The organism is Bifidobacterium scardovii JCM 12489 = DSM 13734 (genome assembly GCF_001042635.1).
GTDB classification, from domain to species: domain Bacteria; phylum Actinomycetota; class Actinomycetes; order Actinomycetales; family Bifidobacteriaceae; genus Bifidobacterium; species Bifidobacterium scardovii.
In genome coordinates this window covers 461,371-515,088 of record NZ_AP012331.1, presented here as the reverse complement: position 1 = coordinate 515,088, position 53,718 = coordinate 461,371, and the positions used below count along the sequence as shown (strand labels likewise).

Sequence of the window (53,718 nt, the reverse complement as noted above, 5' to 3'; positions counted from 1 at the left end):
AGTAGTCGGGGCGAAGCTGCTGGAAGTAGGCGAGGAACGCGCTCATCGCGTAACTGGTTTGCTCCTCGCTGAGCGTGGTCTGGCTTTTGACCAGGAGGATCACGTTGACCAGGTCGATGGGCAGGTCCGCGCTGTTGAGGTTGGGAAGGTCGAGTTTGACGCCGAGCACGTCGAGGTGCACGTCCTCCAATGGTTCGTCTTCGATGACGGGGGTTTCGACTTTCGCGTAGATGGTGTCTGTCATGGCGGTCTCCTTGTTTCGCGGGTTGGCGGCGGTCCGTGGTTGAGAGGGTTCCCCGTGCCGTCGGGACCGCCATCCTGCGGCGCGGGGAAGAATCGGGGGCTCCTGGTGGGTGCCGGAAAAGGTCAGGCGGTGACGGTGACCGGCACGCTGACGCTCTTGCCGCCGGCCGTGGCGGTCACGGTGACGGGCTTGCCGGTTTCGGTGGCCGCGACCCCGGTGACGGTGACCGTGGACCCGGACGCCGTGGCGGTGGCCTTCGCGGTGTCGGCGCTGGCGGCGGCGAGCTTCCAGCCGGCCGCGTTGTCGGGTTTGACCGTGACGGCGAACGTGGCGGTCCTGCCCGCGGCGACGCTCAGGGTGGCTGGGTCGGCCGTCACGGATTCGACACTGGCGGCGAGCCCGGCCCTTTCGGCGGCGAGCAGCCCGTAGACGTGGAACATGTAGCCGTCGGCCGCCTTGAACATCTTGAACGTGACATTGAAGGTCACAACCTCCGTGCTTACGAGGGTCATGTCGTCGCGGTCGCTTACCTTGCAGCGGCCGATGGGCAGGACGATGGGGTTGCCGTACTGGTCGAGGCAGGCGAGCACGGCCATGTACTCGATGTTCGTGGCCGCGTCCCTAACGTGGAAACCACCCTTTTCGTCGGCCTCGACGCCGAAGTACGCTTCGGCGATGTCCCTCTTGCATTCGATGCCGGGGATCTGCAGCGTCCAGTAGCCGGGCTCCTGTTCGGAGACCACGATGTCGCCGTTGTGCGCCTTGATCTCGGTGTCGTCGCCGGGCTCGGGGTGGAGCACGGCGCCGTCCTCGCTGTTGTAGCCGACCGGCAGCTTGCCTTCCGGAGGCGTCCAGTTCTCTGAGTCCGGCATGTTCGGCAGATCCGGGTCCTTGAGCTTCCACAGGAAGAGCGCATAGTCCTTGATGAGTTTGACCAGCTGCGCGTTGTTGCCGCTGGTGATGTACGAGGTGTCTGTGGCCATTGCCGTATGCCTTTCAATGAATTCCATTGGGGCATGTGGCGGCGTGCCCGGTGGGTTGGTTAGTTGGTTTCGACGGTGAGCAGGAGCACGAGGTATGCCATGAGGCACCCGTTCTCGTCGCTCATGCGGATCGGCCCGGATTCGTGGCCGATGGTGACGACCGGCCGTGGCGGGTGCAGGCCGGTCAGATAGGATTCGATGTCCGCGGCGAGCCGTTGCGCGGCGTCGATGTCGCCGGTCCCGTCGGCACGGCGCGCCCACACGCTCACGCGCAGGCGCACGTACTGGGTGACCGGAGTGGCCATTTGGCCGGGTTCGCCGATGAGAACGCATTCTCTCGGCGGATTATCGCGCGATCGGATGCTGGAGAACCCGACGTCGGGGAGCCGTTCGCGCAGCAGGGGCAGGAGCACGGGTTCCACCCGTCTCGTGCGGGTGGGCGGCATGGCACTCATACGACCACCATGCCCAGCATCTGGTTCAATACGCCGTGCGCCTGTTCGACCTTGGCTGGAGCGGTGGCGACCACGTTGCCTCGTTCCCTGTCGTCGTTGCGGTACACCTTGATCGCGGGATCGACCTGGGCCATGCCCTCCATCTGCTTCTGCACGTCGTCCAGTATGGGTGCGGGCAGTTCGTGCAGGATCTGCCGGTCGAACTCCTTGCGGTTGAGCACGACCCTGACCTTCTTCGCCATGATCTATCCCTCCTTGAGCTTCACGTTGACGACGTCGCCCACATGCGTGCCGTCGTGTTTGCGCCATTCGCATACCACGCCGTCGACGGGCACCCTGCGGCCCCTGACGCCGATCAGGTCGGTGTCCAGGATTCCGGTGGGTTCCGCGGAGCGGATGTAGATGGTGTGGTCGAAGGTCACGCCCGACGATTCCTCCGAGACGGTTTCCGGCGTGCTCGCCGGGGCGACGAGCCCGTCGAAGCTCGTGATGAGCGTCAACGGGCCCTGCACGGTGTTGCCGTCGGCGTCAGTCTCGGCTTCGCCGCGCCATACGTCGATGCGTTCCATCAGCCGTTCACCTTTCCGGTGCTCATGTCGATGCTGTAGGCGCGCTGGCCGCCAAGCCCGAGCTGGCGCAGCATGTCGTCGCCGAACCGCAGGTAGCCGTCGGGCGAGGCCCATGCGTAGCTCGTGGTGAACGGGCCGGTGGTCTCTGTCGCTTGGGTGGCGCCATAGGGTATGCCGGCAACCTGCTGTTCCATGGCGGTGCGCACCATCTGGCAGCACACCGCCGTCAGCATGCGCCTGTGCGTCTGCCACCATGCGGGGTCGTGGGTCTCCGTGTAGTTGGCCAGCCGGTTGCGGATGATCTCGCTCGCATCCGCGAGCAGCTCGTCCGCCTGCGATTGTTCGTCGGGGGTTAGCGTGTGCCAGCGTTTCTCCAGGTCATCGTGCGTGGCCAGCGGCCGGATGTCGCCTCCCATGCCCGGATCCGTGGGTTCGTCGTCGGACATGGTCCCGCCTTCCGTCAGACCGCGATGGCGCCGGTGGCGCGCAATTGGGTCAGGATGCTGTTGACCGTGGTGACGATGTCCGCGGCGGGCGCGTCGGTGGCGAGGTTCGGGATCGCCGCACCCTGCTTGACGCCGCCCAACGCGGCCGCGGTCGCGGCGGGCAACGTGTAGGCCGCCGGGATGACCGGCTTGTTCGCCAGATCGGTGTAAGAGCCGCTGAAGCTGGACGTGCCTGCGCCGATGGCCTTGCGCGCCGCGGCCGCATCCACAGCCTTGAGCACGCCCTTGCCCGTATCGGTGGCACCGGCAAGCGTGTCGGCGGTCGGAACAGTGATCGGGTTGACGAAGTCGAAGCCGCTGCCGTCGGCCTTCACCTGCACGGTTTTGCCGTGTCCGGTGGAGGCGTCATAGCCGCCGAGACTGGCCGGCGTGACGCTGCCCGCGGTCGGAGCGGAAGCGCCGCCATTGAGGTCGATGGGGTTGCCCTCGTCGTCGACGAACACGGCCAATGCCACACCGTCGTGTTCGGCGACGTATGCGGCCGCGTCCTTGGCGGGGATCACATGGATTTTGTATGCCATGGGTCGTCTCCTCACTTGGTGAGCAGGGCGAAGCGGTTGATGTCGCGCACGCGGAAGCCGATTTCCATTTCGATTCGCACGGCGAACATGTTCTGCTCCCACAGGTTGACGGCCTTGCCGTCGATGGTGACGGTGGCCTGGTCGCTGATAGAGGTCTGCAGGCCCTCCGGCGTACCCCATGCGGCGGATGCGAACTCGCCGACCACGCCGACGATCTCCGGGACTGCGGGGGTCGGGTTGTCGCCGGTGCCCGCGGCCTGTGCGGGCACGTGCACGCCCTTGCTGATGTAGGTGCGGTTGCCGAGCACGGTGTTCACGTCGGATTCGGCCATGGAGCCGAGGAACAGGGGACGGCCGTTGTTGTCGGTGGCCTGACGCAGGATCGAACGTCCCTGCGGGGAGAGGGCCCAGCCGTCGACGGTGCCGTCGGCTGCGGTGACGGAATCGTCCGCGTCGTTCAGGCTCTTCCATACGGTCTTGCCGAGGGCGATCTTCGGCGCGGCCTTCAGGCTGTCGAAATCCGCGCCCGGCACGTCGCCGATGCCCATGACGGTCTGGTCGAACTTTCGGGCGATGGCGCCGGGGCCCTTGGCCACGATCTGCGTGTACAGGGACTCGTAGTCGCGGCGGAACTGGTTGGAGAACGGCAGGATCACGGCGATGGTGTACGGCACCATGTCCTTCTTGCCGAAACCGACGCCGCTCTTGGGCTTGACCGCGCCCTCCTGCACCCAGTCGGCCTCGGGGTCGCCGGTGATGATGGGCACGCGCACGCCCTTGCCCGGCAGGTTGATCTGCGGGACGAGCTGCATGAACGCGCTCTGGTAGGCGGCTTTCTGCCAGATTTCCGCCTGGGTCTCCGGGGTCAGGTCGAGACCCGCGGACTTGCGATTCATGGTTGGATCGGCCATGATGGTGCTCCTTTCGAGCTGTTATGGAATGTTTCGGAGATGGGTGGGGTCAGTAGCCGGCTTCGGCCATGGCGCGTTTGAAGTCCTTGGCTGGATCCACCGGAGCCTTGCCGGATGCTTCCTTGCTGCGCGCCTGGTCGAGACGGTCATAGGGACGGAACGTTTTCATGAGCTTCTGCGCGTAGGCGTCGATCTGCTCCTCGTCGTCGCCCACCGCGAGAACGGTAGGGTCGCCGATGCCGTATTTCGAGGCGATGGTGGAGCGTATGCCCGCCAGTTGTTTCTCATGTTCGGCCTGTGCGACCTTGGTGCGCAGGTCCTCGGTCTCGGCCCTGGACTTCTCCAGTTCGGACTGTAGGGTGTCGGCTTCCCCGGCCTTGCGTTTCATGTCGTCGTAGTCGGAGTGTTTGGCGCGTTCGCGTGCCAGGCGTTCCTTGACGATGCGGTTCACGTCCTCCTCGGAATACGAGCGGGCCGTTTCCTGGGGCTTGGCCTGTTCCGGCTGCTGCGCGGCGGCCTGCTGTGTTTCCGGGGTTGCGGTGGGTTGTTCGTCGGCCATGATGCTGGCTCCTGTCTTGTTTGTTGGTGCCGCGCTGACGCCGCGCGTGGACGGCCATTCTTGTTGCGATGCGCATGGCTGCGCCCACCCGCGCGGTACGCGGGCGTGAAATCCTGTGAATATGAGAAAAGCCACTCGAATGAGTGGCTTCATGGACTGTGGGCTAGTGCTCGGGGTGTTCCGACTGCCAGCGGCGGATATATTCGATGAAATCTCGATGTTCCTCGCGGAACACCTCGTCCTCTTCCTGCAACGTGGCGGCCAGCGGTATGAACGGAGTCGGGTCGAGATGGTTCTCCATGATGACCTCGATGCCGGTCTGGACCGGGATCCAATCGCCATCCTCGTCGAACAGCATCTGGGCGTAATCGGCGTCGTCCTTGTACCCGTGTTCCCTCAGAAAGGAGATCATGTCAACCGCAAGCTGATCGTAATGCTGTCGCGCAATACGAACCTGGGTCATTCCCATGACTGCTCCTTTCTGGTCGGATGAATGCTGGTGACTCGTACCGGGCCATTGCCCGCCTTGGAGAACGCCAACCTGATCTTGATACCGTCAATCGTACCCGTGATAGAGCCTTTCGCGCCTCCGTCGGCTAGGATATCCTCGATATGCTTACGGTTTTCGGGGATGCGCAATAATGCGATTCCGGCGTCGCGTATGTCGTCGGCGGCCCAGGTTTCGGGGAACTCCACCGTCTTGTCGGGATATTGCCAGCCGTAGCCGTGCAGGTGCGCGCCACCTTTGTACCCGTAGAGGATGTGGTTCCATTCTTTGGCCCGCATGACTGCGGGAAGGCCGGACGGCCATTCCGGCGCCTCCGCCGGTTCCGCTGGCGGCAGCAGGTCGAGGGGCGAATGCGTGAAGTCGTGGTCCCGCATGGCCTGGCGTCGTTGCGCCCGCCACAGGCCGTATCTCAGGCTGTTGTCCTTGGTGAACCTGTCGTCGTCCCTGAACACGCCGTCGGTGAGCAGGTTCGGGTAGATTCTGCGCATTTCGGCGCATATCGCCCCGCTGGAGGTGTCCGGGGCCTTGTTTTTCGCCGTCTCGTACATGGACATGTAGTATTCGGGGTTGTAGGCGTTGAACTTGTAGACGCCCCAGCTGGGGATGATGCGGCAGTCGTCGCCCTTGTGGAACGGCTTGAATTTGCCGGCCGTCTCCTCGCTGTTGTAGTCGAATCCGCGGGAGGCGCACATCACGCAGAACGCGCATGTGTACGAGCCGGTGGGTACTCTCGCGTATTTCGGTTCGGTGGGGTCGACGGCCGCGCTGCGTTCCGTGGTGAGACGTGCGGTGACGCGCACGATCTCGGAGGCGTATTTGTAGGCGGCCATGTAGTCGCCTGGCGTGAACGACGGCCATAGGTCGTCTATGGTCTTGCCTGCGCGGGATTGCCCGTTTTTGACCTGCGTGTAGGTCAGGCCGTTGTAGTCGGTGTTGTGGAAGCCTCCCTCGATCTGCCATACCGTGCGGTCTGCCTCTATCGCGGCGGGGGTGAACTGGGGGAAGTCCACGTCCATGTATCGCGACCATGTGTCGCGCACGTTCTGGTAGGATTCCGACGCCAGTTCGTTGGCGGCGTCGGAATACGCTTTCATCATCTGTCTGACCGTTTCCGGGGATTCATCGTCCCAGACCATGCCGGATACGAGGTTGCCGGCCCGCTTCTCCAGGCTGGAGAGCGTGTCGACGTAGTCCTCGTACAGGTCATTGAGGTCCAGTTCCAGCTGCCTGCGTCGTTCCGGTGGCAGGTTGAGGCTGTCGAAGTACATTCGCGCCTCCGTTCGCCTTCTCGTTTCTCAGCTGGCTGAGGATCTGCGAGGCGTTTGCCTTGCGCTGGTCGGCCTTCAGTCTGATGATCTCGCTGCGGCTCAGGCCGGCGCGGGCCAGGCCGACCTCGCTGTCGCCGAAGCCGGTGATGGAGCCGGCGAGCTTGCTGTATGCGTCGGCGCTCATGCTCGTGGCCGGCATGCTGGGGTTCATCCAGTCGACCTGCAGTTTCATCAGGTCGGATTCCGAGGCCGACGGGTCTTTCATGCGGACGGCCATTCTGATCGTTTCCAGGATGCTTTCGCCGAAGTCGCGGTCGGCGTGCCTGGCTTCGATGATCAGGTCCTCGCGTTGGGCTTCGGTGGCTTCCGCGCTGGTGGGGTTCGAGTCGGCGACCACGCCGAGGCTGGAGGCGGGGATGTTGGTCGCGGCGGCGAACATCGACGCCCATGATTTCAGCATCGTCAGATGCGGGTCCATGGTCGACGCGGACAATTGCACGACCGATGGCGAGTCGCCGTCGATGTCCTTGCTGATGGCGTTCCATCGGCCCATGTACAGGCTCAATGCCTGGTCGTCGCTCATGTTGGCGATGTCGGCGCTGGTGCCGAGCAGGAGGATCTTGGGGAACGAGTAGAACTCCGCGTTGCCTTCGGCGCGGCAGATGGTGCGGTTCGCGCCGTCGATGATGCGCATCGCGTCGCGGCTGATGCGTGATCGGCCGAACGGTTTGACCTGCGTGGGCTTGTAGGCGAGCCTGAACGCCATGCACCGGCCGTCCACGGTCTCTTCCGGCATGGCGTCCGGTGGCATCGACCATCGGCCGTCGTGCTTTTCGAGGAGGATGTTGCGTTCGGGCATGTAGAGCATCAGGCCGGTGGCGTTGCCGTTCTTGTCCTGGTCGCAGATGCTCATGCACGCCTTGATATGCCGGTTCTGGTAGTCCCATAATGCGGCCGACGCTTCGGCGGTGTGCGTGCGTATCGTGGGCTGGCCGTCGCCGGCGCGGCCCACGGTCAGGAAGCTGCACCCGTGGATGAACGCGGTCTGGATGGCCTGTTGCAATACGCTCGTGAAGCCGATGGACGCCATGAAGCCCTGCAGTTCGAACGGGTCCTCCATGCCGGGGGCGACGAATCCCTCGAACACGCATAGTTCGGTGAGCATGTCCACGGCCTTGCGCGCCCAGCCAAGCGGCGTGTAGTGGTCGGTGATGGATTTGGGCATCGTCAGCCCGAAGTCCTTCAACGGCTCCTTCGCCTCGTAGTAGGAGGTGAGTTCGGCGTTGCGTTCCGAATGCGACACCCATACGTCGCGCAGTTCGGCCAGCAGCTCGTTTTCGGCATCCGTCAGACCGTCTATGGCTCCGGGCGCGTTCAGGCGCAGCATGCTCGCGCCGCCACGTGATTGTTTGGGCCAGCGTTCCTCGACGGGCGTTTCGCGGACGGCGGGGATGATGGATTCGCTCATCAGCAGCCTCCTATGATCTGTCTGCGGTCCGGGTCTCGTTTGGTTACGGTGGTGCCGTAGAGGGCGAGCGTGACCGCGACCAATGGTGATATGTCGATGTCGGCGCCCATCTTGTTCCATCCAATGGCTCCGGATTGGCCGATGTTGCGGGTGACGGCGTTGGCCACGGCGACGGCGAGCGCGGGTGCTTTGTCGTCTGGGATGTGGGTGAGTTTGCCGTCGCGCAGCATGTCGAGGAACAGTCCGCAGGCGCGGCCCATGTCTTGCGGGCCGGTGGTGATGACCTTGATGTGGCGGGTTTTGAGTTCCTGTATGAGCGCGTTGGCCGGGGATTGGGCGTCGATGACCACGCTTGCGGTGCGTGGCCAGTGTTGCGTGATGTAGTCGATGGCCCACATGGTGCCTTTGGATTGGGTGGATTCGAAGCGGCGGAGTTCGATGTGGGCGGTGCCATCCCTGTGGTTGATGGCGCCGCCGATGGCCAGGGAGCTGCGGTCGGGTGCCATGTCGAGCGCGTAGCCGATCAGTCCGTTGAGGTTCGGCGAGTCCGTGGTGGCCTTCTCCCATTGCTTCGGGTCGATGGCCCTGTGGCTGGCGGTTTCGTCCCAGATGCCCAGGGCCTCGCGGCGGAACGAGTCGACGGTCATGAGGTTGCGCATCCTGAGGATCGCGGTCTCGGACGTGCGTTTCGGATAGCTGGGGTTGGCTTTCGCCCATTGTTCGCGGTCGTCGGGATCGGCGTCACGGTCGGCGGACAGTTCCACGTATACCATGCCGTCGGTGCCGGCGAGCGCCGCGCGTCGTTTTTCCTCGAATACTTCGGACTGGTCGCCGAGTTTGGGAGGGTTGCCCATGAACACGACGAGCGGGTCGGGGCTGGTGTTGACGACGGGGAGCATGTTGTCCAGGGCGCGCACGGTGAGGATCTGCGCTTCGTCGAAGATTTCCACGTCCACGCTGTGCAGGCCTCGGCCGAAGCCGTTCTCGCGTGCACCGAACATGATGCGACTTCCGGTGCGGAAGCTGATTTCCTGTTGTCCGTTGGCGCGGCGGATGCGCTCCACGTAGCGGGCGAGCAGCTTGTTCTTCGCGAGGTCGCACATGTCGTTGAACGTCTCGTCGCTGGTTCGTGTGTGGTGGGCGGTCCATATGACCTTCAGGCCGGGTTGGAGGATGCATTTGATGAAGATCGCGGTGCCCAGGGTGAACGTCTTGCCGATCTGACGGCAGGAGCTGACGACGGTGCCGCATTCCCCGCACGCGTATTTGCCGTCCGCGCCACGGGCGAACAGGAGCCAGAGCAGGCCCTGCTGCCACAGGTCGTAGTGGATGCCGGCCTTGAGGGCCACGCGGTTGACGCGGGGGAAATCGCTGGACGTGATCCCCGTCGGCTGTTTGAGCACGCGGGCGATCTCAGACAATCGACGCTCCGACATCGCTCACCTCGCTCGTCTCGTCCTCGATATCCAGCAATGGGTCTCCGCCGGCCAGGTCGTGCAGGCGTTCGCACACGATGATGTAACGTGCGCTGATGTTCGCTATCGCGTTCGCCGGCGTCGACGGATCGTCCAGGTATCGTTTCAGCCGGTCGCGCACATGGCGCAGATCGTCTTCCAAGCTGCCGTCCATCATGCGGTCGAACTCGCGCCCGTTCAGACGCGGGGCGGCGGATGGCGTGGGGGCCGCAGCTGGCGTGGGGGCGTCACGCTTTGCCGGAGCCTTGGCCTGTTGCTTGCGGCGTTTGCGGTACGCCTTCGCACGGCATGCTCCGCAGCAGTATTTGCTGGGACTGCCACGATGCGAGGGGTGGAAATCGCGCCCGCATTCCTCGCACTTCATCGCAGCCTCCTTCGGACCGTCACGCTTGGCATGCGTCACGCTTTGCAGACCCCGGGGAGATATCCCGACTGCCCCCGAGGGTCGGGCCTGACGGCCGGGACGGGTCCCCTCCCGTGGGGTCACCAGTCGCCGCTGATCACCAACGGCATCGACGTGGCCGCAAGATGGTTCGACGATGCTGGTTCCTCGCCTGTCGTTGTCGTCGTTGTCGTCGCCGTCGTACGGTTGGGGTCGAGCAGTCGCGCGACTTCGGCGCGCGCCCATGCGAGCGTGCGCGTGCCCTTGACCCGGTTGCACCAGTTGTGCGCCAGGCCCACGTTGCCCCAGTCCAGCGGGCTGCCGCCGCGCGCCACCGGTATGGTCTCGTCCACGGTCTTGCACCACGGGTCAGGCCACGGCAGGGATTTGTCCACCGGCCGGCCGCAGATGTAACAGGTGTCGTAATAGGCGTACACGCGCCTGCACAGCTGGTCGCGCCGATACGCATAACCCCTGCCCCTGCGCGGGTTTCCAGTGCGGGTGGAAGACACGAGGCACCTCCCGGTGATTCCAAAAGACCCCGGGTGGTTCAACGCGACATCCCTCGGCCTGTTTTACCGAATGCGTCCGCCCCCCGCGAGAAAACGGCTAGGCCGTCGCTTTCTCGTATTCCGCGAGTATGCGCTCGCAGTTTTCCACGGCCACGTTGAGGCAGGCCGCCGACAGGAGCGTGTTCTGCCGTATCTGCACTTCCTCGGTGCGTGCGTCGCCCCGGCCCGTCGGAATCGCTTCGGCCAGCCCTATCACATTGTCTCGCGACCCATGTGCCAGGCCGCTGCATATTCTCCAGGCCCTGACCGCGGTATATGTTGCGCGCTTTTGGATCCGCTCGTCCGCAGCTTTCAGAATCTGCGTGTATTGCGGAAATGTCTTGATGTTCTTGGTTTCGTATCCTTCGAGTTGTTGCTCTTGCTCTTCGAGACGTTCCCTTTTCCGTCGGCGGTTGTCGATGAGGGAGCTGTTCCGCTCCGGGCTTTCCTCTGCCAAGGACAGCATGTTCTCGTTGTCTCGATATGACAGTTTGATCGAGTAGAAGACCATCTTCCGCTTCTTGCCCGACGTGGACAGCCACACGCCGGTCGCGGATGATTCCACGGCGGTTCGTATCACTGCGTAATGGGAGTTGATGGTAGCCAGTTCATTGATCATCCTGCAGGCGTCCATCATGGATTCCAGGGAAACGCTGAAACAGCTCTCGACCTGCGGACGCACTTCGCATTCGGCATCGGCCTGAGCGAGGATGGAGTTTCCCTTCCAAGGCGCGTATCGGATCCTTGTCCATCGAGCGTACAGCTCTTCGCTTTTTTCGTTCATGCGCCGCATGGCGATTACGCCGGCGGCTGTGTTTCGAAGGCTCGCCTCTATCATGTCTTCGATGGTACATGGACGGTGCTGCCGTCAGGTAAATAGATGAAGAAATCCGGCACAGAACCGGAGAAGCAGCCCGTTCCTGAACCTATGGAAATGACTACTATAGACATGTATACGGTGACAGTTCCGGTTTGTCAAGTATTGGCGATGGTCATTTTCCGTCTTTTTGGGCATATGCCTGCCATGTATCCCAAACCAGGTACACGGGATCGCCGTGTTCATCCGTGGCGACGGGTTGGATGATGTCGCGTTTGGCCCATTGGCTGATGGTGTTGCGTTTGATGTTGATGCCCCATGGTTGCAGTAGTCGGCTGATTTCGGCGGCTGTGCCTTGTGCTCCTCCGATGGCGAGTCGGAGCATGCTGGCGCGCTGGATGTCTTTGATGCGGTGTTCGCCGTGGCATTTGTCGCATGCCTTGTAGCCGGATTTGAGTTCGAGTTCGTCGCATCGCAGCTCGTACCCGCAGTCCGGGCACCAGCCGATCATCTTGGTTTCCGGCGGCGGGTTGAGCGTGCGGTCGAGTCTGGTGGCGGCCTGCCGGGTCAGTTCCACGATGACGGGCATGTCGGGCCGGTTCAGGAGTCGTGGCTCGTAGCGCATGACGCCCTTGAGCAGCGAGACCGTGTCCATGTGCCGGTAGCGCAGGCCGATGGCCGTGGCCAGTGATTCGACGAGACGGTCGATGTCCTGTCTGAGCTGCCATGCGCCCAGATTCAACGGGATCGGCGCCACGCTCCTCGTCCCGTGGCCGCATTGGCGGGCCATCACGCTCGCCTTGCGTTCGGCGATCAGGCACAGCACCCCGTAGCCGTCCGCCAGCGAGCGCAGGTCGTGGTGGAATTGTTTGGCGGTGGTGGTTGATGCCATGATGCCCTTCCGGTGGTGGTGTGTTGGTTGTGTGTGGTTGGCATCAGGCCCGTGTCCATTGTCTCATGCCTGGTGTCGTCTTGTGGGTTATTGGAAGACCCAGACGGCGAGTTTGATGAGCAGGAGGATGACGGCTGTTCCCCATGCGGTGATGGTGATGCCGGTGGCGATGTTGGTGAGGATGTCGTTGAATCGGTTGGGCTTGTGGTTCATCAGTGTCCTATTCGATGGTGTATTCGCGCGGGTGTTCCTCGCGTTGGTTCTGGCGTTTGATGCGGTTGACGAGTTGTTGCGTCTTACGGTTGGCGCCGCTACTGGTCAGACTCCACGCATAGTGGGAGCGCATGTTTTCGAGCCATCCGTTGGAGGCGTGGTCGGTGATGGTGATGTCATAGCCGATGTCGGCTTTGGTGATGGTGACCTTGTAGGTGTGTTTCATGCCTGCCATTGGGGTTCCTCCGGGACGTCTCGGTCGAGTATGCAGGTGAGGAACTTGTTGAGTTCCCGTACGTCCTGCCAGGCGATCTCCTGTTCCCGGGAGTCGGCGAAGCGGATTTTGCATTGGCCCGCGGGCGTGACGCCCATCATGAGCGTGTCATGCTGTTCGGTTTCGATCTCGATGCACTGTCTGGCACTCATCGCGTCCACCCCTTGTCGGCTCCGTCGGCATGCGCCCAATCGCAGGAGATGCCGCCGTTGGCGTAGTGCGCGATGCAGGTGACGCGACGGCTGTCCGGCATGGTGATCGTGCAGGTTTCCCACTGGAAGTTGCCGGTGGAGCATTCGCTCCGGGTGACCGCTCCGGTGCGCCCGTCGGACGACGAGTTGACGGGCGTGCCCTCACAGCCGGCGAGCATGCCGGCGCAAAGCATGACGGCGATCGGCGCGAGGATGCGTTTGGTGGTGCGGCTCACTGCTCGCCCTCCGTTTCGGGCTGGTCGTCGGCGATGTAGCCCCTGGGCGTGAGGGTGATGGTGATCTGGCATCCATCGGCGAGCGCCCGTTGGATGAGGCTGGTGATGTCCGTGTTGTTCATTGTGTTTTCCTTTCGATGGTCGGTTGTTTGGCGTGTCGGGTGACGGTCAGGCTGCGGATGTGGGGTTGGAGTATCGCGGTGCCGTGTTTGGGGCTGACGGACAGGACGTTGAGTTGGGAGAGTTGGTCTTCGGCGTCGTCGAGCGTGAACCGGATGCTTTGCGATCTTTCGTCGCCGTTCTGGGCTTTGAGATGTCCGTCGATGACGGTGCCGTCCACGGTCCGGATGATGCATCGGCATCCGTCGAGCTCCTCGGGCGTGGCGGCACGCCAGTCGATGGTCTCCTGCACGATTCCCGCCATCATGCGGCCTCGTCGAGCTCGCCACGGTCAAACGCCTCGCACACCAGCCCCACCACCCGGGCCGGGCTCGTGCCCTGGGCGAGCAGGCCGGCAACCTGGGGCAGCCAGCGCAGGCGCTCGCGGTCGTCGGGTTGGCGTTGGCGTAGCGGGGTGCTGGTGGCGAGGAGTTTGCGGGCGCGGCGTTCGAGTTCCGTGTCCGGATTGCCGGCGTCGTTGGCTGCCGGCGGGGCGGCGGGTTTGCCGATGTTGAGTTCGCGGCCGCGTTTGAGCCATTTGCGGTATGCGCTGGCGGGGTCGTGGGGGATTTTCCCTTCGGCGAGGCAGGTGTCGCGGAATTTGCCGAGCTCCCATTCGGGGTCGAGTCCGTAGGATTCGGCGAGCGCCGTGAGGTCGGGTGTGGGCCGGTAGTCGGCGAGCGCCTGTCTGCGTTGTTCGGATGATCGTTCGTTTGTGGTTTTGGGTTTCGGGTTTTGCACGCGCGTACTCTCTCTTGGATGTTGAGTTGAATGTTCTATGAATGTTTGGGGTTCATGTGTGGACCCCCGTTCGTTCACGTGTGAACCCCCGCGGGGTGTCATGTGTGAACCCCCGTCATGTTCATGCGTGGACCCCCGCGGGGGTTCATCTGTGATACCCTGCGGGGTGTCATGTGTGAACCCCCGCTTTTCGCGGGCTTTTTCTCGTTCTTTGGCTTTGGCTTTGGCTCGCCGCCGTTGTTTTGTGACCTTCTCGGCGTCGTCGAGGGTGATGTGGTATACGTATGGGCTTCTGTCGGCGCCGTATCTGGTGCCGTAGTCGTAGTCGCGCTTGATGAGGCCTTTGTCCTTGAGTATGCCGAGGGCGCGTTTGATGGCGCTGGGGGAGCATTCGAGTTTGTCGGCGAGGGTGTCCACGCTTGGCCATGCGCGGTCGTTTTCGTCGGCGTAGTTCGCCAATAGCGTCAGGACTTGTTTCGCGTTGCGTTCGGCCTGGCTGCTGCCGACTTTGGTCTCGAACGCTTTTCCCGTGAGTAGTGCGCTCATAGCGGTTCGCCTCCGATGATGATTTGCCGCGTGCTTGCGGCGGGCCTGTATGGTTCGCTGTCGGCGTTGGCGTCCGTGTCGGGTTCGCCGGTGGGTGTCTTCCAGCCGAATGCGGGTGGCTCGTCGAGGATCCATAGGTGGCGCATGTTGGCGACGTTCTGGACGAGGTGTTGCGGCGGGTAGCATTCGACGGTCCACGCGTCGGGGCCGATGGTCTCGTTCTTGATCTGTTGCAGGGCGTCCCAGGTGATGCCGTCGCGGTATTCGAGCGTGTATTTGTCGATCTGGACGCGCGTGATGGCCAACCGGAGCAGGCCGCTGTCGTGGTCGCAAAACAGCATCGCGCTGTAGTCGCGGCTTCTCCAGCAGCGCAACGGCCGGCTCTCCGGCAGATCGTCGTCGGGATCGTCGAGCCAGTCCATTGATTGTTCGATCATGTGGCGGGATTTCACGCGGTTCTTCTGGTTTTCGACCCATCTGCCCATGTGATGTCACCTCCTGAGTAGTTTGAGGGCGGTCTGGTGGCCGGTGTCGGTCAGGCTCCAGTTGCCTTCGATGTCGGGTTGTATGAGTCCGCGTTCCTCCAGGCTTTGGAAGGTGCGCGAGTTGTTCAGGTCGGCGGGGTAGGCGTTGCGGTTGAGCATGCCGATCAGCGTTTCGGTCATGGTCGGTGTGAGTCGTTGGCGTTTCATGTCATGTCCTCCACTCGGGTCCATAGGCGGCGTTCGGCCGACATCGTGGCCTTGCGGGCTTCCCGTAGGCGTGCGAGGGTGATGGTCAGGTCTTCGAGCACGTCCTCGGGTGCTCCCTGGTCGCGTAGCCGGCCGGCCTGCGTGGCCAGTTGGTCCAGTGTCAGGCCGATCGCGTAGAGTTCGCCGCAGGCGGCGGCCCATTTGCGGCGTTGGCGTTCCGTCTGGCGTCTACTCGGCATCGTCATCGTCGTCGGCATGGCCGTCATCCTCCTTCGTGCCTTCGATGAGGCTTCCGTTGAGCGCTTTGGTTTCCTCGCTGCTGGCCTGGTAGCCGAGGGTTTCGAGCACTTGGTAGTAGTCGTTGATGATGTCGAGGTCCTGTCTGGAGTATTTGCAGGCCCATTCGGCGCCGGTGATGCTTGCCTCGCGTCGGGCGAGCAGCAGGAGCAGGAGTTGCACGGTGTGGCTGCCGGGCTTGTCGAGCCGGTGGCGCAGTTCGTTCGTGTTCTCTTCGCCGTTGAGATGGTAGACGCCTTCCTTGGTGTTTTTCTCGGTGACGGGCAACGGGGTTTTGACCATGTGGTTGTATGCGGTGATGGTCTTGTCCTCCCAGTTGCTGTCGCCGCCGGCGCGTGGGAACCCGTATGTGCTGCGGCCGAGCAGCATCATGTCCGTGAGGGTTTCTATGGCGCGGCTCATCGGCCCGTAATGCCAGCCGGTGTGGTTCATGCGGATCCATTGGAGGCGTAGTTCGGCGCTCGTGGCGGCGAATTTGCGGGCCTCGGCCGTATGGCGGCGTTCCAGGGCGGCCTGTTCCCTCCTCTCCCGGTCTTCGGCTTCTTTCGCGTCGACGGTGCCGGCGGGCAGTGGCTCGGCGTACCCGTATGCGCCTTTCTTGCAGATGAGGATGATCGTGTCAGGGTTGCCGCCCTGTTTGAGGTGCCGCTTCCATTGGGTTTCGAGCGGCTGGTCGCCCTGCCACGTATGCGGGTGTCGGTAGCCGTCGATATTGGCCCACAGGTCCTTGACCTTGCGGGTCTTCAATCCGGCCTGGCGGATCCACTGGTCGGCCGTGGCACGCCATTCGTTCATGCGGCGGGTTTCGCGCGCCTGGTTCAGCGTCCACTGCCAGTCGCGCGTGCCGGCCGTGCGGGCGAGCTGCTGCTGCGTGTCCGGATCGTCCTGGAATTCGGCGAGCGCGTCGAGGTCGGTGAGGCTGAGTTGGTTGAAGTCTGCTGTGAGGTCGCGGGTGAGTGTGGGGATGCGGGCGATTTTGAGTCTGCGGCGTACGAAGTCGGTGCTTCGTCCGGTTTTCTGGGCCATGTCCTGGATGGTGGTGCCGAGGTCGAGGAGGCCTTGGTATCCGTCGGCTTCCTCGATGGGTGTGAGGTCGCTGCGTTGCGTGTTTTCGATGAGCATGAGCTCACGTTCGGCTTTTGGCGTGAGATCGAGGATTTTGCAGGGTGCCTGTCTGAGGCCTGCTTGTTTGGCTGCGGCGAGTCTTCTGTGTCCGATGACGACCCGGTAGTCGTCGGTGTCGGCGATGGGGGTGACGACGAGTTCCTGTTGGATGCCGTGGGCGCGGATGCTGTCGGCGAGTGAGGTCACGTCGCCGATGTGCTTGCGGGGGTTGTTGGGGTTCGGCTTCAGTCGGTTCACGTCGATGAGGGTGATTGTGGGTGTCATTTCGTGCGGGTCACGCTCCTTGGTTGATGGTTTCGGCGAGCGCCTGTGCGGCGTGCCGGATATCGGGGTTTGGGTGATGGTGGTGAGGTGGAGTGCGAGGTCGGCGACGAGTTGGGGGTATTCGCCGGTGGGGGCGAGTATGGTGATTCGGCTGTCGCCGTTGTCGATGTGGGTGGCGTTCCAGTCGGCTTTGGTCAGGGTGATGCCGGTGGTGTTGCCTGTGGTGTTGATGATGGTGCTCATGGTTGCTCGTATCGTTGTGGGTCTTGGTTGGTGTTGTGTGGGTGGCGTTTGCGTCGTGTTTTTTGGCGTTGGTGTTCGAGTGTTTGGCGGCGGTGCTTGTGTCGGCTCATTGTTGTGGTCTTTCGGTTTCGGTGATGTGGAATTCGAGGCGGTGGAGTCCGGGTGGGGCGAGGGTGGGGCTCATCCGGTAGAAGGGGCCTTCGACGTGTTGCCAGTTGTCGTCGGGCCATAGTCCGGCTTGGGTGAATCCGTCGATGATGGGTTTGCCGATGTTGTCGGCGTTGCTGGGGTCGGCGCGGTTGCGGCCTCGTGGCGGGTATTGGACGTATACGTCGAGCCGGCAGTGTTGGAAGCTGACGTGTTGGTGTTCGTTGCGGTAGCTGGCGGCGTGCCATGCTCCGATGCGTTTGAGGGTCTGCATGAGCCGGTTGTGCGCGTACCAGTTGCCGTGGCTGCCGTTGTCGTTCTTCCATAGGTGTTTGGGGATGTCGATGGTGATGACGTGCGTGCTCATGCGTCCGTCTTTCCCGTGTATTGGGCGATGATCCGGTACTTGTCCTTGTGCTGGTCGTCGTGGGTGATCTCGCACCGGTAGGCTCCCGTGGGCGTGAATGCCTTGATGCGTGCGGAGCGTATGCGGCGGCGTAGTTCGAACGCCCGTTGGCGGGTCAGGTCGCGTGCGATGACGGCGGGCCCGGAGTGCGGGTGGTTCTTGAGGATGCGTGCGATGGCCGTCCAGTGGCCGCTGGCCGTGGGCTGGGCTTCGACGAGGTCGGTCGGCCAGTCGGCGAGGAACGTGACCAGATCGTCCGTCCGGCCACTCGGTTCCATGCCGGCCGGAACCGGTGCGGACTGGGGTGCCGTGATCGGCTTTTCGGCCGGGGTGGGAGCCGTATTGTCTGGTTTCGTCTTCCGCTCGAGTTTCATGACGGCGTAGTAGGCCTTGGTGACGGACAGTTGGGGTTGTTCCTCCAGGAGGCGTTCGGCCTCCAATGCCAGGGCCTCGTCGTCCATGGCCTTGCGCTTGTAGGCGCGGGCGCTGCGCTTCTGGCCGGGAGTCAATCGCTCGTATGGGGTGGCGCACAGTTCGATGAGCTGCTCGTTCGAGAGTCGTGCCATGATAATCTTCCTTTTTCTAGTTCCATGGGTCGTTGGCCGGATACTGGCCCGGATCCGGTTGCGGGGGTTGGGGTGCCTGCGGTCTGGCCGGTGCCGGCTGGCCGCGTTTGATGCGGGTGATCAGGGTTGTGGCGCGTTGCAGGCTGGGCCCGATGTCGTCGATGACCCATTTCACGCTCCACGCGGTGCTGCCGTCCTGACGCTGGTAGGTGTCGGTCTGCGGGTGCACGGTGGCGATCACCTGGTCGCCCTTGCCGAACGATTGGCTGATGTGTTCGGCGAGGTCGCGCCATGCCTCGCACTGCCAGCTCGTGGGCGTCACGTCCACCGGGTTGCCGGCGGTGTCCTTCTCCCAGCCGCTGGACAGTATGCGCAGGTTCACGACCGGCACACCGTTGCCCGTGGTACGGTATTCCGGGTCGGCGGCCAGACGGCCCCTGATGATGGCGGTGCTTGGATCCTTGGCCAACTTCTATTCCTCCTTGTGTTGGTTGTCGTCGTTCCTGAACGCGATGGCCGCGACGAGCATCGCGACGATCAGGCAGACGGCGCCGATGAGCAGTTTCGCGGCGGACGCGTCGTGCGCGGCGAGCATCAGCTCGGCAATGCCCGTGCCCCCGAGGAAGACCGCCATGTTCCGTAGTGTCTTGCGCATGCCTACTCCCCTGATATGCCCAGGAAGCGTTCCATTTCCCGTCGGGTCACGCGCCGCCAGCTTTTCGTGCCGCGCGCGGTCGTGGGACGGAACGTGTCGAGCAGTCCCATGTTCGCGGCTCGCTGCAGGGCATGCCGGTCGACGCCGTACACCTTCGCCGCGTCGGGCAGGGTCCATGCCTCACGCTCGTGCATCGGCACTTGGTTGCCGGGGATCCTGACCCCGAGCTGACGGGCGAGGTCGCGCCGAACCCCTTGTGTGGTCTCGGCGCGCACGCCCTGGTTGCGCAGTTCATTCATCATGGCCACGTGCTCGAGGATCTTCGTCTCGCTCATCACTCCCCCTCCGTCATGTCCGGCAGATACCGGTCGAACCATTCGACCGCCCTAGGCAACAGAAGCAGCGTGCCGGATGTCATGTAGACGACCAGGGCGATCGAGTTGCCAATCGGATGCGCGCACCCGTCATGGGTCAGCAGCCAGACGATCGACGCCAGACAGCAGACGGACAGCGCCAGCATGAGCGTGCATGGGTATCGTTCGGCGATCTTTGTCATTACGACTCCTTCTCGGATGCTGTCACCGTAGAATCGTGCCTATGGGTGGTCTGGTTTCCTTCTTGCAGTGGGTTTGGTCGGGTATCGGTGGTTTGGGTGGATTCGTTGGTCTGCTTGGCGGCGGTTGCGGCGTCTTCGCCTTGTTCCAGACGGGCAAGTCGAATCTGCTCGCGAAGAAGGCGAACCGTATTGCGCAGGAAGCCAACGGGATCGCCGCTGACGCGAAGGGGGTCGCCGAGGAGGCCAACCGTCTTGCCGGCAAGGCGAACGAGATAAGCGCAGACGCGAATGCGATCAGCCAGAGGGCGTTGAGCGTTACCGCGGATCAGACGGTCTACAAATGGCGGGTTGAATTCGATGGCGAATCGTCGACCGTCTTCCTGCTCAACGACTGCCCCCACGAAGCATCTGACGTTCACGTGTTCGTCCGTCACGAAGACCAGACCATCATGGACAGGATCGTCGATAAAGTACCCGCGTTCGGCGAGATCCCGCTCAAGGACGAGCTGTTCACGCAGAAGGTAGTCGAAGACCAGCGTTCCATCGACAGGCTCAACTCCAGTGCCGGGTTCGTCTACATCGGGGTCGGCGGGTATGACGTCACAGTCCATGTCGCCTACACCACTGAGCTCGGGAGCAGACGCAGTGACGAGATCAAGCATCGCCTGACCAATGGCCAACGCCATTGAATCCTTGTCGGCCATCACGCCTCCTTGTGGTTTGGGGTATCCCTTCGCCGGGTTGGATTGGAAAGCGCCAACCCAGCAACCAGCCCAACGAAGGGAAGAATGAGATGGAACCATTGGAAGAACGTTCGAGCAACGAAACGGTCAGGGACGGGGAACGCCACATGCCATCGCGGTATGTCTACTTCAACGGACATCGGCTCGGGCCGGTCTCCGATGCGAAGTTCAAGGAGATGGTGGACGCGATCATCGCCGTCATCAAGAACGGGGAACGACACGGGTCCGTGTTCACTCTTCCTGAGGATGGACGTGATGTCTTCTGCATCTGGACTCCCGGCGTCCCGATCAGCTTCAAAGAGGCTGACAGTGAATCTGAATGACATCACGCCACCTCCGGGATGCTGAGGATCACCGCGATGAGTGCCAGATTGAAAATGACATCGGCGACCGCGCTCTGCGGCGTGATGGGGTCACGTTTCTTCCCAATCGACGACACGTTGCCGATCAGCATGAGCAGGTAGAGAATCACGAGAAGCCATTTCTGCCACATCACGCCACCAGCTTCTGTTCGCCCTTGACATCATCGGAAGATTCCGATGCAATCATCGGAATTCCCTTATCGCCGCAGTTGAAACCCAACTGAATATTCGAGAATTCAAGCATTGTGGGTGTTGCGCCATTGACCAGTTCTTCAAGTCGGTTACGACTGACTCCACAGGCTCTGGCGAAGGCATCTTCACTGAGACCTCGGTTTTGGCGGAGTTGCGCTAGAAAGTCAGGTTGTATTGCAAGGGCCATCTCGGTCTCCTTCGTGCTATTATTCTGTTTGAATAATTATTATCACAGTTGGAGAGTCTTTGTCAACCGACTTGCAGAATTTCTATTCATGTTGGATAATATCGCTATGACAAATAATCAAGATGATAAAAGAAGCGAATGGCTTCATTCCGTTACAGCAGGAGACTCGATCAACAAGATCTCCCAATTAACCCGCATCCCATATGCGACCATTTATCGACGCTTCGATAAAGGAGGAATCGAAACAGACGAAATCATCGCCGTCGCCCGCGGATATAATATCAATCCCGTCGAAGCCCTCGTTAAATGCGGCATCATCACCGAGGAGGAAGCAGCCGGTGTTACCGGAGCTGAAGCGCTAAGGCTCTGCTCCATCCAAGACATAGCCGCCGAAATCGTCCGCCGCAATACCGCCGGCATAGACCAAGGCACCATCAATAAGCCCATTGACGAGGCGGCCCAAAAATAAAGAAACGCCCCGGCCGCTCGTTATGAGCGCCAGGGCGTTTAGTTATTTAGTCGCAATGTCGGCTGTTATTCGTTGGCGGTCAGCCGGTGGACTTGGCTGCGGATCTGTTCGCTGTATTGGTAGATGCCATTGAGGTCGTCAACGGGCATGCGCTGGCAATCGCGGTTTTCATCGAAGATGCCGATGTATTTTTGTTTGGTGTTGAAGAAAAGTCGGGCGATGGGTTTGCGGTTGTTGTCGTCGAGGAAGACGGCACAGTAGTTTTTTGCGTCGCGCATGGTGATGCGTGCGGGATCCACGTCGCTGCAGGCAATGGCCTTAATGATGCGATAGCCCGCGATCTCCTCCTCGGTGGTAACGATGCCGTCATCTTCGGTCTCTTCAGTGCTCTCCTGCTCAGTATCATCGGCGGAGTCGGCGTCGGCCGGCATGGCCCCGACTTTGATGTCGTCGGCACCGAGAGCGGTTTTGAGCCGGTCGTTGACCTGGTCGGAGAGGAAGCGTTTGAGGGCCTTCTCCACGAGTGGCCTGAATTTGTCCATGACGTTCTGGCGGAACGCTCCGTCATACACATGGCTTGCGAGGAGTTTGACGAAGTCATCCGATGGGGTTTTGAATTCGTCGGAGACAGCGCGTTTCAGGGCCCCGACGTATTTGAGCTCCTCGGCGCTGTTGGCGATGGATTCGATGTCGAATGCTGGTTTGGTGAGCTTCTTGAGTTCGGGCAGTATGGTTTCGTCGATGTCGAGCAGGTCGAGCACAAGGAACGGTTTGGAGTCCATACGGTTGGGCTCGTCGATATCCATGTAGAAGTTCCAAACTTGCCCGTTGGTGAGCACGCCGATGCGGGCGCGCGTAGTGGCGAAGTACCGGTAGAGCTGGCTGGCGTTTTCCAGGGAAAGCGGGGCTCCTATCTTCTTGCATTCGATGAGGATCTGCACCTGGCTGTCGAGAACGAGTGCGTAATCGACCTTCTCACCCTTCTTCACGCCGACGTCGGCGGTGAACTCAGGCACGACCTCGGTGGGGTTGAACACGTCGTAGCCAAGCACCTGGCCGATGAACGGCATGATGAACGCCGTCTTCGTCGCCTCCTCGTTCTCGATGGTGTCCTTAAGGTCCGTCACTTTCGCCGCGACGCTTTTGATGGCTTCTTCGAATTCCATTCCTGCCTCCAATGGGGATCAACCCGCTTCCGGAATATTCTCTCGGCCGTCTCGATGCGGCTTACCTAGATTCTACCGCCCGCATATACGGAATCGCCCCGGCCGCTCTCTGCGAGCGCCGGGGCGGTTGGGCGTCAGTATTTGGTGAGTCGGCTTTTGGTGTCTTCTCGTTCGGGTCGTTGTGGTGGTGTGCCGTTGTCGAGGTATCCGTTTTGCGAGAGGGCCTGGTATGCGATGTCCGGGAATTCGCGGACGAGGGCGCTGATTTGGCGGGTGCGGTATTCGGCGCGGCTTTGTTCGATGGCTTTTTGCCATTGCGGTTGTGCGTCTATGCCGAATTCGTAGATGGCCATTTGTAGGACGTCTTCGAGTCCGGGGCGGAATCGGTCTCCTCCTACGGGGAAGTGGAGTGAGGAGAATGTGGGGAAGGTTCCTTTGTCGATGAACGCCTTTCGTCTGTTCTTGCCTTGGCTTTTGCTGCCGCAGGCGAACATCGCTTTCGTGGCGCTGTCGTTGCTGGCGTGAATGTTGATGTGGGCCGCGGGAATGGCGCTATGCGGGTCGCGCACGTAATCATAGTGGACGATGGGTGCGGGATCGCTTTCAGCTCGCAGCGTGATCGCGGACTCATCCACTTGGAGATATGAATTCGAGTCGCGGCAGGAGCATTGGTAACGGTATGAGAGACGGAGTATGGTATTGCCGCCCACGGTGAGAGGGATGCCTTGCGGATCCCTCATCTTGATCAGATAGCTGGCACTGCGTTTTTTTCGCGCGCCTTGTGGATCGGCGGTGTATTGCCCGTCCGCTGGTTGGCCGAGAACCTCGGTGAGCATGTTCTCGAGTCTCTGGGCGAAATCGATGGCCTGTTCCTCGGTCTGGTCGGATCCTGTGCTCATCGGTCCTCTAGGAAGTCGAGATCCTCGAGGTCGTACAGTGCGATGCGTTCCTCGAGAGTGAGTCCGATGAGGTCGCGCTTCTGCGAAAGCTGTTCGCGAGTGCCGTACTTGCTCTCGAGGGCATTCCTGCGCTTTCGGATTTCCTCGCTGTCCAGCATGACCGGCCTGCCGATTTTATGGGCCTTTGGAGCCACCGCCACTGCGGTCATGTCAGTCTCCTTTCGGCTTGTCATCACAACTCGTATGTCCAATTTACACACTTTTGATGAACTTATGCACATTTTTCGGTCAGAATGTGCATAAGTTCGACCCACTTTGGGCCGCCCGCGTGTGTCGCATCATCCTCTTGTTCCGGTATAACGCCCCAGCCTCGTTGTTCTCTCGGCCGTCTCGATGCGGCTTGATTAGATTCAAGCGTTCGGCAGGCGAGCGCTGGAGGTGTTTTTATTCGTTTTGTTCCATTCGTTGTTTGAGTTGTTCTGCGGTGAGGTTGGACAATGACGGGTCTCGTCTGAGTTTCTCCACTACGTTGTGGTCTTTCTTGAATCTGATTATGTCCATCGTCTCGCATCCTTCGCGTTTCAGGTATTCTTCGAGCAGTGTCATGGGGTATTCGAACTGGGCTCCTTCCTTGATGTAGGAGTCCGCTTCTTCCATGCTGTCCACTCCGAACCATTTGCGGAGTAGTTCGTGCATTTGTTGTTTGTCGGCGCCGAGTTCGGCGAATGCCGCGGTGGCTCGTTCCATATCACGGCGGAATTGGCGGCTCGCCCCTTCGTTGCTCATATCGTCGTCATGTCGCCCGACCATTTCGCGCGCGAGGGCCAGGCCATTGTCTTTAACCCATTTTGCGGCTTTGCCCATTTTTCCGTTCTCCCGTTCCGACATCATGCCTCCAACCCCGTTGTTCTCTCGGCCGCCTCGATGCGGCCTGTTTAGATTCTACCGCCGCATATACGGAATCGCCCCGGCCGCTCTTCGCGAGTGCCGGGGCGGTTGATTATATGTCGAGTTCCCCTTGGGATCCCTCGTCGTAGGGGATGTGCTTTTGGACTTTTGTGATGGCGTGGCGGGCTTTGAGCTTTCCGTCTTTGCCTCTCGATGAGATAGTGTGCATCGTTACGACGAACATGTCGCGCTTCCCGATTCTCTTGCCGTTTTCGACTGCGTGGATGAATGCGGGGTCTTCCATGTCGACAGTGTATTTGGTTTCGCCGCCAACCGTCACATGCCACTTCTTTCCAGGTTCGAAATGCGCGTCGAGGGGCTGGACGGTTAGCGTCGAATCCGTTTCGTTTATCACGTCCTCGTCGGGGGTCCAGTCGGCCATGCTGCGCGCCGTCTGCTTATCAACATTGACCGACTCGGTCCGGCTTGAAAGTTCCGCGCCATCGACACCGTCTGCTGCGGCTGGCCCCGAGAGGGCTTTGCCGGCGGAATTGACGAAGGTGCGGTTTGCGGCGATTCTCATTGAAGATCGATAGGTTTCGTAAAAGGTTCCGTCGGGAGCCTTCACGGTGACTTTTTCTTCCGAGAAGGTGGTGCCTTCATCCGCCGGCAGGGGTTCCGTCTTAACGATTTTGGGTTCTCCGTGTTCGTGCACGTACTTGACGAACTTCACGGCTCCGATGAGTATGGTCAGGAACCCTACTCCGCCTACCGTGGCGAGCCATTCGAGCCCCTGCCCTTGGGCTGTGTTCGCGAAGTCCCCTATCCCTTGGAGAAGGAGCTGTATGTCGAAGGAGCCGGGCCGTGTTGCTTTGACGCGGAGTTCGACTTGGGATTCGGACGACATTTCGTTTTTCGCCGCTTCCACGGCGTCGGCGAAATTAAGCAGCGCGGGAGCTAAGGCTTTGGCGCTGATGGAGTGGTCCACATCTAATGCCGGACCGTAATATCGTAAGGAAAGTTCACCTAGGTTACCGCGTTCGTCGATTTCGACAAGCGCATCCGCTTTGGCTGCCATGCTGTCGGGTCACCACTCCTTGCGCGATTAGCTGGACGGGCCAAGAATCCCCCTGAATCTATATAGAGGATCAGACTGGCCGAATGGCCATATTCTAGCCCCTCCAAGGGACGCAAGGGTCCCGCATCGGCAAAGGAGGGATCGCCGTGCTAACCCGCGGCGTGTCGATTCCTCAGAATTGCATAACTTACTTAATTGAGCTATAATTATTATGTAAGCGAAAACGAAACAGTGGAAGGAGGTGAGATATGGATGAGGTCTGGAAAGCGATAGAAGCCATCGGCTCCCTGCTGGTCGGCATCGCAGCGGTCATCGCGGCGGTGAAGTCCAAAGGCAGCGAGCCGCCGCCCGCTCCGAAGCCCAAGCCGCCCTACAAGCGGAGAAGGCCCCGCAGGTAGAACAAGAGCCGCGGATTCCGAATAATCCTAGTATCCGGAGCTGCGGCTCCCTATCCCCAGACTAATCCATGGAGCATCATGAACACAACAAACGCATACAGGCTCGTCTCGCTGGCATGCGGCGCGATGTGCCTCATTCTCGCCGTCGGCGGTCAGTCCATCGCGGCCGGAACCTTCGGCATGGCCGCAGGTGTTTTCGGATTCCTCGCGGGAGGCCGGAAATGAGCACCGCACGATATCTGAGCCTCAAGGAGGTCGGCGAGCGCATCGGTTCGAGCAATCCGGCGGCGAGGGGCTATCATCTGCCGGAGCCGGATGCCTTGATCGGTGCGACTCGCGGCTGGTTGCCGGAGACGATCGATGCGTGGAACGCCGCCCGCCCCGGTCGTGGGTCGGGCGGCGGACGGCCACGCAAGCATCCGGAGCAGCGAGGAAGGGGCGGCGCAGAATAATCTGCCACTGGCTTCCCTGTGGAAATATCTGCGACCGTTTGTTACACCGTTTGGCCGATGGCCTCGCGGGCCTTGTCGGCGAGCGTGGCGAGGCTTTCGGCTGACCAGTGGGTGTAGCCGGCTGTGGTGGTGATTTTGGCGTGGCCCATCATGGCTTTTCTTGCGTCTTCGGGGGCTCCGGCTTCGGCGAGGTTGGTGCTGAAGAAGTGGCGGGCGCTTCGGATCGTGACGTAGGGCAGGTTGGCGTCTTCGAGGGCGCGTTTCCAGCGGAGTCGTTCCACGGTGTTGGTGAGCGGACGTCCCTCGCGGGTGAATATGAGCTGGCCGGGCTTGCATTGCCTGCGGCCGGCGAGCGCCCATAGGCTGAGCCATGTCTGGTTGCTGACGGGCACGAACCGGTTGCCTTGTTTGCTTTTGGGTTCGACGAGCCAGAAGCCGCCCTCGTAGTGGCGGGCTCGGAGCCAGTTGGGTGCTTCGGTGCCGGACTTGAAGCGTTGGAGCTCCCATATGATTTGGATGCCGTGCACGCCGTCGATGGTGGCGAGCTCCTCGGGCAGGATGGCGAACCGTTCGGCCTGTCTCATGCCGGTTTCGAACGCGAGATTCCACATGAGGCTCCACATTTCGCGGTCTTCGTCGGTGTCGGCGAGGTGGTCGTGTTTGCGTTTGGCCGGCTTGCGGGCGGCTTCCGTCATCTTCGCCGGCTGTCCCGCCTTGAGTATCGCGGTGGTTCCCGACGTGTACCGTGGCGGTATGGCGGCGAGCGCCGGGTTGGATGGGATGAGTTTGTCGCGGACGGCGGCCTGCAGGATCTGCCTGAGGCGGATGTATTGGTTGTGGACGGTTTTGCTGCTGTGCGTCTTGGCGAGGTCGGCGCACATGTGTTCGATGGTAGCTGCGGTGATCTTGTCGAGTTTCATGCCGCCGATCCGGTTGCGGATGGTGTTGCAGTCGCTCGTGTAGGTCTCGAGGGTGCGGGGTTTGACGTTCGGGGTGATGGCCTTGAGCCATCGGTCGATCCACACGTCGAGTGTGGGGATGTTCGTCAGGGGCAGCGTGCCGCTGCGTTTCATGGCGTCGAGTTTGGCGTGGAGTTTTTGTCTGGCGGCGGTCCGGGTGGGGCCGGTCGCGGTGACGCGGCGGCGGTTGCCGGTGCGTGGGTCTGGTGTGGCGTCGATGCGGATGTGCCAGACGCCTTTTTCGTCCTGCCATTCTCCGCCGGATCCTTTGGGGCGTCGTGTTCTTTTCTGTGTTGTCATGGGCTTCAGGCCTCTTCCTGTAACGGTTAGAGGTAACCCTATTGGTCGCCCTATTGGTCGCCCTATCGCTCCCGATTACGCCGAATCTTGCACCCACGGGATGATTCCGCCGGGGAACGAAAAAGGCCGGAAACCCTTGGAATCATCGGGTTTCCGGCCTTTGCCAGTGGAGCGGACGACGGGAATCGAACCCGCGTAATCAGTTTGGAAGACTGAGGCTCTACCATTGAGCTACATCCGCGCGTGCCGCTTGAGGCGACCTGAGCCATTATACACAACCCCCGCCCAGAGGCAACCGGGCCTGTATCGTCGCCCGCTCCGCTCCGAGGCGGGCGACGATGCGGCGGGCTTCGCGGGATCACGCGCCCGCGCCGCTCCGTCAGCGCCGGATCAGCTTCGCTTCGTACGGCTCGAGCTCGGCGTCGAGCGGTTCGAGGATATGCTGCGATCCGTTGAGGTGCACGGCCTGGGGCTTGCCGGAGAAGTTGAACAGGCCGACCAGCGTCTCCCCTTCGACCTGACGCACCATCGCAAGCACCGCATCGTTGTTCGCGTCCCACGTGCTCACCCACGCATCGGGCGCGAAGCACGGATCGTGCCGCATGTCGCGCAGGCCCTCCATGCCCTCCCACAGCTCGTGCTGCAGCGTACCGGACTTCTTGCGCAGCGCCGCCTTGTCCCAGTCGAAATGGCTGCGGTGCAGGTTGCGGCTGTCCTCGATGCGGTCCGGGTCCTCCTTGTACTCCCATCCGTTGAGCTGCGCGATCTCGTCTCCGCAGCTGAGCATCGGGAACCCGCGCAGGAACGACATCGCGCGGTGCATGAGCAGATCGCGGTCCACCGCCTTGGCGAGCGCCGGCCTGTCATGCGTGATCAGCGCGCGCTCGATGCCGCACATGCTGGCGGTCGTGCCGCAGTTGCGGGCGTCGGACGTGGCCGCATCGTAGTTGTACAGCTCGCCCATGGCCCAGCTGCCCGGCACGGCGCCCTCGTAGAAGTGGTACAGGAATTCCTTGTGCTTTTGCGGGTCGATGCCGAGGCGGCGCTCCTCGTCCTCGTCCAGGCCCCAGCCGACGTCGTCGTGGCACCGCAGGTAGTTGACGAACCAGCAGTTGTCCGGCAGCGAGTTGAGCGCGTCAAGCTGCGCCTTGAGCAGCCGGGTGTCGCCGTTGGCCAGGGCGCTCCACAGATTCACCATGACGGACACGTTGTACAGCATGTGGCACTCGGGCTTGCCCTTCGTGCCGAAGTAGGCGGCCAGCTCCTTGGGCGGCATCACCACCTCGCCCTTGAGCACGACGGCTGGGCAGACGCATTCGAGCACGATGCGCAGCATGCGCACGATCACATGCACCTGCGGCAGGTTGCGGCAGTCGGTGCCGATCCGCTTCCAGATGTACGGCACCGCATCGAGGCGGAAGACCTCGACGCCGAGGTTCGCCAGATGCATCACGCTGGAGAGCATCGCGACGAGCACCTTCGGGTTGCGGTAGTTCAGATCCCACTGGAACGGGTAGAACTGGGTCATCACCCACTTGCCCATGGCCTCGTTCCAGGTGAAGTTGCCCGGCGCGGTGTTGGGGAACACCTGCGGCACGGTCTGCTCGTACTGGTCGGGGATGGTGCGGTCGTCGAAGCAGAAGTAGTAGTCCTGGTACTCGGGATCGCCGGCCTGCGCCGCCTTGGCCCAGCGGTGCGAGGACGCAGTGTGGTTCATCACGAAGTCGAGGCACAGGCTGATGCCGGCGCGGCGCAGCTTCTTGGTCAGCGCCGCGAGATCCTCGTTGGTGCCGAACAGCGGGTCGACGGTGTCGAAGTCCTCGACCGCGTATCCACCGTCGTTGTAGGGGTGCGGCATCTGCAGCAACGGCATCAGATGCAGGTAGGTGAGCTTCTGCTCCTTGAGATAGGGGATGCGGTCGGCGAGCTTCTTCAGATCGCCGGCGAACAGATCGGAGTACATGGTCATGCCGAACATGTCGCCGCACTTGTACCATTCGGGATCGGCCTCGCGCGCCTTGTCGAGCCGCTTGAGATCGGCCGGGCGGGCGGATGAGGCGGCCGCCATCGCGTTGATGAGCTCATCGAACGCGTCGGGGTCGTCGTACAGCTGGGAGTACAGCGCTTCGAGCTCGCCGATGCGATCGTCGAGCCGGGTCTTGAACGCGCCTCTGGCTATGGTTGCACGGGTCATAGGAAACTCCTTCGTCTCAACAACATCCACGCAGCCAGTGTAGCGCAGCGAAACTGCAACATCAAACCGGTTCGATTCGGTGTCGCGGCGCTCGCGGATCCGTCGATCGCGACCACTCGGTCACGCCGTGGAATCCGCAAGCGACGTTCATATGCCCATCTTCGCGTGAAGCTGGGCCAGCTCCGCCTCAAGCCGCATGATGTGCTGCGCCTGGCGGGAGATCACCAGATCGCGGTGATCCCCGAGAACCAGCCGCGCATACGGATCGCGGGATTCCTCGTCGTCCCCCGCGGCGATCAGCCCGCCAGCCCGCGCCGGGCCAAGATCGGCGACGAGCGGCACGCGGGACGGCGCCCCTCCCTGCGCCGATCCGTCGGCGGCCAATGCGGTCAGCCCGGGATCCTTGCGCCACCGGGCGATGCAGCGCTCGATGCGTTTGCGCCCCAGTATCGACGATTCCAACCCGGCGCGCAGGAAAATCATCCTCGGGGAGATCCCCGCCGCATACTCGCGCAATACCCGAACCTTGAATTTGTCGGCGTATGTGATGCGATTGTTCGTCACATGCTCCACGGCTTGGAGCGATCGTAAATACGTCACCTCGTCATCGGTGAACTTTCCACCCTGATATGGCACAAGAATCTCCTTCCGCACTCCACGAAAGACGTTGTTCCACCTTGCCGCATACCCCCGAAACAGGGGGAAGACATAGCGACAAGGTCACACAACGGTACAGCATCGCCAATGATGTCAATCACTTACGCCCTGAGCGCACGCATGACGGCCGCGGCCTCCTATAGGGGGTATCAGTCATGGGAAATCAGGATTCGTGCGCAGGCCACGGGGACGGCGCCTCCGCATCGGCCGATGGGGGAATCGTTTTTTCGTGTATACTTCGTCCCCTCCATCGGAGCATCGCCTGCCATATCGGCCCGGCAACGAGCCAAACCTCCCCCGGACGGCATCCCGACGCCGGTTTCGCCGTAGCCGGCGGGACTCCGAGACGATCCCGTGACGGTTGTTCGCTCCGCATCCCGCGCCGGGCGCGGCCGTGATCCCGAATGAGGATCGATGTTCGTCTCCCCGTTCCGCCCGGTCCGGATTATGTCCCGGACACTGCTCGCTCGGCCGTTGCCCGGACGTTCCGTCACTCGGACGACAGCACCGCCACGGCCGACGCGACCGGCCCGTCATGGCTCAGGGAGAGATGCCACTGGAAGCGCGGCGACGACGCCGGACCGCTCCGCCGCAGCGGAACCATCGATTCGGAGAAACGGCGCTGGGCGTCGGAGACGAGCACGACCCGGGGCACGCCATGCGAGTCGTCGAGGATCTCGACCTGGCTCCACGGAAAATCGTCGATCGTGTAGGGCAACTCGTAGCCCGCGAGGGACAGCGCCTCGCACCACGCCTTGAGCACGGCCTCCTTGCCGGCCCATTTGGCGGCGAGATGCACCGCCTCGCCATCGTTCTTCTGCGCCGCCCGGGCAACCGCCTGGCGCAGCTCCCTTGGGGAGAACAGGCCGCGCATCCGAGAGCCGGGTTCGGTGAGCTGCGACGCGAACGCCGCGAGATCGACCACGTCATGGCCCAGACCGTGCATCATATTGCGCCCCCGATGCTGCTCATGCGATCATTCCTTGTTTAGATTACCCTCCAGCGAGGCGAATCTCCCAACCGGCAGAGGAACCGCCACGCGCGGATACTCCAGCGAGGCGAGTCTGCTGTATATAGAAAGATCGCTTCGCTCAGATACCTCCTAGCGGGGCAAACCAATTAGACCCCAGAAGGAATGCCTCATCAAAAAGACTCGGCGAGGCACACCTCCCAGCATCCAGAAGAGCCTCCCCACCTACTTACCTCTCAGCGGGGCAAACCAATTAGGCTCCAGAAGGAACGCCTTATCAAAAAGACTCGGCGAGGCACACCTCCCAGCATCCAGAAGGATTACCCCCGACAAAACCCGCCAAAAACGCAGATGAGGATTGACCCCGGGGAAGGGGTCAATCCTCATCGTCACAGGATCAGCCTGGCGCGCGGAACCTCACCACGCCAAGCCGCCCGACACCGCTCAGGCCTCGTAGTAGCCGTCGGCGCCGAGGCGGGCATCAGGGTCGAGCAACATGGCCTTTTCGACCTCGTGGTGGTCGTAGCCGCGGTGATCCTCGTGGAAGCGACGGTTGTCGATCGGCTCGTAGAGCGCGGCGCGCCCCATCATGCCTTCCTCGAGGCGGCGCTGGCCGGCGGCCAGACGCGCGTTCGCGCGTTCGCGCCATTCCTCCAAGGCCTTGTCCCCCGCGGCGTGCGCCACGGCGGCCTCGAAGGCGCCCGGGTTCACGATCGCGGCGAAACCGCTCACGTGGCCGAAGCCGAGCGAGGTGGCCAGGCCGGCCTTGACGCGGCCGACATGCAGCGGCTTGGTGAGCCACACCATGTGGTCGTCGCGCTCCAGCTTCGGATCCACGCAGTCGAGCGAGGCGTTCGCCGGGATCACGCCCGAGTTGAACAGCTGCGTCAGACCGTTGACCTGGAAGATGCAGGCGCCGCCCTTCGCGTGGCCGGTGAGGGTCTTCTGCGAGATCACGAACAGCGGGTTGCCGTCCGTGCGCCCGATCGCGTGAGCCAGCGTGTTGTGCAGCTCGGACTCGTTCGGGTCGTTCGCGTTGGTGGACGTGTCGTGCTTGGACACCACGGCGATGTCGTCCGGCGTGACGCCGAGGCGGGCCAGGTCGTGCACGAGCTTCGAGTCGCGTCCGCCGAGGCCCGCGGCGAGCGCGCCGAGGCCCGGAGCCGGGATCGAGGTGTGCGCGCCGTCGGCGAAGCTGTGGATGTACCCGACCACGCCGGCCACCGGCAGACCCAGCTTGAGCGCGATGTCGCCGCGCGTCAGCAGGATCGTGCCGCCGCCCTGCGATTCGAGGAAGCCGCCGCGGCGGCGATCGTTCGCACGCGAGAAGAAGCGCGCGTCGATGCCCTTGGCGTACATCTCCTCGGAGTTCGCGGTGGCGTTCATGTTGCCGAAGCCGATCACGGATTCCACGCCGATGTCGTCGATCGCGCCGGTGACCACGAAGTCGGCCTTGCCCAGGGCGATCTTGTCGGCGCCCTCTTCGAGGGACACCGCGGCGGTCGCGCAGGCGGAGACCGGCTGGATCATGTTGCCGTAGCCGCCGATGTAGGACTGCATCACATGCGCGGCGACCACGTTCGGCAGCGCCTCCTGCAGGATGTCGGTCGGGATCTCGTGGTTGAGGAAGCGGTCGAGGTAGAGCTTGCGCATCGACATCATGCCGCCGAAGCCCGTGCCCTGCGTGGAGGCCACCATCGACGGGTGGACCGACTGCAGGATCTCCACCGGGGTGAAGCCCGCCGACAGGTAGGCGTCCACGGTGGTGACGATGTTCCACAGCGCGATCTCGTCCACGTCGCCGACCATCGAGGCGGGAATGCCCCACTTGATCGGGTCGAAGCCCTTCGGGAACTGGCCGCCGACCGTGCGGGTCATCGCGGCGCGGCGCGGCACGCGGATCATCGATCCGGCATGGCGGGTCACGTTCCATTCGCCGGATTCGGCGTCCGGAGCGATGCTCGTGTGCGCCTCGTCCAGCTTGACGTACTCCTCGGCGATGTCCTTGGTCGGCACCGAGAAGGTCACGTCGTGGTCGAGGAAGACCTCGGCCTCCTCCTCGTCGGCGCCGTCCTTGTAGTCGTTGCCCATGCCCTCCTCGAAGGGGCGGATGCCGGAGCGGGCCACGACCTCGTCGTGGTAGCGCTCGGCGATGTCCTCTTCGGGCACGAGGTTGCCGTCGGTGTCGTACCAGCCCGGCTTCGGGCTGTCCTGCCATTCGACCAGACCCATGTTCCACGCGAGCTCGAGCACCGCGCCGGCGGACAGATCGACCGTGCCGTCGGAGTGGATGCCGAGTTCGGCCTCGGCGCGCGTGCGGCCGGAGCCCCACGGGCCGAGCTCGCCGATCGAGACGATGACGATCTCGTCCTCGGGGCGGGCGGTCACGCCCTGCCAGTCGGCCAGATCGACCGGTGCCTGGTGGGGCACGTGCGGGCTGGGCAATGCCTTGATCTGAGCGGTCGCGGTGCTGCTCCCCTCACCCGCTGCGCGAGAGCTCCCCTCAGCGAGGGGAACCGAGGAAGCGGCCGAAGACGCAGAAGCAGAATCGGAAGCGGCCTTCTCGGCGTCGGCCATCGCCTCCGCGCGCAGGGCGCGGATGTCGATCGGCTCGGAGCCGAGGCCGCCGGTCAGGTCCACGTCGAGCGGGGCCTTGGCGGCCTGCTCGCGGGCCTCGGCGGTGCACAGGCCAAGGAGACGCTCGGCGATCTGCTCGGTGGAGTAGGTCTTGATGCCGTGGCGCTCGACGACCTCGACCAGCGGGTCGTTGCCGCCCATCAGGCCGGTGCCGCGCACCCAGCCGATCTTCGGGTGGGCGAAGCTGACGCGGGAGGACCAGACCTTCTCGGCGCGGGCGCGGTTGACGATCGCGTCGAACGCGCTCTTGACCTCGCCGTACGCGCCGTCGCCGCCGAACACGCCGCGGTTCGGGGAACCGGGCAGCACGACATGCAGCTTGTGCTGCACGTCGGTGTCGGCGCCGATCGCGGACAGGCCGGCGATCGCGCGCTCGACGCCCCACAGCATCAGGCGCGCCTGCGATTCGAACAGCTCGCCCGAATCGGCCATCGTGCCATGCACGGGTGGGGCCGCGAACGGGAAGAACAGCGTCGGCTCGTATGCGGGCTTGAGGATCGTGGTGGTGGCGCCGGATGTCTTCTTCTGCACGTTGCCGACCCACTTGACCAGCGCGTCGACGTCGCGGAAGCTCGACAGGTTCGCGGGCACCAGCCACAGCTTGGCGCCGTTGACCGCGTGCTCGCGGTAGGTCTGCTTGGCCCACGCCTTGACGGAGGGGCGGAAGCTGTGCGAGGTGGCGATCACGGTCGCGCCGCCGGCCAGCAGGCCGTTGACGACCTGCGCGGCGATCGAGTTCGGGGCGACGCCGGTGACGACGGCGATATCGCCCGCGAAGCGGGATGCGTCGGCGGATTCGGCCGGCGATTCGAGCGCCTCGGTGGCGATGCGGTCGAAGACCGCGGCCAGATCGGCGTGCTCATCTGCCTCGGCCTTGGAAGCGAACCACTTCGCCTGGTCGGCGACGTCCTTGCCGGCGCCGATGAAGTGGTAGCCGGCACGGGCCAGATCGCCGTCGTAGAAGATGTGCGCGAGATCCTCGCGGGCGGAGGCCCAGCGGTCGTCGAACAGGATCGCCTTGTGCTCGTCGAAGCGGGGCTCGACCTGCTTGGGCCAGTCGGAGCCGAGCTCGGCGGCGACGGCGGCCACGACCGCGGCGTTCTCGTCCTCGCCGGGCTCGACGGCCGGAGCCGCCACGCCCAGCTCGCTGAGCACGAAGCGCGCGGTGGACGCGAGCACGCCGTTGGCGCCGGTCACCTTTTCGGCGAAGGCGTCGAGCGCGGCGGAGTCCACCACGGAACCGCCCGCGGCGCCGCCGGCGTTCGGCTTGGAGACGGCCACGCCCTTGGTCTGGCCGACCAGCGCGACCGCGTCGTCGATGAGCTTGTCGGCGGCGGCCGCGTTGGCGGCGGCGCCGGTCGGCAGCTTGGCCAGATCGCCGCCGCGCGAGCTGGCGCCCTCGCGGGTGTCGAGCAGCAGGGCGGCGGTCACGGCGGCGACCCAGCCCTCGCCGAGCTGCCACACGCCGGTCACGCGCTCGCGGATGTGCGCCGGCTTGACGCCGGCGGCGCCGAACAGCGCGCGCAGACGGTCGCGGATCGCATCGGAGAGCACCGGCCCGAACGGCTTGTAGTTCGGGGCAACCTTGTTGACCAGCTGGGCGAGCTGCACGAGCGTCGCCTCGGCGGCGCCGTCCACGCTGGCCACGCCGAGCTCGGAGCTGATGTCCATGAGCAGCTGGTTGCGGCGGGAGGACACGCCGTTGGTCAGCGTGTCGGTGGTGTCGTTCGCGCCGATCTGGTCGAGTCGGATCTTGGTGGAGTAGGCCATCAGCACGCCGATCGCGTCGGACGCCTTGAACGGCAGGTCGTCGACCGGGCCGGTCGCCGCGGAGCCGAGTTCGGCGACGGCCGAACCGACCTGCGCGGCCGACGGCGGCACGACGGCGGCGGCCGCGGCCGGAGCGGCAGGCGCGGCGGCGGCAGCGGCAGCGGGAGCAGCAGCCTGTGCGGGAGCGGCGGCGGGAGCCGGAGCCGCGGACTCGGCGGCTTCGACCGCGGGCTCGTCCTCGCTGACCAGCGAGTCCGAATCCGTCATGTACACGCGGCCCTCGTCGCGACCGACGTTGTAGACGGTGACGTTGCGGCCGGAGAACTCGGGCAGGCGCAGGGTCTTGGCGCCGAGGTTGGCGAGGGTCGGCGAATTGCCGAGGCCGACCTCCACATACTCCTCCACGCCGAGACCGCCGCGGTTGGCGGGGTTGAACAGCAGCGCCTGGGTCTCGATCCAGCGCACCGGGGACGCGAACTGCCAGGAGAGCAGTTCGGTCAGCAGCAGGCGGCCGAGCTTCTGGTCGTCGGCGGCGTAGGAATCCCACACGGCCGGGTCATCGAGCGCGGCCTTGATGCGCTCGGAGGGCACGACCTCGAGGATCTTCGCCGCGAACTCCTTGGTCATCTCGAACGGCGTGGCCACGAGGTTCGGCACGTAGCGGTCCACCAGGCGGCCGCGGTAGTCGATGTGCGCCGGCAGCAGCGCGTCGAGCTTGTCGCGGAACTCGGGCACGCCCTTGCGCAGCAGCGTGGAGTGGAACGGCACGTCGATGCCGGGCACGAGCATGAACGGCGGCTTGCCGCCATACTCCTTGGCGCGGCGGGACGCGTCGGCCTGCAGGTACTTCAGTCCCTTGATCGTGCCGGCGATCGCGTACTGCTGGCCGGCCAGGTTGTAGTTGACGATCTCGAGGAACTCGCCGCTCGCCTTGGCCACGGACTCGATGTACGCCTTCACGCCATCGTCGCCCACACCGAACTGGTTCGGACGCAGCGCGCCCATACGGTAGTTGGAACGGCCCTGCGCGTCGCGCTCGATGAGGTGGTGCATCGTGGAACCGCGGTGGAACACGAGCTCGAGCACGGTCTCCAGCGGGATCACGTCGGCGAAGGAGCTCAGCGCGTTGTACTCGCCGAGCGAGTGGCCGGCGAAGTAGGCGGGCCAGATGTCGCAGCCGGCCTCGCGCAGGCGCGCGGTCTGCGCGAACGCGACGGTGGCGAGCGCCACCTGCGTGAACTGCGTCAGGTTGAGCAGCCCGTCGGGGTGACGATAGGTGACGCCGTTGGCGGTCAGCTCCTTCGGGTTGTCGCGCACAACGGCGAGGATCGAGAATCCGAGCCGGGCGCGGGTCAGCTTGTCGGCGCGCTCCCACACGTCGCGGGCGGCGGGCGACTTGGCGCGCTCGTCGAGCACCATGCCCTGCTTCTGGATGCCCTGGCCCGGGTAGACGAAGGCGGACTTCGGCGCGAGGGCGATCGCGGTGCCGCGCGAGACGAGCTGGCCGTCGATGCGGCAGGTGACCTCGAGGATCATGCCACCGTGGCGCACCTTGCCGACGCGCTCGACGGAGATCTCGACCTTGTCATCGAGCTGCACCATGCCGTACATGTTGTAGGTCCAGCCTGCGATCTCGTAGTGCGCGCCCTTGCCGTCGGTCGCCTGGGCGACGTGCTGGGCGGTGGCGGACAGCCACATGCCGTGCACGAGCGGGGCGGCCAGTCCGGAGACGGCGGCGCCGCGGTGCGAGGTGTGGATCGGGTTGAAGTCGCCCGAGGTGCGCGCGAACGCGGTCATCTCGTGCGGGGCCTTGACCGTGACGCGGCGCAGCAGACGGCGCGGCGTCGTGGTGGTCAGGCTCTCGCCGGCGGCGTCGGCGTTCTCGCCGGTCTCGGCGGCCGAGGCTGCGGCCCTGAGCTCGTCCTTGTGGAAGTGCAGGTAGTCGCCGTAGTCGGGGGCGTCGGCCGGCAGCGCGTCGGAGTAGGAGCGGCCGCGGATCGCGAAGCGCTCGGTCTCGCGGGCCAGCACGGTGCCGTCCGCGGCGGCGTGCTCCACGTGGATGGTCACCACGCGGCCGGACGCGGACTCGAAGTAGTCCTCGGCCCACGAGGTGAGGCTGATCGTCTCGCCGACGTGACCCAGCAGCTCGTCCTCGCTCACCTCCAGCTCGATCAGATGGTCGAGGTGCACCGCGTTGAGCAGGCCTTCGATCACCGGGAAGCCGTTGACGTACACGGAGCCGAGCGCCGCGTAGATCGCCGGCCAGGCGGGGCCGACCAGCGCGTCGGGGGCGATGCGCGAGGCGGTCAGGTCGCCGGGCAGCGGGCCCGCGGTGGCGGCCTCGTGGTCGAAGCCGAGGTTGGCGGACAGCGTGTAGCTGGCGGCCGCGCGGCCGAACGGGTAGGCGGCCTTGTCGCCTGCCTCCTCGATGACCGGCATGGCGGTGAGCTTGTCGCCGGTGATGGCGGTGTTGCCGATGCCGGCGGTGTCGGCGAGCATCGCGTAGACGTGCTGCGGCAGGCGCTCGCGGTCGATCACCGGGAACAGGCCGGACTCCTTGCCGTTGACGTTGAGCGGGATCACGATGTCGCGCACGGCGTGCTTGGAGCTGCCGCCGTCCGGATCGCCGTCCCAGAAGGTGTCGAGGTGGATGTCGAGGTCGAACAGCTCGGTGTCGCCGCGCTCGCCGACCTTGCGGATCTCGTAGTTCTTGTCGCCGGTCTCGGTGCCGAAGGCCGGGTTGGTGGTCAGATGGCCGACCCACGAGATGTTCGGGCTCTTGCGGATGAACTCCTCGGCGGTGTCGACGCCGTCCAGCGCGCTGAACGCGGGCTTGGCCTCGGCGGAGGCCAGACCGCTCACGCGCTCGACCGCGGCGGACTCGAAGCGGCCGAGGATGTCGGCGATCGGCTCGTCGACGGTGGTGATGCCGGCCACGGAGATCGGGCCGGGGATGATGCGCACGGAATCGGCGGAGTAGCGCGGGTCCTCGGACTGCCACAGCTGGTCCTGGCCCCACCAGCGCAGCAGATCGTTGTCGATGACCGGCACGAACGGCATGGGCTTGGGGTACTCGCGTACCAGCGTCGGGAACCAGGCCACGTCGGCCGGGGTCACGTTGAGCGTGGCGACCTGCGGGTAGGCGGCCTCCAGCTTGGCGATCGCGGCGGCCGGGTCGGACTCGACGTCGGCGCGGGAGGCGAACAGCGAGGTGAACTCGCCGGACTCCTGATCGACTACGCGGGCCTCGATGCGCTGCAGCAGGTGCAGGAAGCGGTCGGCGTAGGTGCCGTCGACCCACGGGAAGGCCAGCTCGGCGAAGCGCTTGGCCCACGCCAGGTAGGTCATGGTCTCGAGGTCGCCGAAGTACGGCTTCGCGGTCTTGTCGAGCGCGGCGATGATCTCGTCGCGGCGGGACTCCAGCTCCTCGGGGTGCTTCATGACGCGCACGAGCAGGCGGCCGCACTGCGCGGACGAGTTCTCCAGCTCGTAGATGTCGGCGTGCAGATGGCTCAGGCCGGAGGTGACGCCGCCGACGGCCTTGCCGGACGGCACCCAGCGCTCGCCGAGCGGCGCGAACGGATCGCCGTCCTCAGCGTCGCGGGCGATGCCCGGCGTGGCGACGAGCATCTTCTTGACCTCGGGGCTGGTGTGCGCCTCCTTGGCGGTCATCGCGGCGGTGCCGACGAGCACGCCGTCGACCGGCATGTCCGGCAGGCCGTAGGCGTTCGACCACTGGCCGGAGATGTAGTCGGCCGCGCGCTCGGGCGTGCCGATGCCGCCGCCGGCGACGAGCACGAGGTTGTCGCACGCGCGCACGTCGGCGTAGGTGCTGATGAGCAGGTCGTCGAGCGACTCCCACGAGTGGTGGCCGCCGGCGGAGCCGCCTTCGACCTCGATGAGGATCTTCACCGGGGCGACGCCCTTGGCGATGCGCACGACCTGGCGGATCTGGTCGACGGTGCCTGGCTTGAACGCCACGTACGGGATGCCGTCGGCGTTGAGCTGCGCGATCAAGGCCTTGGCCTCGTCGAATTCGGGGATGCCGGCGGAGACGACCACGCCGTCGATCGGCGTGCCGGACGCGCGCTTCTTCGGCACGATGCGCGAGGAGCCGAACTGCAGGTTCCACAGGTAGCGGTCCATGAACATCGCGTTGAACTCGACCGTGCGGCCTTCCTCGAGCTCCTCCTCGAGCCTGGCGACGTGGCGGTCGAACACCTCGGCGGTCACCTGGCCGCCGCCGGCGAGCTCGGCCCAGTAGCCGGCGTTCGCCGCCGCGGCGACGATCTCGGGCTCCACGGTGGTCGGGGTCATGCCGGCGAGCAGCACCGGCGCCTTGCCGGTCAGCTCGCTGAACTTGGTGCGGATCTTGCGGCCGGCGGGCGTCGCGACGATGCTCGGCGCGAAGTCCTTCCAGTTCTGGGTGCGGTCCGGGTCGGATTCGCGGGTGGAGAGCGCGGCGCGCGCGGCGGTGCTGTCCGCCTCGACCACGCCGGCGCCGGTGCCCTGCACGAGCGCGGAGATCAGCTTGCCGGCGGTCATGCCGGGGCCCAGATCCACGATCCACAGCTGGGACGGGTCGGACTGCTCGACCACGGCGTTCACGCGCGCGGCCCAGTCCACATGGTTGACGAGCACCTCGTCGGCGAGCGTGCGGGCGCGCTCGGCGTCCAGGCCGCTGGCCTTGGCCCATGCGACGGCGGTCTCGACCGCGTCGGCCATGAGCGGGGAATGGAAGGGCAGGGTCACGTCGAGGTACTCGAGCACGGGGGCGAACACGGAGCCGCCGCGCACCTTCTCCTCGCGCAGCTTGGCCTGGTGCTTGCTCTCCTTGGCGGTCTCCACCGCGAACGCGGCCAGGTCCTCCGGGTAGCCGGACAGCACGTAGTGGCTCGGCGCGTTGGTGACGGCGATGGAGATCGGGCCGCGCGTGCCGGACACCCGGCCGATCAGCGTCTCGACCTGGGCGCGCGTGGCGCCCTTGACCGACAGCATCGGCGTGGCCTCGCCGTACTTGGCGTTGAGCGCCAGCATGCGGGTCTGGCGGGTGCCGGCGATGCCGATGAGCTTGGCGATCGCCAGTATCGAGTCGATGGCCGGCTTGGCCGCCTCAAACGAGCCGGCCTCGGCGATGGCCCGCACCATGTGCACGGCGATGATGCCCTGCGAATGGCCGATCACGGCCACCGGCTGCGCGTGGGCGACGTCATAGCCGAGGTTCGCGGCGTCCAGGAGCGCGCCGAGCTGGGTCAGCGCAATGCCCTCGACGCTGGCGACCGCGTCGGCCGCCGCGCCCAGCGTGGCCGGGTTCGGCGTGAAGCCGAACAGGTCGACCGGGTGGCCGGTGGTGGCCAGCAGGTCGGCGGCGACCGGGGTCAGCAGGCGGTCGGCACGGGCCGCGGCCGCGCGCAGCTCCTCATCGAGGCTCGGGTCGGTCGCCAGATCGGCGAGCGCCGTCGTCCACGGCGTGGATTGGCCGGCGAAGACGAGCGCATGGGGCTCACCGGACAGTCGGTTGAGAAAAAAAGTGGATGCTGTCATGTGTGTTCCTTATTTCCTTACTTCACTTCTGAACGTATCTGACATCTGGGGATCACAGCGGCTGGTTGCCGTGGTGCTTGTCGGTGCGGCGCACGCGGCGCTTGCCGGCCAGGGTGCGCAGCGATTCGGCGATCGCCTCGCGCGTCTGCTCGGGGTCGATCATCGCGTCGATCTGCCCGGTTTCGAGCGACAGGTTCGCGTTGACGGTGCTGGCCTGGTAGTCGGCCACGAGCCTGGCGCGCAGTTCGTCGACGTCGCGCCCGGTCTCCTTGGCCTTCTGCAGGTCCTTGCGGTGGATGATGTTGACCGCGCCGGTGGCGCCGAGCACCGCGATCTGCGAGCTGGGCCACGCGAAGTTCATGTCCGCGCCGATGGCCTTGGAGCCCATCACGATGTACGCGCCGCCGAAGGCCTTGCGCAGCACGACCGTGATCATCGGCACCTGCGCGTTCGCGTAGGCGTAGATCACCTTGGCGCCGCGGCGGATGATGCCGGCGTGCTCCTGCTCGGCGCCCGGCTTGTACCCCGGGGTGTCCACGAGCGTGATGACCGGCAGGTTGAACGCGTCGCACAGGCGCACGAAGCGGGCGATCTTCTCGGAGGCGTCGACGTCGAGGATGCCGGCGAGCACGTTCGGCTGGTTCGCGACGATGCCGACCGGGTGCCCCTCGATGCAGGCGAAGCCGACGACCGCGGACGCGGCGAACAGCTCGTGCACCTGCACGAACTCGCCATAGTCGGTGATGCAGCGGATCACGTCGAGCACGTCGTACGGCTGGCGGTCGTTGTCGGGCACGATGGTGGCCAGGCGCTTGGCGGTCTCACGCTCGGCGCGCGTGACGGCGTACGCGTAGGTCGGCGGCTCGTCGTCGCTGCTGGACGGCAGGTAGGCGAGCACGGTGCGCGCGTAGTCGATCGCGTCGGCCTCGTCCTCGCCGAGATAGTGGGCCACGCCGGAGCGGGTGCTGTGCACCTTGCCGCCGCCCAGATCGTTCATGCTGATGGTCTCGCCGGTGGCCGTCTTGACCACGTCGGGGCCGGTGACGAACATGCTGGAGTTCTCGCGGGTCATCACGATCAGGTCGGTCAGGGCCGGGCAGTAGACGGCGCCGCCGGCGCAGGGGCCGAGGATCAGCGAGATCTGCGGCACGAAGCCGCTGGCCTCGCAGGTCCTGCGGAAGATGTGGCCGTACTGGGTAAGCGCGGCGACGCCCTCCTGGATGCGCGCGCCGCCCGAGTCCACGATCGCGACGATCGGGACCTTGAGGTTGATCGCCATGTCCATGAGATGGCAGATCTTCTCGCCCTCCTCGCGGCCGAGCGAGCCGCCGCGCACGGAGAAGTCCTGCGCGTAGACCGCGACCTTGCGCCCGTACACCAGGCCGAACCCGGTGATGACGGCCGCGCCGGCCTTGCCGCCGTTGATGTTGCCGCCGCGGAAGCGGCCGATCTCCTCGAAGGAGCCGGTGTCGAGCAGCAGGTCGAGGCGCTCGCGCGCGGTGTTCTTGCCCTTGGCGTGCTGGCGGTTGCGCGCGTTGTCCTCGGCGTCGCGCGCCAGCTGGGCGGCGCGCACGACCGCGGTGCGGATCGGCTGGTGGCCGTCGCCGCCGGCGGCCCCGGCCGCGCCGGCCGGCTGACCGGCGTCGATCGCCTTGCGGACGGCCGCGGTTTCCACGATGTCGGTCATTGCTTGCCTCCCGCGTTCTTGGCGGAGGACTTGTCCGCGCCCTTGGATTCGTCCTTGTCGCCCTTGGCGCCCGCCCCCGTCACGTCGAGCGTGACGAGCGTCTCGCCGGCCTCGACGCCGGCGGCCGGGCTGACGAAGATCTTGGTGACGGTGCCGTTGACCGGCGAGTACACGTAGTTCTCCATCTTCATCGACTCGAGCACGACGAGCAGATCGCCCTTGGCGACCTGCTGTCCCTCGGCCACGTTGATGCGGGTCACGACGGCCTGCATCGGCGAGTTGATCACGCCGGACTTGCCGTCGTTGGTCTTGGCCCTGGTCTCGACGTTGTGCAGTCCCTGGCCGCGCAACGGCTGCGTCGGCCGCTTGGAGCCGCGTGCCCTGGCCGAGCCGGTGAGGTTCTCGACGATGTCGAGCGGCACGGTGAGCTTGACGCGGCGGTTGTCGACCTCGATGACGAAGGTCTCGCTCGGCGTCGGCTTCTTCTGCTGCGCGGCGTCCGGAGCGCCCGGCGTTCCCGTGGCGCCCGACAGCGACGCGGGCTGGCCGGTGCGCGTGGCGTCCGGCGTGCGGTTGAGGTACTTGCGCTCGAGCCACTTGGTGCTGATGTCGAACTCGTGCCCGTGCTCGGCGGTGAATTCGTCGTCGTTGAACACTTCGGCGAACAGGCTTGCCGGGGTCGGCACGCCTTCGACCTTCAGCTCGCCGAGCGCGCGGCGCACGCGGGCGACGGCGCTGGCGCGGTCCTGCGCGGTGACGACGAGCTTGCCCATCAGCGAATCGAACTTCGGCGAGATCGTGTCGCCGGCCACCACGCCGGAATCGACGCGGATGCCCGGGCCCGAGGGCCAGCGCAGCGCGGTGAGCGTGCCGGAGCTCGGGGTCAGGTTCGTGGCCGGGTCCTCGCAGGTGATGCGCAGCTCGAAGCTGTGCCCGCGGGCCTCGCCCGGCTTGGTCAGCTCGCCGCCGTCCGCGATGGTGAGCTGTTCGCGCACCAGGTCGAGGCCGCAGACCTCCTCGCTGACCGTGTGCTCGACCTGCAGGCGCGGGTTGACCTCGAGGAAGTACACCTTGCCGCTGGAGGTGAGCATGAACTCGCAGGTGCCGAGGCCCACGTAGTCGACGGCCTCGAAGAGGTTGCGCGAGTAGCGCTCGAGCTGGTTCTTCACGTCGTCGTCCAGATACGGGGCCGGAGCCTCCTCGATGAGCTTCTGGTTGCGGCGCTGCACGCTGCAGTCACGGGTCGAGTAGACGACGAAGTTGCCGTGGGAGTCGCGCCCGCACTGGGTTTCGACGTGACGGCCCTTGTCGATGAACCGCTCGACGAAGTACTCGCCGAGGTCGCCGCCCTGCAACGCGTCGTGGTTGAGGTAGAAGCTGCGCAGCTCGTCGTCGGTGCGCACGATGGTGATGCCGCGGCCGCCGCCGCCGTCGGTGCGCTTCATCATGATCGGGTAGCCGTGCGTGTGCGCGAAGTCGTACAGCGCGCGGATGTCGCCGGCGGACTCGTTGAGGCCCGGAACCGGCGGCACCTTGGCGCGCGTGGCCACGCGGCGGGCGGTGATCTTGTCGCCCAGATCGACCAGCGCCTCGGGCTTGGGGCCGACCCAGATGGCCCCGGCCGCGATGACCTTGGCGGCGAAGGATTCGACCTCGGACAGGAAGCCGTAGCCGGGGTGCACCGCATCCGCACCGGAGCGGTGGAGGATGTCGATCAGCAGATCCTCGTTGAGGTACGTGTCCTTGTACGTGTCGCCCGACAGCAGGTACGCCTCGTCGGTCAATTCCACGTACTGGGCGTCACGATCCTGTTCGGCGTACACGGCCACCGTTGCGATGCCCATTTCGTGCGCGGTGCGCACCACGCGCAGGGCGATCTCCCCTCGGTTCGCAATCAGCAGTTTATTGACAGTTTTACCCATGCTGTCAAAGCTATCCCTATTCGCGCGCGCATGGGCAGGGCGGAATCCACAAAAAATCCATGGGGACTTTGTGATCTCACACAAAGGTGGGTCATGGCGATCGGACATACGATAGTGCCTCGAAAGTTGACGATTATTGATTTTTCGTCAATTCACTTTGTGTTGTCCGAGCGAAGCGTCAGGGGGATCGACGCTCGAGTTCGCCCCCTCAAGGCCCGCACGGCCCGGGAATACCGCCCAAGCCATCGCGCGCCGGATGCCACCACCGGAGAACACGCCAAACGGAAAAGAGCATGCCATGAATAGCGCACCTCGTACCATTGCCACCACCGCCGAAGACGCGTCAACGCGCCGCCGCGCGCTGCTGCGCGCCTCGATCAAGCCGGTGGTGTTCACCGTGCTGCTCGCCCTGGCTTCCATGGCCGGTGCGATCCCGATTCCCGGCACCCCCGTGCCCATCACGCTGCAGACCCTGGTGGTGATGGTCGCCGCCCTGACGATGAGCTGGCGCCAGGTCGCCTGCTCCGTGCTGCTGTACCTGGCCGCCGGCGCGGTAGGCCTGCCGGTGTTCGCCGGCGGCGCCTCGACCGCCGCCCTGTTCGGCCCGAGCGCCGGATTCCTGATCGGCTTCCTGCCGGGCGCCATTGTCACCGCACTGCTCAAGGGCAAGGCCAAGCAGCGCCTGGACGCCTCCGTCGCGGCGCACGCCTCCGAGACCTCCCTCGCGGCGGCGAACGCCGAGGCCGCGGATAACAACCGCTCCGGGCTGGTGCGTTACGCGCTGACCGCCCTGCGCTACTTCGCCGCGTCGATCGTCGGCTGCGTGGTCGTGGTCTACGCGTTCGGCTTCGCGGTCCAGTCCGCGCTCACCGGCGTGCCGCTGGCCACCGTCGCGCTGGTCTCCATGGGCTTCGTCGCCGGCGATCTGGTTAAGGCCGTGATCGCATCCCTGACCATCGCCGCCGCGGCCGTCCGCCGCTGAGCGGTTTCGCGCGGTACATATAGATCGCGTTACATATAGATATAGACACGGGCCGTGTGCCCCGGCCATAGCTCCGGGGCGCACGGCCCGTGCCGTCATATCCGCTGGCATCCCGCGATTGATTTGTCTGCTGTGTCTGGCTCCCCTCAGCGAGGGGAGCCAGACACAGCAGACGCGCTCAATGGTTGAGCACGTCGACGTCGGCGGTGCGGACCGTGCGGGTCGCGCCCGCATCGTCGCGCACGGTGAGCGAGGCGTCGTCGTTCAGGGCCAGCGCGGTGGCCTCCAGCGTGGTGCCGTCCGTGTAATGGATGGACACCCGGTGCCCCAGCGTCCAGCACAGGCTTCTGGTCTCACCGGCGAGGCGCGGGGCCTCGGCATGGGGGTCGCGGATCAGGGCGTCCAGCCGCAAGCGCAGGGACGCGACCAGCCGGGCGGCGATCCGGTCGCGCAGCGCTGCGGTGTCGACGGCCTGCCCTTCCCCGGACCGCCCAAGCGCGAAGTGCAGCTGCAGCGAGGTCGACTGCGGCGTCGGCAGGCGGTCGGCCGGCACGGCGAGGTTGATGCCGATGCCGAAGATCACCGCGACCCGGTCCAGCTCGCCCGGCAGCATGACCATCTCGGCGAGGATGCCGCCGAGTTTGAGGCCGCCGCAGAACAGGTCGTTCGGCCATTTGAGCTTGAGCCCGCCCCCGCCGGTCTCGCCGGCCGCCTCGCGCAGCGCATCCAGCGCGGACAGGCCGGCGATCATCTGCAGCCAGCCGTTGACCGTGTCGTCGGTCGCCAGGGCGCGCGGCACGCACGCCACGAACGAGACCGTGAAGGACTCCCCCGCGGCGCTCGTCCAGACATGGTCAAGCCGGCCGCGCCCGGCGGTCTGCCGGTCGGTGGCCACCACGGCCACCGCCGACGGCGAGGCGAACGGCCACCGCCCCTCGCCTTCGCGCTCGATCAGCTCGCGCGCGTACGTGTTCGTCGATCCGACTTCCGGCAACAGCACCACCGCATCGGCCTTGGCCGCCGTGCGGGGCATCGCGGACAATGCCGCGTCATCAGTGATAATCCCCATGCAGCTCACCTTAGTACATCCGGCGCGTTCGGGCGCGCACAGTAGAATATCCTCCATGACCAACGCCCCCCTCCCCTCCATAGCGCCTGCAACCGACCCGACGCGCCGTGAATCGCGCCGCGGATTCCTCGCTCGTGCCCGCGCGGTGGCCCGATGGACGCCGGTCACGCTCGCCTGCCTGTGGGTGGCGCTGTGCGTGGCGGTCGGCCCGCTGTACTGGGAGGACATGTCGATCGCCGACTGGTCGTGGGCGAACAGCCTGTTCTTTGCGATCACCCTGCTCGCCACCGGGTGCATCGTCGCGCTGCTGGCGCGCTTCGGCGGCGGCCGGAGGGCGCTGCCCGCGTTCCTGCACCGCCCCGACGCGCTGCGCTCATGGATGCGGCGGACCTCGCGGACGCCCTTCGCCCGCGGGGCGAAACGCGCGTTCGCCGCGCTCGGCCGCGGGATGGTCCGCGCCACCGACCGCTGGTGGAAGCTGATGCTGATCCTGATCATCGGCTGGCTCTGGGTGCCGACCACGCTGCTGAGCGCGTTCGGCGCGGACGTGCGCTCCCAGGCGCGCGAATTCAGCTGGGCATGGAACCAGTGGACCGGAATGAAGCAGCCGTACATCGGCTTCTTCTCGTTCGTGCCGATGGACATCTACCCGACGGCGCACTACATGTGGCCGGACAATCCGACCTACCTGACCGACCAGCACAACATCGTGCTCACCGTGCTCTACGGCGGCGGCGCGGCGGTCTCCCGGTACCTCACCGGCTCGAACGACTGGGGATTCGTGGTCCTCTCCGCGCTGCAGTGGCTGTTCGCCGCGTTCTGCTGCGCGTCGGCGGCGCACCGGTTCCTCAACCTGCCATGGCTCAGGCCACGCTACGCCGGCGCCGCCGACTACACCAGGCCAGAACGGCCGCTCTACCAGCGACCTGTCGATTTCGCACACCCGGAACGCGGCATGACGCGCACGCTGACGCCGCTGCAGCTGCCGCCGCTGCCCTACCCGAACCGCGCGGCCGGCGGCCTGGCTCGGTTCCTGACGCTGCTGTTCTTCCTGACCTGCCCGCTGGCGGTGTTCGCGACGATCTCGCTGACCAAGTCGCCGCTGTTCGCGTTCGCGTTCGTCTGGTGGTTCGGAGTGTGGTACGAGCTGCACATGACGTGGAAGCGCGGCGGCCCATCTATACTCGACCGCATCGTCAGACTGCCCAAGCGCAGCCTGATCGCGTTCGCCCTGTCCAGCTGCGTGATGCTGATCTCCGCGAAATATGCGTGGTACATCATCGCGGCGCAGATCGTGCTGGCGCTGATCGCCGACCGCAAGCGGTGGAACGTGTACGTGATCGCGCTGCTGCTGCCGGTGATCGTCATCCACGGCGGCATCACGGCGCTGGCCTCCACCGGGGCGATCATCAACGGCGACCCGATCGAAAGCCGCGGCGTGCAGCTGCAGATGATCGCACGCGTCGCCAAATTCGACCCGGAGACCATACCGGAGAGCGCCCGCAAGAAGCTCGAGCCGATCTTCAATCTCGACCAGATGGCGGAGGCGTACTACCGCCAGGACGCCGACCCGGTGAAGTCTTCGGGCATCCAGTCGAAGAAGGTCAGCTACAAGTGGCGCACGGTGACCGAGTCGGACATGCAGGAGTTCAACGCCGCATGGCTGCAGATCGTCAAGGCGAACCCCGTGGTCGCCCTCGACGCGCTGCTGGCGGAATGCTTCGGCTATTTCGACCCGGTCGACCTGCCGTACGTGTCGATGGACTACTACGTGACCAGCGACTACGTGCAGATCTCCAGCACCTGGCTCAAGTACTACAACCACGACTGGCGGGAGCAGGTGGCCGGCTTCGCGCGCGCCTGGGGGTCGATCCCCCTGCTGGGATGGCTAACGCACGGGAACCTCTACGTGACGTTGACCCTGCTGATCGGCGGCGTGGAGCTGGCCCTGCGCCGCTGGCGCACGCTGCTCACGCATTTTCCGCTGCTGCTGCTCATGGGCGTGATGGCCACCGCGCCGGCGAACAATTTCGAGCGTCACATGCTGCCGGTCGCCTTCGTGTTCGGGTTCGTCTGCCTCACCTTCTGGCGCGAATCCAAGGCCGCCAAGGCGCCGGGCCGCAGCCTGCCCGCCGCCGGTACCGGCTCGGACGGCACTGCCGCTGGGAGCGCCGAGGGACTAGACTAGGCAGCTATGACGGCACAGAACGCGAATTCCACGGATTTTCTCGAGCTCATGGATGTCGGCGACGCGCGTGACGCGACCGACGAACGGCTGGAAGCCATCGCATTCGAGTGCCTGTCCAGCGGCCTGACCGATGCCCGGGTGGCCTCGGTGCTCAATATCCTCGGATTCTCGGGCGATTTCCCCTGTTTCGCCATCGCCGGCCGCACGGCCACGACCGCCGCCGGAGCGCGGCATCAGATCAGCAAGGCCGTGCGCGATCTGGGCGGCGGCGCCTGCATCACCGGCGCCCACGGCGACATCGTCGCGGCCGTGATCCTGCCGGAGGCCGCGGTCACCCGGGAGGTCACCGGCACGGCCGTCGCCCCGGCGTTCAGCACCGAAGCGAGCCCCGTCTGCCTCGGCTCCCTGCGCCACGGCGCGGACGGCGCCTCGAGAAGCCTGCGCGGCGCGCTGCATACCCTGACGGCCGCCTCGGCGCTCACCGACATCCCGCACACGCTGCGCGCCGAGGACATGCTGCCCGAGCGCGCGCTGCTCGGCGACGACGACGCGCGCCGCGAACTGGTCGACGCGGTGTACGGCAGCCTGGTGGAATCCGGGCCCGACGACCCGACCCTCGAGACCGTCTCCACCTTCCTGTTCTCGGGCGGCTCGCTCGAGGCCACGGCGAAGTCGCTCAACGTGCACCCGAACACGGTCCGCTACCGCCTGAAGCGGGCCGCCGACACCACCGGCTGGGACGCCACCGACCCGCGCGAGGCCTACGTGCTGCGCACCGCCATATCGCTCGGCCGCATGGGCCTGTAAGGCGACGGCCCCAATCCGCTCCCCTCAGAAGGGGGAGTTGGCTGCAGAGAGATCGTCCTTGGCTCCCCTCTCCGAGGGGAGCTGGCCGCGAAGCGGTCTGAGGGGAGCACTTCCGCAAGGCCGCATCAGGTTTTCTCCCCTCAGTCGGCTCCGCCGACAGCTCCCCTCAGAGAGGGGAGCCAGAATTCAGCAACGAGCCTAACGTGGGGGCGCCGAAAGCATGGCGGCGCATATGACGAGAGGCCCGCGCTCACCCATGGGTGAGCGCGGGCCTCTCGTTGAAGATCGATCGCGGTCGAGCCATATCCTGGATGGCCCGGCCGCGACAGGATCAGGCGAACGCGGCCGGATCGACCGGGACGCCGGGGTTCATCGTGGAGGTGATGGTCGCCTTGGTGACGTAGCGGCCCTTCACGGTGGACGGCTTGAGACGCTTGACTTCGTCGGCCACGGCCTTGAAGTTCTCTTCCAGAGCGGTCTCGTCGAAGGACAGCTTGCCGATCAGGAAGGACAGGTTGCCGTTCTTGTCGACGCGGAAGTCGACCTTGCCGCCCTTGATGTCCTTGATGGCCTTGGTCACGTCCATGGTGACGGTGCCGGTCTTCGGGTTCGGCATGAGGCCACGCGGGCCGAGCACGCGGCCCAGACGGCCGACCTTGCCCATCATGTCCGGAGTGGCGACCACGGCGTCGAAGTCGAGGAAGCCGCCCTGGACCTTGGCGATCAGGTCGTCGTCACCGACGATGTCGGCACCGGCCTCGGTGGCCTCGGTGGCCTTCGGGCCACGGGCGAACACGAGAACCTTGGCGGTCTTGCCGGTGCCGTGAGGCAGCAGGACGGAGCCGCGGACCAGCTGGTCGGCCTTGCGCGGATCCACGTTCAGGCGCAGCACCGCTTCCACGGTCTGGTCGAACTTGTACTCCGGCATGCTCTTGACGAGAGCGATGGCCTCGTTGGCAGTGTAGAGGTTGTTGCGATCGACCTTCTCGGCCGCTTCGCGATACTTCTTGGAACGCTGTACCATTTGTCCTTCTCCTCTCAGTCGGTAACCGTGATGCCCATCGAACGGGCGGTGCCCTCGATGATCTTCATGCCGGCTTCAACGTCACGAGCGGACAGGTCGGGCATCTTGATCTCGGCGATCTCGCGGACCTGGGCCTTGGTGACGGAACCGACCTTGTGGGTCAGCGGGTTCTCGGTGCCCTTCTGGATGCCGGCCGCCTTGAGCAGCAGAGCAGCCGCCGGCGGGGTCTTCAGGACGAAGGTGAAGGAACGATCTTCGTAGACGGTGATCTCGACGGGGACGACCTGGCCCATCTTGTCCTGCGTGGCCGCGTTGTAGGCCTTGCAGAAGTCCATGATGTTCACGCCGTGCGAACCCAGAGCCGGGCCCAGCGGCGGGGCCGGGTTGGCCTTGCCAGCCTGGATCTGGAGCTTGATCAGCGCCGAGACTTTCTTCTTGGGAGCCATTGTATGGTTCTTCTTTCTGTGAAGCGGTGATGACGGCGACGCGCACGGCGGCTGCCGCGCGGACTCCTCCCGCAACCTGTATTGCTGTGCTGTGCTAGCGGGCCCGCCGGCGTGACGAGCACGCGTTCGACCCTCCAGACACAAGCTTTCCTATTATGCCGGCCAATGCGGACAAGATCGCGCTCCGCTCCCGCCCGGCCCTGCACAACACAAAATCCCCGCCGGGTGGGCGGGGATTTCGCGGATAACGTATTCTGACGCTGCGGTTACTGCAGCTTCTCGACCTGGTTGAAGCCGAGCTCGACCGGCGTGTCACGGCCGAAGATGGAGACGAGCACGGTGAGCTTCTGCGTGGTCGGCTCGACATCGGAGACGACGGCGGGCATCGTGGTGAACGGACCGTCGGTGACGGTGACCTGATCGCCCACGGCGTAGGAGACCTCGACGGGGCGGTTCTTGGCGGCCGCGACCTTGTCGCCGGCCTTCTTGAGCGCCTCGGACGCGATCATCGGGGCCATCATCGAGACGACCTCCTTGCGCGACAGCGGCGCCGGATCCTTGGTCGGGCCGACGAAGCCGGTCACGCCCTCGGTCTCGCGCACGATGCGGCGGGCGTTCTCGTCCGGCAACATGCGGATCAGCACATAACCCGGGACATGCACGCGGGTGACGACCTTCTTGCCCTTCTCGGTGTGCTTGACGTATTCCTCCATCGGCACTTCGATCTGGAAGATCTTGTCTTCGAGGCCAAAGCTGGCGATACGGGATTCGACGTTGGTCTTCACGCGCTTCTCGTAGCCGGAGTACGTGTGCAGCACATACCACTTGCCTTCGAGCGTGCGCAGCTGCTTGGAGAATTCGGCGACGGCCTTCGCGCCGGCGTCCTGCTCACCGTCGGCTTCGGTGGAATCGTCGGCATCGTCAGCCGCATCGCCGTCACCGGCATCGGCGGAATCCTCGCCGGCGGACGAAGCGTCGGCCTGCGCGGTATCGTCGGCCGCAGCGGCGTCGACAGCACCTTCAGAGGCGGTCTCGTCAAGCTCGTCGGCAACCGGCAGCGCGTCGAGATTCACCTCGGCCTGCGCGGCGTCATCCTGCGCGATGTCGGGCAGCGCGTCGAGATTTTCGAGATTCACTTCATCATTCATGTATCTTTACACCTTCAGGTTGGTCTAGGATCAGCCGAACACCCACAGCACGAGCTTGCCCAGACCGAAGTCCATACCCGTGACGATCGCCATCAGGAACAGCACGAAAATGAACACCGCCAGGGACCAGAAGAACAGTTCCTTGGCAGTGGGGGTGACGACCTTGCGAAGTTCGTCGATAATCTGCTTGATAAACAGACCGATGCGCATAAAGACGTTTGGTTTCTTTGCCTTCGCGGCTTTACTTGCCTTAGCCATAAACCATCCTTACGCTTCACGGAATTATTCAAGAGACTTGGCAGGGAAGGCGGGACTCGAACCCACAACCTACGGTTTTGGAGACCGTTGCGCTACCAATTGCGCCACTTCCCTAGGTGAACTCTGCCATGCTACCGGCCCCGCTAGACCGGGACGCTTACGCTCGGCAAAACCGCCAAGGAGAAATACTAGCGGCTTTTCTCCCGTTCGTCCAATCGAATGGAAAATCCCGTGGCAAAACCACGGGATTCCAACGATATGTCGGCATGTCTCAACGGGAGCCACGCCGGCCGATCTCGCCGCGACACGCAACGCGGCGAGGCCGGCCCGCAATCGGCGCGATCAGGCCACCCACTGCTTGAACCGGCGCATGCCCTCGGCGAGCTGGTCGTCGGCCAGCGCGTAGGAGAACCGCAGGTATCCGGGGGCGCCGAAGGCCTCGCCGGGCACCGCGGCGACATGGGCCTCGTCGAGCAGCGCGGCGGCCAGCTCCGACGTGCTGGACGACACGGTGCCGTTGGGGCCGAGCGGGCGGTTCAGCAGCGCACTCACATCGGCGAAGGCGTAGAACGCGCCGGTCGGCACCGGGCACGTCACGCCGTCGATGCCGTTGAGCGCCGTAACGATGGCCTTGCGGCGCACGTCGAAGGCCTCGCGCATGCGGTACACCTCGTTCAGCGTGCCGGACACCGCCGCCAGCGCGGCCCGCTGCGAGATGTTCGCCACGTTGGAGGTCATGTGGCCCTGCAGCTTGGACGCGGCCTTGGCCACGGGCTCCGGCGCGATCAGCCAGCCGACGCGCCAGCCGGGCATCGCGTAGGTCTTGGCCACGCCGTTGAGCACGATGAGCTGGTCGCGGCACTCGGGCACGGCCGCGCCGATGTACGTGGTCTTGGCGTCGT

The 53,718-nt window shown here is 64.7% G+C and carries 63 protein-coding genes and 2 tRNA genes (2 of these 65 cut by a window edge); 9 read left to right on the top strand and 56 right to left on the bottom strand.

What is annotated here, in order from left to right; translation table 11 throughout:
- From BBSC_RS02050 to BBSC_RS01895, 34 genes are all read right to left on the bottom strand, one after another.
- Window positions 1-244, bottom strand: the 5' portion of a protein-coding gene (locus BBSC_RS02050) for a hypothetical protein (protein WP_051923281.1). Its footprint begins 134 nt before the window's first position; only the first 244 of its 378 coding nucleotides appear in the window; it begins with the start codon at window positions 242-244; its stop codon lies off the left edge, out of view.
- A gap of 122 nt (window positions 245-366) precedes the next feature.
- On the bottom strand, window positions 367-1,227 hold the full coding sequence (locus tag BBSC_RS13155) for a phage tail tube protein (protein WP_197074448.1): 861 nt from the start codon (window positions 1,225-1,227) through the stop codon (window positions 367-369).
- A gap of 59 nt (window positions 1,228-1,286) precedes the next feature.
- On the bottom strand, window positions 1,287-1,682 hold the full coding sequence (locus BBSC_RS02035) for a hypothetical protein (RefSeq protein ID WP_046726117.1): 396 nt from the start codon (window positions 1,680-1,682) through the stop codon (window positions 1,287-1,289).
- Window positions 1,679-1,924: a hypothetical protein gene (locus BBSC_RS02030; RefSeq protein ID WP_033519561.1), complete on the bottom strand. Its 246-nt coding sequence runs from the start codon at window positions 1,922-1,924 to the stop codon at window positions 1,679-1,681. The genes BBSC_RS02035 and BBSC_RS02030 overlap by 4 nt, the downstream gene beginning before the upstream one ends.
- 3 nt (window positions 1,925-1,927) lie before the next feature.
- Window positions 1,928-2,251, bottom strand: a complete 324-nt coding sequence (locus BBSC_RS02025) for a hypothetical protein (RefSeq protein ID WP_033519560.1) — start codon at window positions 2,249-2,251, stop codon at window positions 1,928-1,930.
- Window positions 2,251-2,697 (bottom strand): Gp19/Gp15/Gp42 family protein, encoded by a 447-nt coding sequence (locus BBSC_RS02020; RefSeq protein WP_033519559.1) that lies wholly within the window; start codon window positions 2,695-2,697, stop codon window positions 2,251-2,253. Before BBSC_RS02020 ends, BBSC_RS02025 begins: the two co-directional genes overlap by 1 nt.
- A 14-nt stretch (window positions 2,698-2,711) precedes the next feature.
- The gene (locus BBSC_RS02015; RefSeq protein WP_081893091.1) at window positions 2,712-3,278 is read right to left on the bottom strand and encodes a head fiber protein; all 567 of its coding nucleotides are present in this window, start codon (window positions 3,276-3,278) and stop codon (window positions 2,712-2,714) included.
- 11 nt (window positions 3,279-3,289) lie between these two features.
- Complete coding sequence (locus BBSC_RS13150) at window positions 3,290-4,189, bottom strand: phage major capsid protein (RefSeq protein WP_081893092.1); 900 nt, start codon at window positions 4,187-4,189, stop codon at window positions 3,290-3,292.
- 49 nt (window positions 4,190-4,238) lie between these two features.
- Entirely contained in the window at window positions 4,239-4,748 is a 510-nt protein-coding gene (locus BBSC_RS12740; protein WP_051923282.1) for a hypothetical protein, read from the bottom strand.
- Window positions 4,749-4,911: 163 nt separating this feature from the next.
- Window positions 4,912-5,217, bottom strand: a complete 306-nt coding sequence (locus BBSC_RS02000; RefSeq protein ID WP_033519557.1) for a hypothetical protein — start codon at window positions 5,215-5,217, stop codon at window positions 4,912-4,914.
- A complete protein-coding gene (locus BBSC_RS01995) occupies window positions 5,208-6,524 on the bottom strand; it encodes a VG15 protein (protein ID WP_046726116.1) in 1,317 nt (438 codons plus the stop codon). The genes BBSC_RS02000 and BBSC_RS01995 overlap by 10 nt, the downstream gene beginning before the upstream one ends.
- Window positions 6,460-7,992, bottom strand: a complete 1,533-nt coding sequence (locus BBSC_RS01990; RefSeq protein WP_033519556.1) for a phage portal protein — start codon at window positions 7,990-7,992, stop codon at window positions 6,460-6,462. The genes BBSC_RS01995 and BBSC_RS01990 overlap by 65 nt, the downstream gene beginning before the upstream one ends.
- Complete coding sequence (locus tag BBSC_RS01985; RefSeq protein WP_284933620.1) at window positions 7,992-9,413, bottom strand: terminase; 1,422 nt, start codon at window positions 9,411-9,413, stop codon at window positions 7,992-7,994. Before BBSC_RS01985 ends, BBSC_RS01990 begins: the two co-directional genes overlap by 1 nt.
- A complete protein-coding gene (locus tag BBSC_RS01980) occupies window positions 9,406-9,831 on the bottom strand; it encodes a hypothetical protein (protein WP_033519554.1) in 426 nt (141 codons plus the stop codon). Before BBSC_RS01980 ends, BBSC_RS01985 begins: the two co-directional genes overlap by 8 nt.
- Before the next feature lie 119 nt (window positions 9,832-9,950).
- A complete protein-coding gene (locus tag BBSC_RS13000; protein ID WP_231649077.1) occupies window positions 9,951-10,361 on the bottom strand; it encodes an HNH endonuclease in 411 nt (136 codons plus the stop codon).
- Between the two features lie 97 nt (window positions 10,362-10,458).
- Window positions 10,459-11,238, bottom strand: a complete 780-nt coding sequence (locus BBSC_RS01970) for a hypothetical protein (protein ID WP_033519553.1) — start codon at window positions 11,236-11,238, stop codon at window positions 10,459-10,461.
- Window positions 11,239-11,392: 154 nt separating this feature from the next.
- Entirely contained in the window at window positions 11,393-12,109 is a 717-nt protein-coding gene (locus BBSC_RS01965; protein WP_033519552.1) for a hypothetical protein, read from the bottom strand.
- Window positions 12,110-12,196: 87 nt separating this feature from the next.
- Window positions 12,197-12,322, bottom strand: a complete 126-nt coding sequence (locus BBSC_RS14335; protein ID WP_269429190.1) for a hypothetical protein — start codon at window positions 12,320-12,322, stop codon at window positions 12,197-12,199.
- 7 nt (window positions 12,323-12,329) lie between these two features.
- Window positions 12,330-12,557, bottom strand: a complete 228-nt coding sequence (locus BBSC_RS01960; RefSeq protein ID WP_033519551.1) for a hypothetical protein — start codon at window positions 12,555-12,557, stop codon at window positions 12,330-12,332.
- Window positions 12,545-12,748 (bottom strand): hypothetical protein, encoded by a 204-nt coding sequence (locus BBSC_RS01955; protein WP_033519550.1) that lies wholly within the window; start codon window positions 12,746-12,748, stop codon window positions 12,545-12,547. The genes BBSC_RS01960 and BBSC_RS01955 overlap by 13 nt, the downstream gene beginning before the upstream one ends.
- Window positions 12,745-13,023, bottom strand: a complete 279-nt coding sequence (locus BBSC_RS01950) for a hypothetical protein (protein ID WP_051923283.1) — start codon at window positions 13,021-13,023, stop codon at window positions 12,745-12,747. Before BBSC_RS01950 ends, BBSC_RS01955 begins: the two co-directional genes overlap by 4 nt.
- A complete protein-coding gene (locus tag BBSC_RS14330; protein WP_269429189.1) occupies window positions 13,020-13,145 on the bottom strand; it encodes a hypothetical protein in 126 nt (41 codons plus the stop codon). Before BBSC_RS14330 ends, BBSC_RS01950 begins: the two co-directional genes overlap by 4 nt.
- On the bottom strand, window positions 13,142-13,450 hold the full coding sequence (locus tag BBSC_RS01945) for a hypothetical protein (protein WP_033519548.1): 309 nt from the start codon (window positions 13,448-13,450) through the stop codon (window positions 13,142-13,144). The genes BBSC_RS14330 and BBSC_RS01945 overlap by 4 nt, the downstream gene beginning before the upstream one ends.
- On the bottom strand, window positions 13,447-14,469 hold the full coding sequence (locus BBSC_RS13145) for a helix-turn-helix domain-containing protein (RefSeq protein WP_161787663.1): 1,023 nt from the start codon (window positions 14,467-14,469) through the stop codon (window positions 13,447-13,449). The genes BBSC_RS01945 and BBSC_RS13145 overlap by 4 nt, the downstream gene beginning before the upstream one ends.
- Entirely contained in the window at window positions 14,466-14,954 is a 489-nt protein-coding gene (locus BBSC_RS13875; protein WP_051923286.1) for a DUF7694 domain-containing protein, read from the bottom strand. Before BBSC_RS13875 ends, BBSC_RS13145 begins: the two co-directional genes overlap by 4 nt.
- A gap of 6 nt (window positions 14,955-14,960) precedes the next feature.
- Window positions 14,961-15,161, bottom strand: a complete 201-nt coding sequence (locus tag BBSC_RS13565; protein WP_144414396.1) for a hypothetical protein — start codon at window positions 15,159-15,161, stop codon at window positions 14,961-14,963.
- Complete coding sequence (locus BBSC_RS01930; RefSeq protein WP_033519547.1) at window positions 15,158-15,418, bottom strand: hypothetical protein; 261 nt, start codon at window positions 15,416-15,418, stop codon at window positions 15,158-15,160. Before BBSC_RS01930 ends, BBSC_RS13565 begins: the two co-directional genes overlap by 4 nt.
- Window positions 15,390-17,090, bottom strand: coding sequence for a ParB/RepB/Spo0J family partition protein (locus BBSC_RS01925; RefSeq protein ID WP_051923287.1), 1,701 nt, complete (start codon window positions 17,088-17,090; stop codon window positions 15,390-15,392). Before BBSC_RS01925 ends, BBSC_RS01930 begins: the two co-directional genes overlap by 29 nt.
- Window positions 17,091-17,196: 106 nt before the next feature.
- Window positions 17,197-17,604 (bottom strand): hypothetical protein, encoded by a 408-nt coding sequence (locus tag BBSC_RS01920; protein WP_033519546.1) that lies wholly within the window; start codon window positions 17,602-17,604, stop codon window positions 17,197-17,199.
- On the bottom strand, window positions 17,601-18,209 hold the full coding sequence (locus BBSC_RS01915; RefSeq protein WP_033519545.1) for a hypothetical protein: 609 nt from the start codon (window positions 18,207-18,209) through the stop codon (window positions 17,601-17,603). Before BBSC_RS01915 ends, BBSC_RS01920 begins: the two co-directional genes overlap by 4 nt.
- Before the next feature lie 16 nt (window positions 18,210-18,225).
- Window positions 18,226-18,678 carry a single-stranded DNA-binding protein gene (locus BBSC_RS01910; RefSeq protein ID WP_046726114.1) on the bottom strand — a complete coding sequence of 151 codons (453 nt, stop codon included), beginning with the start codon at window positions 18,676-18,678 and terminating at the stop codon, window positions 18,226-18,228.
- 3 nt (window positions 18,679-18,681) lie between these two features.
- On the bottom strand, window positions 18,682-18,864 hold the full coding sequence (locus BBSC_RS01905) for a hypothetical protein (RefSeq protein WP_033519544.1): 183 nt from the start codon (window positions 18,862-18,864) through the stop codon (window positions 18,682-18,684).
- A 2-nt stretch (window positions 18,865-18,866) separates the two neighbouring features.
- A complete protein-coding gene (locus tag BBSC_RS13140) occupies window positions 18,867-19,199 on the bottom strand; it encodes a hypothetical protein (RefSeq protein WP_051923288.1) in 333 nt (110 codons plus the stop codon).
- Entirely contained in the window at window positions 19,199-19,420 is a 222-nt protein-coding gene (locus BBSC_RS01895) for a hypothetical protein (RefSeq protein WP_034535539.1), read from the bottom strand. Before BBSC_RS01895 ends, BBSC_RS13140 begins: the two co-directional genes overlap by 1 nt.
- A gap of 41 nt (window positions 19,421-19,461) precedes the next feature.
- Between BBSC_RS01895 and BBSC_RS01890 the strand changes: the two genes are divergently transcribed.
- On the top strand, window positions 19,462-20,109 hold the full coding sequence (locus tag BBSC_RS01890; RefSeq protein ID WP_033520043.1) for a hypothetical protein: 648 nt from the start codon (window positions 19,462-19,464) through the stop codon (window positions 20,107-20,109).
- Between the two features lie 104 nt (window positions 20,110-20,213).
- Window positions 20,214-20,486, top strand: a complete 273-nt coding sequence (locus BBSC_RS01885; protein WP_033520042.1) for a hypothetical protein — start codon at window positions 20,214-20,216, stop codon at window positions 20,484-20,486.
- 2 nt (window positions 20,487-20,488) lie between these two features.
- Here the strand turns inward: BBSC_RS01885 and BBSC_RS13870 are convergent, their stop codons facing one another.
- Both BBSC_RS13870 and BBSC_RS13560 read right to left on the bottom strand, forming a co-directional pair.
- Window positions 20,489-20,659, bottom strand: a complete 171-nt coding sequence (locus BBSC_RS13870; RefSeq protein ID WP_156102389.1) for a hypothetical protein — start codon at window positions 20,657-20,659, stop codon at window positions 20,489-20,491.
- Complete coding sequence (locus tag BBSC_RS13560; RefSeq protein ID WP_144414395.1) at window positions 20,656-20,904, bottom strand: helix-turn-helix domain-containing protein; 249 nt, start codon at window positions 20,902-20,904, stop codon at window positions 20,656-20,658. Before BBSC_RS13560 ends, BBSC_RS13870 begins: the two co-directional genes overlap by 4 nt.
- A gap of 106 nt (window positions 20,905-21,010) precedes the next feature.
- Between BBSC_RS13560 and BBSC_RS01880 the strand changes: the two genes are divergently transcribed.
- Complete coding sequence (locus BBSC_RS01880; RefSeq protein WP_144414394.1) at window positions 21,011-21,373, top strand: hypothetical protein; 363 nt, start codon at window positions 21,011-21,013, stop codon at window positions 21,371-21,373.
- A 65-nt stretch (window positions 21,374-21,438) separates the two neighbouring features.
- Here BBSC_RS01880 and BBSC_RS01875 read toward each other — a convergent pair whose 3' ends face one another.
- From BBSC_RS01875 to BBSC_RS01855, 5 genes are all read right to left on the bottom strand, one after another.
- A complete protein-coding gene (locus BBSC_RS01875; RefSeq protein WP_033520039.1) occupies window positions 21,439-22,539 on the bottom strand; it encodes a type I restriction enzyme HsdR N-terminal domain-containing protein in 1,101 nt (366 codons plus the stop codon).
- Window positions 22,540-22,673: 134 nt separating this feature from the next.
- Window positions 22,674-23,438, bottom strand: coding sequence for a hypothetical protein (locus tag BBSC_RS01870; RefSeq protein ID WP_033520037.1), 765 nt, complete (start codon window positions 23,436-23,438; stop codon window positions 22,674-22,676).
- Window positions 23,435-23,647 carry a hypothetical protein gene (locus BBSC_RS01865; RefSeq protein WP_033520036.1) on the bottom strand — a complete coding sequence of 71 codons (213 nt, stop codon included), beginning with the start codon at window positions 23,645-23,647 and terminating at the stop codon, window positions 23,435-23,437. The genes BBSC_RS01870 and BBSC_RS01865 overlap by 4 nt, the downstream gene beginning before the upstream one ends.
- 235 nt (window positions 23,648-23,882) lie before the next feature.
- Window positions 23,883-24,329 (bottom strand): hypothetical protein, encoded by a 447-nt coding sequence (locus BBSC_RS01860; protein WP_033520035.1) that lies wholly within the window; start codon window positions 24,327-24,329, stop codon window positions 23,883-23,885.
- 109 nt (window positions 24,330-24,438) lie between these two features.
- Entirely contained in the window at window positions 24,439-25,404 is a 966-nt protein-coding gene (locus BBSC_RS01855) for a hypothetical protein (protein ID WP_033520058.1), read from the bottom strand.
- A gap of 248 nt (window positions 25,405-25,652) precedes the next feature.
- On the opposite strand from BBSC_RS01855, the gene BBSC_RS13865 reads away from it, so the two are divergent.
- The 3 genes from BBSC_RS13865 (at window position 25,653) to BBSC_RS13135 (ending at window position 26,254) form a co-directional block, all read left to right on the top strand.
- On the top strand, window positions 25,653-25,802 hold the full coding sequence (locus BBSC_RS13865; protein WP_156102390.1) for a hypothetical protein: 150 nt from the start codon (window positions 25,653-25,655) through the stop codon (window positions 25,800-25,802).
- Window positions 25,803-25,880: 78 nt separating this feature from the next.
- Window positions 25,881-26,027, top strand: coding sequence for a hypothetical protein (locus tag BBSC_RS13860; RefSeq protein ID WP_156102391.1), 147 nt, complete (start codon window positions 25,881-25,883; stop codon window positions 26,025-26,027).
- Complete coding sequence (locus BBSC_RS13135; RefSeq protein ID WP_033520059.1) at window positions 26,024-26,254, top strand: hypothetical protein; 231 nt, start codon at window positions 26,024-26,026, stop codon at window positions 26,252-26,254. Before BBSC_RS13860 ends, BBSC_RS13135 begins: the two co-directional genes overlap by 4 nt.
- A gap of 41 nt (window positions 26,255-26,295) precedes the next feature.
- Here BBSC_RS13135 and BBSC_RS01850 read toward each other — a convergent pair whose 3' ends face one another.
- From BBSC_RS01850 to BBSC_RS01815, 8 genes are all read right to left on the bottom strand, one after another.
- Window positions 26,296-27,513: a tyrosine-type recombinase/integrase gene (locus tag BBSC_RS01850; RefSeq protein ID WP_033520060.1), complete on the bottom strand. Its 1,218-nt coding sequence runs from the start codon at window positions 27,511-27,513 to the stop codon at window positions 26,296-26,298.
- Between the two features lie 167 nt (window positions 27,514-27,680).
- Window positions 27,681-27,754, bottom strand: a tRNA-Gly gene (locus tag BBSC_RS01845).
- Window positions 27,755-27,892: 138 nt separating this feature from the next.
- Complete coding sequence (locus tag BBSC_RS01840) at window positions 27,893-29,707, bottom strand: amylosucrase (protein WP_033519499.1); 1,815 nt, start codon at window positions 29,705-29,707, stop codon at window positions 27,893-27,895.
- 147 nt (window positions 29,708-29,854) lie between these two features.
- Window positions 29,855-30,343, bottom strand: coding sequence for an HTH domain-containing protein (locus BBSC_RS01835; RefSeq protein WP_033519498.1), 489 nt, complete (start codon window positions 30,341-30,343; stop codon window positions 29,855-29,857).
- Between the two features lie 511 nt (window positions 30,344-30,854).
- Window positions 30,855-31,310: a holo-ACP synthase gene (locus BBSC_RS01830; protein ID WP_033519500.1), complete on the bottom strand. Its 456-nt coding sequence runs from the start codon at window positions 31,308-31,310 to the stop codon at window positions 30,855-30,857.
- Window positions 31,311-31,778: 468 nt separating this feature from the next.
- The gene (locus tag BBSC_RS01825; protein ID WP_034535540.1) at window positions 31,779-41,285 is read right to left on the bottom strand and encodes a type I polyketide synthase; all 9,507 of its coding nucleotides are present in this window, start codon (window positions 41,283-41,285) and stop codon (window positions 31,779-31,781) included.
- 52 nt (window positions 41,286-41,337) lie between these two features.
- Window positions 41,338-42,972, bottom strand: a complete 1,635-nt coding sequence (locus BBSC_RS01820; RefSeq protein WP_033519491.1) for an acyl-CoA carboxylase subunit beta — start codon at window positions 42,970-42,972, stop codon at window positions 41,338-41,340.
- The gene (locus tag BBSC_RS01815) at window positions 42,969-44,894 is read right to left on the bottom strand and encodes an ATP-binding protein (RefSeq protein ID WP_046726113.1); all 1,926 of its coding nucleotides are present in this window, start codon (window positions 44,892-44,894) and stop codon (window positions 42,969-42,971) included. Before BBSC_RS01815 ends, BBSC_RS01820 begins: the two co-directional genes overlap by 4 nt.
- Before the next feature lie 298 nt (window positions 44,895-45,192).
- Between BBSC_RS01815 and BBSC_RS01810 the strand changes: the two genes are divergently transcribed.
- On the top strand, window positions 45,193-45,876 hold the full coding sequence (locus tag BBSC_RS01810; protein ID WP_033519490.1) for a biotin transporter BioY: 684 nt from the start codon (window positions 45,193-45,195) through the stop codon (window positions 45,874-45,876).
- A 178-nt stretch (window positions 45,877-46,054) separates the two neighbouring features.
- On the opposite strand, the gene BBSC_RS01805 is transcribed toward BBSC_RS01810, so the two are convergent.
- Entirely contained in the window at window positions 46,055-46,945 is an 891-nt protein-coding gene (locus BBSC_RS01805; protein WP_033519489.1) for a biotin--[acetyl-CoA-carboxylase] ligase, read from the bottom strand.
- A gap of 55 nt (window positions 46,946-47,000) precedes the next feature.
- On the opposite strand from BBSC_RS01805, the gene BBSC_RS14145 reads away from it, so the two are divergent.
- Together BBSC_RS14145 and BBSC_RS01795 are read left to right on the top strand one after the other, a co-directional pair.
- Complete coding sequence (locus BBSC_RS14145) at window positions 47,001-49,133, top strand: DUF6020 family protein (protein ID WP_231649075.1); 2,133 nt, start codon at window positions 47,001-47,003, stop codon at window positions 49,131-49,133.
- A 6-nt stretch (window positions 49,134-49,139) separates the two neighbouring features.
- The gene (locus tag BBSC_RS01795) at window positions 49,140-49,940 is read left to right on the top strand and encodes a PucR family transcriptional regulator (protein ID WP_033519488.1); all 801 of its coding nucleotides are present in this window, start codon (window positions 49,140-49,142) and stop codon (window positions 49,938-49,940) included.
- Between the two features lie 331 nt (window positions 49,941-50,271).
- On the opposite strand, the gene rplA is transcribed toward BBSC_RS01795, so the two are convergent.
- The 6 genes from rplA to BBSC_RS01765 all read right to left on the bottom strand — a co-directional run.
- Window positions 50,272-50,964 (bottom strand): 50S ribosomal protein L1, encoded by a 693-nt coding sequence (gene rplA / locus BBSC_RS01790; protein ID WP_033519487.1) that lies wholly within the window; start codon window positions 50,962-50,964, stop codon window positions 50,272-50,274.
- 14 nt (window positions 50,965-50,978) lie between these two features.
- On the bottom strand, window positions 50,979-51,410 hold the full coding sequence (rplK, locus tag BBSC_RS01785; protein WP_033519486.1) for a 50S ribosomal protein L11: 432 nt from the start codon (window positions 51,408-51,410) through the stop codon (window positions 50,979-50,981).
- A 266-nt stretch (window positions 51,411-51,676) separates the two neighbouring features.
- Window positions 51,677-52,483 (bottom strand): transcription termination/antitermination protein NusG, encoded by an 807-nt coding sequence (gene nusG, locus BBSC_RS01780; RefSeq protein ID WP_374042859.1) that lies wholly within the window; start codon window positions 52,481-52,483, stop codon window positions 51,677-51,679.
- A 105-nt stretch (window positions 52,484-52,588) separates the two neighbouring features.
- The gene (gene secE / locus BBSC_RS01775; protein ID WP_033519484.1) at window positions 52,589-52,816 is read right to left on the bottom strand and encodes a preprotein translocase subunit SecE; all 228 of its coding nucleotides are present in this window, start codon (window positions 52,814-52,816) and stop codon (window positions 52,589-52,591) included.
- A 38-nt stretch (window positions 52,817-52,854) separates the two neighbouring features.
- Window positions 52,855-52,930 (bottom strand) — tRNA-Trp (locus BBSC_RS01770).
- A 228-nt stretch (window positions 52,931-53,158) separates the two neighbouring features.
- Window positions 53,159-53,718: the end of a pyridoxal phosphate-dependent aminotransferase gene (locus BBSC_RS01765; protein WP_171818110.1), read on the bottom strand. The gene runs 646 nt beyond the window's last position; 560 of the gene's 1,206 nt are visible here — the last part of the coding sequence; the start codon falls outside the window, past its right edge; its stop codon occupies window positions 53,159-53,161.

What these genes read in the sequence shown, in the direction of transcription:
- BBSC_RS13155 (WP_197074448.1), bottom strand. Translation starts at nt 1,227, where the DNA reads ATGGCCACAGACACCTCGTACATCACCAGCGGCAACAACGCGCAGCTG.
- BBSC_RS02035 (WP_046726117.1), bottom strand. Translation starts at nt 1,682, where the DNA reads ATGAGTGCCATGCCGCCCACCCGCACGAGACGGGTGGAACCCGTGCTC.
- BBSC_RS02030 (WP_033519561.1), bottom strand. Translation starts at nt 1,924, where the DNA reads ATGGCGAAGAAGGTCAGGGTCGTGCTCAACCGCAAGGAGTTCGACCGG.
- BBSC_RS02025 (WP_033519560.1), bottom strand. Translation starts at nt 2,251, where the DNA reads ATGGAACGCATCGACGTATGGCGCGGCGAAGCCGAGACTGACGCCGAC.
- BBSC_RS02020 (WP_033519559.1), bottom strand. Translation starts at nt 2,697, where the DNA reads ATGTCCGACGACGAACCCACGGATCCGGGCATGGGAGGCGACATCCGG.
- BBSC_RS02015 (WP_081893091.1), bottom strand. Translation starts at nt 3,278, where the DNA reads ATGGCATACAAAATCCATGTGATCCCCGCCAAGGACGCGGCCGCATAC.
- BBSC_RS13150 (WP_081893092.1), bottom strand. Translation starts at nt 4,189, where the DNA reads ATGGCCGATCCAACCATGAATCGCAAGTCCGCGGGTCTCGACCTGACC.
- BBSC_RS12740 (WP_051923282.1), bottom strand. Translation starts at nt 4,748, where the DNA reads ATGGCCGACGAACAACCCACCGCAACCCCGGAAACACAGCAGGCCGCC.
- BBSC_RS02000 (WP_033519557.1), bottom strand. Translation starts at nt 5,217, where the DNA reads ATGGGAATGACCCAGGTTCGTATTGCGCGACAGCATTACGATCAGCTT.
- BBSC_RS01995 (WP_046726116.1), bottom strand. Translation starts at nt 6,524, where the DNA reads ATGTACTTCGACAGCCTCAACCTGCCACCGGAACGACGCAGGCAGCTG.
- BBSC_RS01990 (WP_033519556.1), bottom strand. Translation starts at nt 7,992, where the DNA reads ATGAGCGAATCCATCATCCCCGCCGTCCGCGAAACGCCCGTCGAGGAA.
- BBSC_RS01980 (WP_033519554.1), bottom strand. Translation starts at nt 9,831, where the DNA reads ATGAAGTGCGAGGAATGCGGGCGCGATTTCCACCCCTCGCATCGTGGC.
- BBSC_RS01970 (WP_033519553.1), bottom strand. Translation starts at nt 11,238, where the DNA reads ATGATAGAGGCGAGCCTTCGAAACACAGCCGCCGGCGTAATCGCCATG.
- BBSC_RS01965 (WP_033519552.1), bottom strand. Translation starts at nt 12,109, where the DNA reads ATGGCATCAACCACCACCGCCAAACAATTCCACCACGACCTGCGCTCG.
- BBSC_RS14335 (WP_269429190.1), bottom strand. Translation starts at nt 12,322, where the DNA reads ATGAACCACAAGCCCAACCGATTCAACGACATCCTCACCAACATCGCC.
- BBSC_RS01960 (WP_033519551.1), bottom strand. Translation starts at nt 12,557, where the DNA reads ATGGCAGGCATGAAACACACCTACAAGGTCACCATCACCAAAGCCGAC.
- BBSC_RS01955 (WP_033519550.1), bottom strand. Translation starts at nt 12,748, where the DNA reads ATGAGTGCCAGACAGTGCATCGAGATCGAAACCGAACAGCATGACACG.
- BBSC_RS14330 (WP_269429189.1), bottom strand. Translation starts at nt 13,145, where the DNA reads ATGAACAACACGGACATCACCAGCCTCATCCAACGGGCGCTCGCCGAT.
- BBSC_RS01945 (WP_033519548.1), bottom strand. Translation starts at nt 13,450, where the DNA reads ATGATGGCGGGAATCGTGCAGGAGACCATCGACTGGCGTGCCGCCACG.
- BBSC_RS13145 (WP_161787663.1), bottom strand. Translation starts at nt 14,469, where the DNA reads ATGAGCGCACTACTCACGGGAAAAGCGTTCGAGACCAAAGTCGGCAGC.
- BBSC_RS13875 (WP_051923286.1), bottom strand. Translation starts at nt 14,954, where the DNA reads ATGGGCAGATGGGTCGAAAACCAGAAGAACCGCGTGAAATCCCGCCAC.
- BBSC_RS13565 (WP_144414396.1), bottom strand. Translation starts at nt 15,161, where the DNA reads ATGAAACGCCAACGACTCACACCGACCATGACCGAAACGCTGATCGGC.
- BBSC_RS01930 (WP_033519547.1), bottom strand. Translation starts at nt 15,418, where the DNA reads ATGCCGACGACGATGACGATGCCGAGTAGACGCCAGACGGAACGCCAA.
- BBSC_RS01925 (WP_051923287.1), bottom strand. Translation starts at nt 17,090, where the DNA reads ATGAGCACCATCATCAACACCACAGGCAACACCACCGGCATCACCCTG.
- BBSC_RS01920 (WP_033519546.1), bottom strand. Translation starts at nt 17,604, where the DNA reads ATGAGCACGCACGTCATCACCATCGACATCCCCAAACACCTATGGAAG.
- BBSC_RS01915 (WP_033519545.1), bottom strand. Translation starts at nt 18,209, where the DNA reads ATGGCACGACTCTCGAACGAGCAGCTCATCGAACTGTGCGCCACCCCA.
- BBSC_RS01905 (WP_033519544.1), bottom strand. Translation starts at nt 18,864, where the DNA reads ATGCGCAAGACACTACGGAACATGGCGGTCTTCCTCGGGGGCACGGGC.
- BBSC_RS13140 (WP_051923288.1), bottom strand. Translation starts at nt 19,199, where the DNA reads ATGAGCGAGACGAAGATCCTCGAGCACGTGGCCATGATGAATGAACTG.
- BBSC_RS01895 (WP_034535539.1), bottom strand. Translation starts at nt 19,420, where the DNA reads ATGACAAAGATCGCCGAACGATACCCATGCACGCTCATGCTGGCGCTG.
- BBSC_RS01890 (WP_033520043.1), top strand. Translation starts at nt 19,462, where the DNA reads ATGGGTGGTCTGGTTTCCTTCTTGCAGTGGGTTTGGTCGGGTATCGGT.
- BBSC_RS01885 (WP_033520042.1), top strand. Translation starts at nt 20,214, where the DNA reads ATGGAACCATTGGAAGAACGTTCGAGCAACGAAACGGTCAGGGACGGG.
- BBSC_RS13560 (WP_144414395.1), bottom strand. Translation starts at nt 20,904, where the DNA reads ATGGCCCTTGCAATACAACCTGACTTTCTAGCGCAACTCCGCCAAAAC.
- BBSC_RS01880 (WP_144414394.1), top strand. Translation starts at nt 21,011, where the DNA reads ATGACAAATAATCAAGATGATAAAAGAAGCGAATGGCTTCATTCCGTT.
- BBSC_RS01875 (WP_033520039.1), bottom strand. Translation starts at nt 22,539, where the DNA reads ATGGAATTCGAAGAAGCCATCAAAAGCGTCGCGGCGAAAGTGACGGAC.
- BBSC_RS01870 (WP_033520037.1), bottom strand. Translation starts at nt 23,438, where the DNA reads ATGAGCACAGGATCCGACCAGACCGAGGAACAGGCCATCGATTTCGCC.
- BBSC_RS01865 (WP_033520036.1), bottom strand. Translation starts at nt 23,647, where the DNA reads ATGACCGCAGTGGCGGTGGCTCCAAAGGCCCATAAAATCGGCAGGCCG.
- BBSC_RS01860 (WP_033520035.1), bottom strand. Translation starts at nt 24,329, where the DNA reads ATGATGTCGGAACGGGAGAACGGAAAAATGGGCAAAGCCGCAAAATGG.
- BBSC_RS01855 (WP_033520058.1), bottom strand. Translation starts at nt 25,404, where the DNA reads ATGGCAGCCAAAGCGGATGCGCTTGTCGAAATCGACGAACGCGGTAAC.
- BBSC_RS13865 (WP_156102390.1), top strand. Translation starts at nt 25,653, where the DNA reads ATGGATGAGGTCTGGAAAGCGATAGAAGCCATCGGCTCCCTGCTGGTC.
- BBSC_RS13860 (WP_156102391.1), top strand. Translation starts at nt 25,881, where the DNA reads ATGAACACAACAAACGCATACAGGCTCGTCTCGCTGGCATGCGGCGCG.
- BBSC_RS13135 (WP_033520059.1), top strand. Translation starts at nt 26,024, where the DNA reads ATGAGCACCGCACGATATCTGAGCCTCAAGGAGGTCGGCGAGCGCATC.
- BBSC_RS01850 (WP_033520060.1), bottom strand. Translation starts at nt 27,513, where the DNA reads ATGACAACACAGAAAAGAACACGACGCCCCAAAGGATCCGGCGGAGAA.
- BBSC_RS01840 (WP_033519499.1), bottom strand. Translation starts at nt 29,707, where the DNA reads ATGACCCGTGCAACCATAGCCAGAGGCGCGTTCAAGACCCGGCTCGAC.
- BBSC_RS01830 (WP_033519500.1), bottom strand. Translation starts at nt 31,310, where the DNA reads ATGCACGGTCTGGGCCATGACGTGGTCGATCTCGCGGCGTTCGCGTCG.
- BBSC_RS01825 (WP_034535540.1), bottom strand. Translation starts at nt 41,285, where the DNA reads ATGACAGCATCCACTTTTTTTCTCAACCGACTGTCCGGTGAGCCCCAT.
- BBSC_RS01820 (WP_033519491.1), bottom strand. Translation starts at nt 42,972, where the DNA reads ATGACCGACATCGTGGAAACCGCGGCCGTCCGCAAGGCGATCGACGCC.
- BBSC_RS01815 (WP_046726113.1), bottom strand. Translation starts at nt 44,894, where the DNA reads ATGGGTAAAACTGTCAATAAACTGCTGATTGCGAACCGAGGGGAGATC.
- BBSC_RS01810 (WP_033519490.1), top strand. Translation starts at nt 45,193, where the DNA reads ATGAATAGCGCACCTCGTACCATTGCCACCACCGCCGAAGACGCGTCA.
- BBSC_RS01805 (WP_033519489.1), bottom strand. Translation starts at nt 46,945, where the DNA reads ATGGGGATTATCACTGATGACGCGGCATTGTCCGCGATGCCCCGCACG.
- BBSC_RS14145 (WP_231649075.1), top strand. Translation starts at nt 47,001, where the DNA reads ATGACCAACGCCCCCCTCCCCTCCATAGCGCCTGCAACCGACCCGACG.
- BBSC_RS01795 (WP_033519488.1), top strand. Translation starts at nt 49,140, where the DNA reads ATGACGGCACAGAACGCGAATTCCACGGATTTTCTCGAGCTCATGGAT.
- rplA (WP_033519487.1), bottom strand. Translation starts at nt 50,964, where the DNA reads ATGGTACAGCGTTCCAAGAAGTATCGCGAAGCGGCCGAGAAGGTCGAT.
- rplK (WP_033519486.1), bottom strand. Translation starts at nt 51,410, where the DNA reads ATGGCTCCCAAGAAGAAAGTCTCGGCGCTGATCAAGCTCCAGATCCAG.
- secE (WP_033519484.1), bottom strand. Translation starts at nt 52,816, where the DNA reads ATGGCTAAGGCAAGTAAAGCCGCGAAGGCAAAGAAACCAAACGTCTTT.